We start from the raw sequence: 57,671 nt of genomic DNA on the forward strand, positions 1-57,671 counted from the left end.
ACCACCTGCGCGAGCCGGACGCCGCGGGCCAGGTCGGCCGGGCCGGGGGTGGCGCCGAAGCCGAGCAGCCCGCGGTCCTCGACCACGCCGCCGTAGCTGTTCCGGCCGCCCAGGGTGACGCCGAGCGCCCCGGCGAACGCGGCCTCCACCACCCCGCCGTTCGGGCTGGGGTGGGCCGGAGCCTGCTCGACGGCGGCCCGGACGGCGTCCGCCGATCGTCCGCCGACCACCGGCGCGGCCAGTGACGCGAGCGCCCCGGCCAGCCGGGCCGGCACCCAGTTCAGCAGGTCGTCGAGGCGGGCCGAGGCCCAGCCGAAGTTGCGGTAGCGGGGGTTGCGGTAGCCGACCATGGCGTCCAGGGTGTTGGCGGCGCGGTAGCCGAGCAGCCCCGGCACCCCCAGCACCGCGCCCCAGAGCAGCGGCGCGACCACGGCGTCCGAGGTGTTCTCGGCCACCGATTCCAGGGTGGCGCGGGCGATGCCGTCGGCGTCCAGGGTGGTCGGGTCGCGGCTGACCAGATGGGTGACCCGGTCGCGGGCGGCGTCCAGGTCGCCAGCGATCAGCGAGTCGGCGATCACCTCGGCCTCCCGGGTCAGCGAGCGGCCGCCGAGCACCGCCCAGGTGGCCGCCGCGGTCAGCAGCACCGTCGCCGCCGGGCTGTTCCGGCAGGTCCGCTGCAGCACCGCGCCGAGACCGACGGCACCGCCAACCAGCACCCCGGCGAACGCCGTCCCACGAGGCTTGTCGTCGCGATACAGCCGTTCTTCGAGGGCCTGCGCGGTCCGTCCGAAACCGGCCACCGGGTGGTAGCGGGCCGGGTCTCCGAACGCCTGGTCGGCCAGCCAGCCGAGCCCCAAACCGAGCGCCACAGCGCCTCTCATCGTCGATTTCACCCGATCTTTCACATCGCCCGCGCGGTGCCGAGGAGTCTGCCAGACTGACGGACGAACGCGGCAATGAGCGGAGGAACCCGGTGCGACTCCGGGACGGTCCCGCCACTGTGACCGGGCGATCCCGGGAGTCAGATACTCGCCATTGCCCGCCGAGCACACCCCATCGGGCGCGGAAACCTGAGGAGGCTCCCCTTGACCGACCCTGCCCCGGCCTGCCCGCCGACGCTGACCGGCGTCGGCGTCGGACCCGGCGACCCCGAACTCATCACCCTCAAGGCGCTGCGGGTGCTGCGGGACGCCGACGTGATCTTGGTGCCGGACACCGACACCGGCACCGACGAGGTGGGACGCGCCGAGCAGGTGGTGCTGACCGCCTGCCCCGAGGCCGCCGGACGTGTCCGCCGGGTGCCGTTCAGCATGGCCCAGCGGCACGGTGTGGGAACCAAGCGGCGGCGCGCCTGGGAGGCGTCCGCCAAGGCCGCCGAGGACGCCTTCGCGGCCGGTGCCGGCAGCGTCGCCTTCGCCACCGTCGGCGACCCCAGCGTGTATTCGACGTTCTCCTACCTGGCCGCCCACGTTCGCGCGGTCGTCCCGGGGCTCCAGGTGCGGGTGGTGCCGGGCATCACCGCGATGCAGGCGCTGGCCGCGGCGTCCGGCGTCCCGTTGGTGGAGGCGCAGGAGAGCCTCACCCTGGTGCCGGTGACCGCCGGGCTGGACAGCCTCGCCGCCGCCCTGGACAGCTCCGACACCGTCGTCGCCTACAAAGGCGGACGCCACCTGAGCGAGGTGCTCGAGCTCGTCCGGCGGCGGCGTCCGGACGACACTGCGGTGCTCGGGGTGAACGTCGGCCTGCCCGGCGAGGAGCTGATCGCCGTCAGCGACGTCACCGCCGACCGGGCGCCCTACTTCTCCACCCTGCTGGTCGCCCCGGCCCGCACCCGAACCGGAGGCCGGCTGTGAGCGCGGCGACCACCGGCGAGGTGGTGTTCGTCGGCGCCGGACCGGGCGCGGCCGACCTGATCACCGTGCGCGGCGCCCGGGTGATCGCCGAGGCCGACATCGTGATCTGGGCGTCCAGCCTGGTCGAGGCCGAGTTGATCGCCGGGGCCCGCCCGGACGCCGAGATCGTCGACTCGGCGTCGCTGCCCCTGGAGGGGGTGGAACCGCTCTACCGGCGGGCCCGCGACGAAGGGCTGCTGGTGGCCCGGGTGCACACCGGCGACCCGTCGATCTACGGCGCCACCGCCGAACAACGGAAGATCTGCGACCGGTTGGGCGTCCCGCACCGCACGATTCCCGGTGTGACGGCGTTCGCGGCCGCAGCTGCCGCGGCCGGCGCCGAGATCACCGTGCCGGAGGTGTCGCAGAGCCTGATCCTGACCCGACTGGAGGGCGGCCGCACCCCGATGCCGGCCCGGGAGACGGTCCGCGGGTTCGCCGCGCACGGCGCCACCATGGCGCTGTACCTGTCCGCGGCCCGGAACAAGGTGCTGCAGGCCGAGCTGTTGGCCGGCGGCTACCTTTCGGAGACGCCGTGCATCGTCGGCTACCGGGTGACCTGGCCGGACGAGTTGATGCTGCGCTGCCGGCTGGACGAGTTGTCCGCCACCATGGCCGAGCACAAGCTGTGGAAGCACACCGTGGTGCTGGTCGGTCCAGCGCTCGCCGCCCAGGGTGAAACCCGTAGCCATCTCTACCATCCGGGCTTCCGGCACGAGTTCCGCGGCGCCGAGGGCACCCCGCCGGTGCCCGCGCCGGACACCATCCACCGCAAGCCGCGCGGCTCCTCGGCCGCGCACCAGGAGCAGCGATGATCACCGTCCACGGATTGCTCGGCGCCCCGAGCCCGGGGCTTCGCACCGCCGCGGCGTCCGCGGATTGGGTGGTGGGCGGACGCCGCCACCTGGACGCCCTGGGCGTCGACGAACCGCGCCGGATCACCCTGGGCGCGCTGCGGCTGGCCGTCGAGAAGCTCAAGGAGCTGCCGGCGGACGCCGAGGTGGTGGTGATCGCCAGCGGCGACCCGCTCTACTTCGGCGTGGTCCGCTCGCTGCGCGCCGCCGGGCTGCGTCCGGCCGTGGTGCCGGCGGTGTCCTCGATCGCCGCCGCCTTCGCCGCGGTCGGTCTGCCCTGGGACGACGCCGCCGTGGTCAGCGTGCACGGACGTCCGCTGCAGCCGGCGATCGACACCGCCCGCCGCTACGGCAAGGTCGCCGTGTTCACCTCGGCCGACAACGGCGTCCGGGAGCTGGCAGCGGGGCTGGCCGACCTGGAACGTTGGTTCGTGCTGGCCGAGCGCCTCGGCGAATCCGACGAGCGGGTCCGGCTGCTCAGCACCGAGGAGGCGCTGACCACCGAACCGCTGGAGCCGAACGTGGTGCTGATCCTGGACCGGCACCCCCACGAACCGGACGCCCCCTGGCCCGGCACCGCCGCCACCCCGGTCACCATCCAGTCCGGTTCCGGGGACGGTTCCGATTCCGCACCCCGGGGACGGTTCTCCACGAACGATTCTCGCACCTCGGGGACGGTTCTCGATGGTCGATTTTCGCCACCTGGGGACGGTTCTCCCGGTCCACTGACAACCGCCGAGAACCGTCCCCATGGACCGGTGACCGGGCAGGTGACGTCCGGGGCGGCCAGCCGGGCCCGGGCCGAGCAGATCGATGCCATCCTGGGCACCCGGACCCGGCGCTACGACCAGGGCGCGGTGGCCGGGCTGCCGCAGGCCTGGGCGGAGTGCGACCTGATCGTCAGCCACCTCGCGCTGGGCGCGACCACCCGGATCGTCGCGCCGCTGCTCAGCTCCAAGCACACCGACCCGGGGCTGGTGGTGGTCGACGAGGCCGGACGCTTCGCCGTCCCGCTGGTCGGCGGTCACGGCGGCGGCGCCAACGCGCTGGCCACCCGGATCGCGGACGGGCTGGGCGGCACCGCGGTGGTCACCACCGCCACCGACTCGCTCGGGCTGCCCGCCCTGGACGCCCTCGGCTGGCCCTGGTCCGGCGACGTCGCCGCGGTCACCCGGGCCATCCTGGACGGCGCCCCGGTCCGGTTGCTGCGGACCCGACCCTGGCCGCTGCCACCGCTCCCGGCGAACGTCGCCGAGGACTCTCCGGAACCGGCCGGACGGATCGTGGTCACCGACGAGCTGGAGCCGGCACCCGAGAGGGGTCTCGACAAGCTCGACCAACCGAACCTGCCGACCGTGGTGTTGCGGCCCCCGTCCCTGGTGGCCGGGATGGGTTGCAACCGGGGGACGTCCGCGGAGCATCTGGAGCAGCTGCTCCGGGTCACCCTCGCCACCGCCGGGCTGGCCGTCGAGTCGCTGACCGCGATCACCAGCGTGGACGCCAAGGCCGACGAGACCGGCCTGATCGAGCTGGCGGCCCGGCTGACGATCCCCTTCGTCACCTTCCCGGCCGATCAACTGGCCGAGCACCCGGTCCCGAATCCCAGCGAGCATGCGCTCACCGCGGTCGGGACGCCGAGCGTCGCCGAGGCGTCCGTGCTGGCCCGAGGTGCCGACCTCGTGGTGCCGAAGCAGCGCACCAGGGAAGCCACCTGCGCCATCGGACGGCTGCCCGCGACCGGGCACCTCGCCGTGGTCGGTCTGGGCCCGGGTGCCCGCGACCTCACCACACCGCGGGCACAGGAGGCGATCCGCAACGCGTCCGTGATCGTCGGCTACAAGCCGTACGTCGACCAGGTCACCGACCTGATCCGGCCGGGCACCGAGGTGCACTCCTCCGGGATGGGCACCGAGGAGGCCCGCACCGCGCTGGCCATCGCCAAGGCCCGCGAGGGACGCAACGTCGCCCTGGTCTGCTCCGGCGATCCGGCGATCTACGCGATGGCGTCCCCCACCCTGGAGCAGGGCACCGAGGGCATCGACGTCGAGATCGTCCCCGGGGTGACCGCCAGCCTGGCGGTGTCGGCGATCCTGGGCGCGCCGCTGGGGCACGACCACGCCACCATCTCGCTGTCCGACCTGCACACCAGCTGGGAGAACATCGAGAAGCGGCTGCGGGCCGCCGCCGAGGCCGATCTGGTCACCGTGCTGTACAACCCACGCAGCCGGACCCGGCTGATGCACCTGCCCCGGGCCCTGGAGATCTTCGCCGAGCACCGTCCACCAACCACCCCGGTGGCGGTCGTCGAAGAGGCCTGCCGGCCCGGGCAGAAGATCAGTTGCGCCACCCTGGCCGATTTCGATCCGGCCTGGGTCAACATGAATTCCCTGGTGGTGATCGGTTCCTCGACCACCCGCTACCTGCCGACCGGACGCGGTGAGACAGTCATGGTGACGCCGCGCGACTACCGATGGATGGACCGATGACCCAATCGCACGTTCCTGCTCCCGCCGATCCCGCCGCCGTCCCGGCCAGCCCGCCGCCGCTGGTGATCGCCGGACACGGCACCCGAGTGAACGCCGGCGCCGAGGCCGCCTTCGCCCTGGTCGAGAAGGTCCGCGGCCTGCTGCCCGGCGTCCGGGTTGAGGCCGGTTTCGTGGAACTCACCCCGCCCACCATCGACCGGGCCCTGGACGCCGTGCTGGAGTCGGCGCCCGCCGCGGTGGTGGTGCCACTGATGATCGGCACCGGCGGGCACGTCCGCGACGACATCCCGGAGGCGATCGAGAGCTCGAAGTCCCGCTACACCGACGCCACCGTTGTCTACACCCGGCACCTGGGCTCGCCGGCGCCGATGATCGCCGCCGTGCACGCCCGGATCGCGGCCGCCCGCGACGAGTGGGCCGCCGACGACACCGACGTGCTGATGGTGGGGCGCGGCTGCAGCGTCACCGAGGCCAACGCCGACCACGTCCGGCTCTCCCGGGTGATCTTCGAGACCGGCGGCTACCACCAGGTGTTGTCGGCGTTCATCCAGGTCGCCCGGCCGTCGGTGCCCGAGATCCTGCACCAGTACTACGCCTCCGGCAGCCGCCGGATCGTGGTGATGCCGCACTTCCTGTTCACCGGACGCCTGGACGAATGGGTGCACGGCCACGTCGAGGCGTTCCGTGCCGCGCATCCGGACGCCGACGTCCGGATCGCCGAGGTGATCGGCCCCTGTGACGAGCTCGCCCAGGTGGTCGCCCAACGGTACAAGGAGGGTGCGCTGCGGGCCCGGACCAGCGCCGGCTCGCCCGCCTACCTGACCGGGCTGCTGCTGCAGGGCCGGAAGGTGGTCGTGGTCGGCGGCGGCTGCGTCGCGCGCCGCCGGGTGCCGAAACTGCTGGACGCCGGCGCCCGCGTCGAGGTGATCGCGCCCGAGCTGCACCGCTCACTGCAGACCCTGGCCGATTCCGGCGCCCTTACCTGGCACGCCCGGGAGTTCACCCCGTCCGACCTGGACGGCGCCTGGTACGCGATGGCGGTCACCGACTCGGCCGAGACCAACGCGGCGGTCGCCCAGGCGGCCGAGCAGCGGCACACCTTCTGCGTCCGCGCCGACAAGGCCGGCGAGGGTTCGGCCTGGACGCCGGCGACCGGTGAGACGTCCGGGGTGACGGTGGCGGCGATCACCAGCCACGACCCGCTGCGGGCCCGCCGGATCAGGAACCGGTTCCTCGAGGTGGTCAACGAGGAGGAGCTGTGACCGACCCGAAGCCTCGATCCACCGATGGGCGTCGTAGCGAGCGGCACCAGATGGGTGCAATGGCAAGCCGGGAACGCGAAGGCGTACCGGGTCGTACGTCGAGCGGTGCCGGCGACGCCAGTGCGCCCAGCTGGGGTCGCGCAGTAGGCGCAGATCGGTGGATCGAGGCTAAGGCGGTGACCTACGAGTACATCACCGACGGCGCGGAGATCTACCGGCGCTCGTTCGGCACCATCCGGGCCGAGGCGAACCTGTCCATCCTGCCGCCGGACGTGGCGCACGTGGCGACCCGGATGATCCACGCCGCGGCACAGACCGACCTGCCCGAGCAGCTGGGGTACAGCCCCGGCGTGGTGACCGCCTGCCGGACGGCGTTGCAGGCCGGGGCGCCGATCCTGTGCGACTCGCAGATGGTGGCCAGCGGGGTGATCCGCTCCCGGCTGCCTGCCCAGAACGAGGTGATCTGTCACCTCGGCGAACCGCGGCTGGCCGAGCTGGCCAAGGAGCTGGGCACCACCAAGACCGCTGCCGCGATCGAGTTGTGGAAGCCGCGGCTGGCCGGTGCCGTGGTGGCGATCGGCAACGCGCCGACCGCACTGTTCCACCTGCTCGAGGTGGTGCGCGACACCGGACTGATGCCGGCCGGCGTGATCGGCATTCCGGTCGGCTTCGTCGGCGCGGCCGAGTCGAAACGGGCGCTGGCCGACAATCCGTTCGGGCTGGAGTACCTGGTGCTGCACGGACGCCGCGGCGGTTCGGCGATCACCTCCGCCGCCCTGAACGCCATCTCCAGCGAGACCGAATGAGCCGGACGCCGCAATGTCCGAGGCCGGCCGCGCCGCGTCCTCTGAGCCCGGCGGCGGGCGGCGTCCGATGAGCCGCGAACTGGTGCTGATCGGCATCGGTGCCGGCGACCCGGACTGGGTGACGCTGGAGGCGGTGCGGGCGATCGACGCCCTCGACGTGCTGTTCGTGGTGCTCAAGGAGGGCGAATACGACGAACTGGTGGACGCCCGCCGCGCCGTCGTCGAACGACACCGGAACCGGCCGCTGCACACCGTCGAACTACGCGACCCGCCCCGGCCCTGGCGCACCGCCCCGGACTACCCGGCCGCGGTGGCCCGCTGGCGGCGGCAACGCCTGGAGCAGTGGAGCGCCGCCGTCGCGTCCGAGCTGGCCGACGGCCGGACCGGCGGCTTCCTGGTCTGGGGCGACCCCAGCCTGTTCGAGAGCACCCTGGCCATCGTCCAGGAACTCCGCCGCGCCGCCGCCGAACCGATCGACCTGCGGGTGATCCCGGGGATCAGCTGCGTCCATGCGTTGACCGCCCGGTTCCAGATCCCGCTCAACCGGCAGGGACGCGCGGTGCAGATCGCCCCGGCCCGGCTGTTCCGCGACGGGCTGCCGGCTGACGTCGACGACGTGGTGGTGATGCTGGACGGCCGGCAGACCTTCGCCTCGATCGACCCCGACGGCATCGACATCTACTGGGCGGCCTATCTGGGCACCCCGGACGAGATCCTGATCTCCGGCCCGCTGGACGAGGTCCGGGAGCAGATTCTGACCGTCCGCGCCGAGGCCGCCGCCCGCAAGGGCTGGATGTTCGACACCTATCTGTTGCGCCGCCGGCGTCCGAACTGACCTATGTCGAGATCGCTCGCCGATGGAGGGAAGTGGCACCTGATGTCGGGTCACGACTCGAAATCCGCGAGCCTTCCCCCCATCGGACGGTGATGTCGAGATCACCCCAACCAGTGATGTCGAGATCGCCCCAACCTCGGGCCGCATGCTGGACGAAGCCGCCTCACGCTTGTGCCCCCGGCGCCGCCGTGGTTCGATCGGGCTGCCGCAGTGATCGGGAACCCGGTGCGAATCCGGGGCTGTCCTCGCAACTGTGAGTGGAGAGCCGACCTCCCATCCATGCCACTGGAGCGATCCGGGAAGGCGGGAGATCGGTGTTCGATCCACGAGCCAGGAGACCGGCTGCGGCGTGTTGATCAGGAACGCTCCACGATGGATGGGGCCGGAAAGGAACGGCAAACATGCCCGCAATCGATTCGTCGACCCCTCCTGCCCTCGGGAGGGCTGACACATGACCACAACCGCGAACCTCGGGTTCCCTCGCATCGGACGCGACCGCGAACTCAAATGGGCCCAGGAGTTGCACTGGCGGGGCGACCTGGACGCCTCCGGCCTCGCCGACGTCGCCGCCGGACTGCGCGCCACCCACTGGCGGCTGCAGCAGGACAAAGGCATCCAGCACATCCCCAGCGGCGACTTCTCCTACTACGACCAGGTGCTGGACACCGCGGTCACCCTGGGCGCCGTCCCGGAGCGCTTCGGCGCCCCGTTCGACATCGCCGCCTCGGACGCCGACGCGCTCGGCAGCTACTTCACCATGGCCCGCGGCGGCAACGGCATCCCGGCCCTGGAACTGACCAAGTGGTTCGACACCAACTACCACTACCTGGTCCCGGAACTGGCCGCTGACCAGGAGTTCCGCTACTCGTCGAAGGCCACTGCCGCGCAGCTGCAGGAGGCGTCCGCGCTCGGCATCGCCACCCGTCCGGTGGTGATCGGACCGCTCACCTTCCTGCGGCTGGCCAAGCGCACCGACGGCGGCGACACCATCGAGCTGCTGGACGCGATCCTGCCCGCCTACGTCGACTGGCTGACCGATCTGGTGGCGTCCGGCGCGACCGAGATCCAGCTGGACGAGCCGGCGCTGGTGCTCGACCTGTCGCCTGCCGAGATCGACGGCTACGGCCGCGCCTATGCCCGGCTGCGGGACGCCGTCCCGACCGCGAAGCTGACCCTGGCCACCTATTTCGGCGGCCTGGGCGACAATCTGGAGCTGGCCGTCGGGCTGCCGGTGGACGTGCTGCACGTCGACCTGGTCCGCGACCCGGGCCAGCTGGACGCCGTGGTGGCCGCGGCGCCGGCGTCCCTGGGCCTGTCGCTGGGCGTGGTGGACGGCCGCAACGTGTGGCGCACCGACCTGACCGCGCTCTACCAGCGGCTGCTGCCGGTGGTAGAGCAGGCCGGGTCGGACCGTATCCAGCTGGCGCCGTCCTGCTCGCTGCTGCACCTGCCGGTCGATCTGGCCTCCGAGACCGGCGGCGACGCCGAGCTGGAGTCCTGGCTGGCCTTCGCCACCCAGCGGCTGGACGAGGTGGCGCTGCTCGCCGGCGCGCTGAACGGGGACGCCGACGCGCTGGCCGGGCTGGCCGAGAGCACCGCGGTGCTGGCCGCCCGGCGCACCTCGCCGCGCGTGCTGCAGCCCGCCGTCCAGGAACGCCTCGCCGCTGTCACCCCGGACTGGTCGCGTCGTCGCGCCGCCTACCCGAAGCGGGCCGCCGCACAGCATGCCCGGCTGGGCCTGCCGCTGCTGCCGACCACCACCATCGGTTCCTTCCCGCAGACCGCGGAGGTGCGCCGGCTGCGGGCCGCGCACCGTCGCGGCGAGCTGGACGCCGAGGCCTATCGGGCCGGGCTGGAGGAGTTCACCGTGGCCTGCATCCGCAAGCAGGAGGAGCTCGGCGTCGACGTGCTGGTGCACGGCGAGTTCGAGCGCACCGACATGGTGGAGCACTTCGGGTTGAAGCTGGACGGCTTCACCACCACCTCGCACGGCTGGGTGCAGAGCTACGGTTCGCGCTGTGTGAAGCCCCCGGTGCTGTTCGGCGACGTGGCCCGTCCCGAGCCGATGACGGTGGACTGGTCCGCGTTCGCCGCGGCACAGACCGACCGTCCGATGAAGGGCATGCTGACCGGACCGATCACGATTCTGCAGTGGTCATTCGTCCGCGACGACCAGCCGGAGTCGGTGACCGCCCGGCAGGTGGCGCTGGCGCTGCGCGACGAGGTGGTCGATCTGGAGGCGGCCGGGTTGCCGATCGTCCAGGTCGACGAGCCGGCGCTGCGCGAGGGCCTGCCGCTGCGCCGCCGGGACTGGGCGGCGTACCTGGACTGGGCGACCGAGGCGTTCCGGCTGTCGGTCAGCGGCGTCCGCAACGACACCCAGATCCACACCCACATGTGCTACGCCGAGTTCGGTGACGTGATGGACGCGATCATCGCCCTGGACGCCGACGTGATCTCGATGGAGGCGTCCCGGTCGGGTGGCGAGGTGGTCGCCGAGCTGGCCGAGGCCGGCTACCCCAACGAGGTCGGCCCGGGCGTGTGGGACATCCACTCACCGCGGGTGCCGAGCGCCGACGAGGTGGACGCCCTATTCGAGACGGCGCTGGCCGTGCTGCCCGCCGAGCGGCTCTGGGTGAACCCGGACTGCGGACTGAAGACCCGCGGCTGGCCCGAGGTCGAGGCGTCCCTGGCCGAACTGGTCGCCGCGGCGGCCCGGGCCCGCGGCCGCCTGGTCGCCCAGGTCCAGCCGTAGCCGGACGCCAGAAGGCCCTCCCTAACTATCTACAGCCTCCCGTATGCGGGAGGGCCCAGGTAGTTAGGGAGGGCCCTGTCGGCTCCCCCCGGTGCCTGGTCAGCGGAAGCGCGTCAGACGGTGACGGACTCCGGCTTGCGGGTGATCCGCAGCTGCCACTCGCCGGGCTCCTCGACCAGGTACTGGACGGTGATCGGCGCCCGCTCGGCGAGCTGGCCGAGCAGCGGCAGCGGGTTGTGCGGCGCGACCAGCACCAGCGCCTGCCCGGGCGCGATGGCGTCGAAGGCGCCGAACACGGCGGCGTGCCGGATGGCGTGCGGCACCGGACGGACGTCGAACACCGGCGCCTCCGCGTCGTGTCCGCCGCATCCGCAGCCGCCGGCGGTCTTGATCTCGATATCGGTCATGGGATTCCTCCTTGTGGTGGTGGTTCTGGGTTTCGACAAGCTGAGTTTCGACAAGCTCAACCAGCGATGGGGTTTCGACGAGCTCAACCGCCGGTGACGTGCACGAAGCCGTGGGCGCCGCGTTCGGCGTCCGACATGATGTGGCTGACCAGCGCATAGTTGCCGGCCTCGGGGAAGACGGTTTCGACGAAGCCGCCCTGTGCCGGCTGTAGTCCGAGCGCCTGGGCACCCCCGGAACGCCCGCCGAAGGCGTCCCGGCCGCGTTTCAGCAGGTAGCTCCCCTCGCTGAACACCGTGTCGAACTGGGTGCCGACGATGTGGAAGCTGCTGGCCCGGTTGGGTCCGACGTCCAGCACCCAGAACCGGACCCGCTCCCCCACTCGCGCCGCCAGCCGGTGTTGGTCGTAGCCGTTGGCGACGCCGTTGAACATCACGTAGTCGGGGTTGCGCGAACCGACCGCGTCGGCGTCCACCTCGGTAGCGGTCTCGGCCATCAACGCCCGGTCGGCCAGGTACGCCTCGGACTGCACCAGCACGTACGAGCGGTCGACCCGCGGCAGCCCGTCCGGTTCGATCACCACCGCGCCCGCCATTCCGGCGGCGATGTGCGCGCTCATCGGGTGCGTCGAGCAGTGGTACATCCACACCCCGGCCTTGGTCGCGGTGAACCGGTAAACCAGCCGTTCACCAGGCTCGATGGTGCGCATCGGACGGTCCGGCGCCAGCGCACCGGCGTGGAAGTCGATCGAATGCCCCATCGAGCCGTCGTTGACCAGGGTGATCTCGAACACGTCGCCGACCCGGCCGTGCAGCGTCGGACCGATCGGACGTCCGTTGTAGGTCCAGCGCCGCTGCCACACGCCCGGCGCGACCTGCAACGGCACCTCCTGCACCGTGAGGGTGAGCTTGTGCACCCGCTCGGACGTCAGCGGCGGCAGCACCGGGTCGACGATCTGGTCGGACGCGAGGCTTGCGCTGGGCGCCGGGTTCGGGTGCCCCTCGTGCCCCGTCCCGGACGTCGTCGCCGACGGCTGCGCGGTCGCCTGCGGTGCGCCCTCGACGATGACGTCGAAGACCATGCCCATTTGCCGGTGTCCGGCCACCGTGCAGTAGCCCTGGATGCTGGCGCCGACCACGCCGACGTCCAGTTCGGCGCGCTTGCCCGGACCGATCCGGGCGCTGCGGGCGGCGCCGACGGTGACGTCGTGGGTGGTCGTGTCGGTGTTGACCAGGTCGAGCACCAGGGTGTCGCCGGCCCGCACGGTGACGCTGGACGGCGTGAACTTCATGTCGCCCATGGCGACCTCGACCCGCACCACCTTGCCGGTGGGCTGGACCGCGACGGCCGGGGACGGGGCGGCACCGACGGCTCCGGCGGCGGTCGGATCGACGCCGACACCCACCACGACCGCGGTGGCCAGGGCGGTCAGTCCGGCGATCAGCTGGCCCGCGGTGAAGATGCTGGGCCGCTCCGGCTCCGGACGTCCCCGCTCCGGATGTCCCGGGCCGGCCGCACCGACGGGCGGCCGGCCCGGGCGGGCCTGTGGGGTGGGCACGTTGGTGGCGCCGGGGCCTTCGGGCTCACCGGCGAGGGTTGCCGTGGGAGCGGCGAGGGGTGCGGACGGCGTCCGTTCGGCTCCGGACGCGGCAGCCGCGGCCAGTTCGCGACGGGCGGCGATGCTGGCCTTCAGCCCGAGGATCATCAGCGGCAGGAAGGCGGTGGCGGCGCCGAGCGCGAGCAGCGAGCCGGTCACCTTCACCCAGCTCGGGGTGGGCAGCAGCCACAACGCCACCCCGCCGTTGATCGCGATCAGCCGGAACGCCCCGGCCCGGTTGAACCAGCGCTGCCCGGCCCTCACGACGCTGGGTCCGCCACCCAGCACGGACGGCAGCAGGTAGGACAGCGCGCCCGACAGCACCTGGACGGCGAACCCGGCACCCAGCACCGCGGCCGGCCAGATGAAGCCTTCGCGGACCGCTGTCCAGTCCGGCGCGGTGGCCAGCAGAGCGCCGGCCCAGCCCAGCCCGATCACCAGCCAGACCAGGGCGGCGCCGACCGAGGCGGACGCGAACTCGCGCGGCGGACGGGTCCGGGCCGGACGCCACAAGCCGCGTCCCCACAGTCCGAGCGCGACAAGGTACAGACCCACCCCAGCCGCAGCCAGCCAGCCCAGACCGGCCAGCGCTCCCCCAACGGACACCGCGATGGCGGCGCCGAACACCGGCAGGGCCTGCTGCGTCCAGCGCTCGGCGACGTCGTCCATCCGGGTGCGCAGCATGGTCGGCCACAGGGTGAGCAGCGTGCCGGTCAAGGTCAGGCCGACCCAGCCCAGCACGTTCGCCAGGGCATGCGCGACCAGCAGCCGGCCGTGCCAGGGATCCTCCCAGCCCAGCGCCAGCAGCACCCCGAACACGATGCCGACAAGCAGCGATGCGGCAGCTCCCAGGTAGTAGCGGACGGTCACCCGGAACCGGGCCGGCAAGGCTCGGCGCAGCATGCCCCAGAGCACCAGTCCGTGCCAGCCGACCGCGACGGCGACCAGAGTGCCGCCACCGAGAGTCAGCGGCCACCAGGTGGTCGGGACGCCGATCAGCACCGCGGCCGCACCGGCGGTGAGCAGTCCGAGGCGCCGGTTGTGCCGGACGGCTTCGGCCTCGGACGCCGGTGAGCGCAGCAGGGTCTGGGCGAAGTGGAAGCTCCACACCACGATGGCGTGGGTGAGGGCGCCGAGCAGCACCAGGTGCAGCATCAGCCAGTTGGCGTCCGGCAGCCAGCGGTGCGCGACGGCGATCACCACGGCCGCGGCCAGCCAGCCGATCAGCGGCAGGTCGCGCAGTCGTGAGCGCCGGCGTCCGACCGGGCGTCCGGTGGCACCGCTCATCGCCGCACCACCAGGGTGATCGCGGTGACCAGGAAGACCAGCAGGGCCAGCACGGTGACCACCCCACCGGCCTGCCAGCCGGCGTCCCAGCCGCCCAGGGCACCGGAGAAGCGCAGCGCCAGGCCGGCGTGCAGCAGCCCGAGCGGCAGCCACAGCACCGGACGGTAGGGCAGGTCGCACCCCAGCACCGCGGGCAGGATGACCGGGGCGTGCGCCATCACCATCGACAGCGCGAAGCCGAGGAACACCCCGTGCACCACCACGTCGTAGCTGCCCCGGTCGGTGGTCAGGCCCGACCAGGCCAGCACCGCCCCGGCGAGGGCCAGGTTCAGGTAGCCGGCCAGCAGCGCCGCGGCCAGGTAGCGGCGCTGCCCGATCAACCGCAGTTGGCGCCGGACCACGTCGTGCACCAGCAGCCAGCCGGCCACCGCCAGCAGCGCGACGCCGACGAGGCGTCCGCCGACCGCGGGCATGGTCAGCGCGGCCAGGGTCGCCACGGTGAGGGCGGCGGCCAGGCCGAGCAGTTCGACGTCCGCGCGGGGACCCATGGTCAGCTGCGCCAGTTCGGCACGCTCGGCGGCGATGGTGAGCACCACGAAACCGGCCAACCAGGGCAGCGCGACGGTGACGTCGACGAGGGTGGCGACCACGGCACCGCCCAGCGCCAGCACCGCCGACAGCACCTGCACCGCGACCAGCGCCCGTGGCGCGCGGCGCCACAAGGCCAGATAGACGGCGACGAAGAGCACGCCGGCCTCGATCAGCAGTAGTTGTCCGAGCAGCATCGGCGCCGGTGTGAGGAGCGCGAGTCCGCCGGCACCGTAGAGGGCGGGGGCCAGATAGGCCCAGGATCGCCCGAGCGACTGCGCCCGTTCCAGCGAGATCAGCGTGCCGAGGAAGCCGAGCACCATGACCAGCCCGTGCACGTCGCCGGCCCGGTCGGACGCCACCGGCGCCCACACCTCGAGCCGGATCAGTCCGGCGTTCAGGCCGCTGATCAGGCAGGCGCCGCCCAGCGCGATCAGCAACAGTCGTCCGCGGGTGGCGCGCCGGCGTCCGGACGCGGTGTCGGCGGCGGACGGGCGGGGCAGGACGGTCGGGGACACGGCTCCTCGTCTTTTCTCCATGTTTATATGTAAAAACTATCACTAGGATGCGGGGCATGAGCACATCGGCGCCGACGGCGGCCGGCGGAGGCCTCGCCGAGCCTGGCGAGGGTGGATCCGCGGCCGTCCGCGCCGAGCCTCGACGCGGCACGCCGGGGTCGGGGACGCCTGCGTCCGTCCCGCTGGGTCCGCAGCCGGCCCGCACCGACCGTCCGACGGACGCGGCGTTACGGGTGCTGCGCAGCCTGGCGGCGACCGAGGAGCCGCGCACCATCGCCGACCTGACCGGCCAGCTGGGCGGCCACCCCAATAGCCTCCGGATGCACCTGGAACACCTGGTCAGCGACGGTTTCGCGATCGAGGAACCGGGTCCGGCGAGCGGCCGTGGACGTCCACCCCGGGCCTATCGGGCCACCGTCGCCGGACGCCAGGTGGCCGGCCAGGACGACGGCTGGGACGGCGGGCCGGCCCTGGTCGCCGCGGTGGCGGAACAGCTGGCCGGCGGCCACGAACCTGCCTCGGCGGCTCGGGAGTTGGGCCGGCGCTGGGGACGCCGGCTCAAGCACGCCGACGCCGACCTGGTCACCACCCTGGCCGCCCAAGGATTCGCCCCCCGAGTCACCGAGGACGGCATCGAACTGCTCACCTGCCCCCTGCTGGACACCGCCCGGCAACTCCCCGACGTGGTCTGCAGCATTCACCAGGGCCTGATCGACGAGCTATCGGACCAGCCACTGCAGCTCGCCCCGTTCGCCCGTCCCGGTGCTTGCGTGGTGCGCCCCGCTGACTGACCGCAGCCCTTCCAACGCCCGATAGCTCGACCGCCGCCGCGGTTCCCGAAAATCCCCAAGTCGATTCCGAATTGGCGGGCGACACGCCGGTGTCGAGCAATCGACTCGGGAGTTTTCGGGTTCGGGGCCGTGTGCGACGACGATGGGCCGATCCCGATGGTGAACATGTCCAGGACGCTGAGAACAATCAGACCCGACCGCGCGAGAGCATCCGTCCGGTCGGACATCGGATGGCGGCGTCTTCGGGTTCAGTCGACCTCCCGGACGCCTCGTCCGGCCTGCCACGCGGCCCACAGCCCGGCGTACCCTCCCCCGGCCGCAATCAGTTCGCTGTGCGTTCCCGTCTCGGTGATCCGGCCGTGCTCCATCACCACGATCCGGTCGCAGGCGGCGGCCTGGGAGAGTCGGTGGGCGATCACCAGCCCGGTCCGTCCACGTAGCGCCGCCTCGGCTGCCCGATCCAGCAGGCTGGACTGCGTCGAACCCGCCTCGGCGGTGGCTTCGTCGAAGATCGCCAGCTCGGGATCGAACAGCAGCAGCCGGGCCAGGGCGATCTGCTGGGCCTGGGCGTCGGTGAGCTGGTGCCCGCCGGAGCCGACCCGGGTGTCCAGCCCGTCGGGCACCAGGTCGAGGATCGCGGCGGCCCCCGTCGCTTCGAGTGCCTGACGGATCTCTTGGTCGCTCGCCGCGGGCGCGGACAGCGTGAGGTTCTCCCGCAGGGTTCCGGCGAAGACGTGCACCTCCTGGGTGATCACCGCGGTCCGGTCGGGACGGCTGACGGTGCCGGTCTCGGGTGGGTGGATGCCGGCGATCACGGCCGCCAGGGTGGTCTTGCCCGCGCCGGACGCACCGACCACGGCCAGCTGCCGGCCGGCCGGGATGTCGAGGTCGATGTCGTCCAGCACCCGTGGTCCCCCGTCGTAACGGAACGACACCTCGCGCAGCCGGACGGACCCGTCCCCGGTCGTCCGGGGTTCGGGGGCCCCCGGCTCGGACGTCCTCGGCTCGGACGTCCCCGGTTCTGACGACTCGGCGTCCGGGATCGCGGTCACACCGACGATCCGGTTGAGGGACGCGGCCGCCGACTGCACCACGTCGATGACCAACAGCAGCTGGTTGATCGGCTCGAGCAGCCGCAGCACCAGCAGCATCGCCGCGGTCGCCGCGCCGATCGTCGAGGAGCCGGCCCGGATCAGCAGGAAGCCGGTGACCAGCACGGTCGCCAGCGACAGACATTCGGCGCAGTTGAGCCGCGCGTTGAACATGCTCTGCACGGTCCGAGCCCGAGCCGCCTGGATCGCCACCCCCCAGGACGCCCGCAGCACGCTGTGGTGGCGTTGTTCGGCGAGCCCGAAGCCGATCACGGTGGCGTAGCCGCGCTGAGATTCGACGATCTGCTGGGCGCGGGCGCTCATCGCCGCCCGTTCCGCTCGATACACCTGGGGTCCGGTCCGCAGATACCAGCGCATCCCGACGACATAGATGGGCAGGGTCACCACGAAGGCCGCCGCATAGGGCCAGTCCAGCGCCACCAGGCCGGCCAGCGAGACGATGATGGTGAAGACCGTGGTGGTGACCGCGCCGATCACCGCGGGGGCGGCGTCGGCCACGGTGGTCACGTCATCGCTGCTCCGCGAGATCAGGTCCCCGGTCCCCGAACGCTCCACCCGATGCTGCGGGAGCGTCATGGCCCGACCCACCAGCCGTTCCCGCAGCGCGGCGAGGATGGTGTGGTAGGTCCGGGTGGCCAGCACGATGGTGACCGCGCTGCCGACCGCCCCGACGACGGCCGCAGCCACCATCACCGCCGTGACGGTCAGCACGACGCCGAGGTCGGCGGTGCCCGCCTGCACCCGGTCGACGAGGTGCCCGGTGACCAACGGAAAGGTCAGGCCGAAGCCGGCGCCGCCGACCCCCAGCACCCCGATCGCGGCGAGCCTGGCCCGGTGACCGCGACTGATTCGCCACAGTTCGCGCCCCGTCTCCCGTCCGGACGCGATCGGCAGCCCGGGTTCGGCCGCCGTGTTCGTGCCTGCCGCCGCGCTCATCACGCCACCGTCCGCTCGGACGCGTCGCCAGCGGCCTCAGAGGTCGCGGAGTTCAGGTCGATCACCCGGTCGCAGCAGCTGAGCAGGGCCGGCGACGACCCGATCAGCAGGACCGACCGGCCCGAGCGGACCTCGCGCAACCGTTCGGCGATGACCTGTTCGGTGACCGAGTCCACCGCCGTGGTGGGGTCGTGCAGCACCAGGATCGGGGTGTCGGTGGCGAGCGCCCGGGCCAGCGCGACGCGCTGCCGCTGGCCGCCGGAGAGCCGGTTGCCGTCCTCGCCGACCAGGGCGTCCAGGTCGGTGACGAAGTCGTCACAGGCCGCCGCCCACACCGCCGCGTCCAGCCGGTCGGCCACATCGGACGGGCTGGACGGGCTGGTCAGGTTCGAGCGGATGGTGCCGCTGAACAACGTCATCCGGTGCGGCGAGACGGTCACCCGGGCGTGGTACTCGGCCGGCGCCAGCCGCTCGACGGGATGCCCGTCGAGCCGGATCTCGACCCCGGGGGGTCGCTGGGCGTGCGGGTCCAGCAGCGCTGCGGCGACCAGTGCCGCGGTGCGGTCGTCGGCCCGCAGCCCGACCAGTTCGCCGGGCGCCACCCGATGCGGCACTCCGGACACACCGACGTCCAGCACGCCGGCGTCCGGTGACCGCTCGGACCCGTCCGCCCCCGTACCGCCCGACCAGGCCGGCGCGTCGGCTCCGGAGCCCACCGGGCAGGCGTTGCCGAGGGCCTCGAGGATGCGCGCCGCCGAGGCCTGGGAAGTGGCGATGTTGGGGATCGAGGCGCCGACGATGCCCTGGATCTGCGGCAGCAGCGCCTGGGTCAGCCCGACGGTGGCGATCAGCCCGCCGATGCTCAGCTGTCCGTCGACCGCGAACCAGCCCGCCAGCCCGGTCACGGCGGCGACGAAGACACCGTTGACCACCCCCGAGGCGACCAGGAAACGGCCCAGCACGGCGGCGTTCCGTTTCGCGCCGACCAGGGTCTGCTGACTCGCCTGCCGGTACCGGCGGGTGGCTTCGGCTTCGGCGCGGATGCCCTTGATCACCCGATAGCCGGCGACCAGGTCGCTGGCTCGGCCCACCGTCGCGGCGAGCAGATCCTGGTATTCGCGGGTGCTGCGGGACAGCCGCCGGGAGAGCATCCCCATCAACCACACCACCAGCGGCGCGCCGACCAGCACCAGCACGCCGAGCAGCCAGTGCACGACCAGCAGCGAGACCGCGATGAACACGATCGACACGATCCGCGAGATCGACATGGTCAGCAGCAGGACGGCGTTGCTCACCCGAGCCACGTCGTTGGTCATCATCGACACCACCCCGCCGTCCGGGGGCCGGACCGTCGTGTGCCGGGGGTGCAGCACCCGGCTGGACAGGGTGGCCCGGAGCCGGTGCTGCAACAACTGCAGCGCGGTCACGTTGAGCCGGCCGGTGAACCTGGCCGCCATCGTCAAGGCGATGTACACCACCACCAGGACGCCGATCCAGAGCAGCAGCTGGCTCGCGTCGCCGGCGGCCAGGGCACGGTCGATCGCCAGCCCCATCACGACCGGGACCGCAGACTCGCCGACCTGCCAGGTGATCGCCAGCAGCATGGCCGGGACGGTGATCCGCGGGATCGAGAAGATCACCCGGACGACGAACCGGCCGGGGGTGTCGGACGCCCGGCTTTCGAAAGGACGGACGTTGGGCGGTTCCGGTGCGGCCTGGCCCAGCACCGGCAGCCACCGGGTCAGTGGGCCTCGGTTGAAGCCGGTCGGGTCGACCCGGCTCACGATCGTTCTCGGCTTCGTTCCCGGCCCAGCGGCACCACCGACGGCGTTCCCGCCACCGGATCGGGCACCACCAGGCAGCGCAACCCGAAGACCTCTTCGACCAGTTCCGCGGTGACGATCTGAGACGGGCTGCCCTCGGCGACGATGTCGCCGTCCTTCATGGCGACCAGGTGAGTGCCGTAGCGCGCCGCGTGGTTCAGGTCGTGCAGCACCGCGACCAGGGTGTGGCCGACGTGATTGAGATCGGTGAACAGCTCCAGCAGTTCGATCTGGTGGGTGATGTCGAGGAAGGTGGTCGGCTCGTCCAGCAGCAGGATGTCGGTGTGCTGGGCCAGGGCCATCGCGACCCAGACCCGCTGCCGCTGCCCGCCGGACAGCTCGTCCACCAGGCGTCCGGACAGGCTGGTGGTGTTGGTGGCCTCCATCGCCTGGACCACGGCCTGCTCGTCGTCCGTCGTCCACTGCCGGACCAACCCCTGGTAGGGGTAGCGGCCCCGGGCTACCAGGTCGGCCACCGTGATGCCGTCCGGGGCGATCGCCGTCTGCGGCAGCAGCCCGACCCGCCGGGCCACCTCTTTGGTCCGGTACGACGCGATGTCGTTGCCGTCCAGGATCACCCGTCCGGCCGACGGCTTGAGCAGCCGCGACAGCCCGCGCAGCAGCGTCGACTTGCCGCACGCGTTCGGGCCGACGATCACCGTGAAGGACTCGTCCGGGATGGTCACCGACAGGTTGTCGGAGACGATCCGCTTGTCGTAGCCGATGCTGGCGGACTCCACCCGGAGTCGCGCGGTGAGGGTGGTCATAGCCGTCTCCTGGCTTCGAGGAACAACAGGTAGCCCAGGTAGCAGCCGCCGATGATCAGGGTGATGATCCCGACCGGGAGCGGGGTCGATACCAGGTGCTGGGCGAAGTAGTCCGCCGCCGCGCACAGCACCGCGCCCACGCACGCGGAGGGGACCAGGGTGATCCCGGCGGTGCGGGTGAGGCGGCGCGCGATCTGCGGCGCGACCAGCGAGACGAACGCGATCGGCCCGGACGCCGCGGTCACGGTGGCGGTCAACGCGACGCCGACGATGATCAGGACGAACCGGGCTGGCCCGACCCGGACGCCCTGCGATGCCGCCGCGTCGTCGCCCAGCTCGAGTTGGCGCATCGGCCGGCTGAACCCGGCCGCCACCGTCGCCAGCACGGCGATGCACACACCGCCGACGACGACCTGCACCCAGGACGTCCCGTTCAGCGAGCCGGCGCCCCAGGCGGCCGCGGCCAGCGCGTCCTCCCGGTTGGCCTTCAGCATCAGCCAGGTGTTCACCGAGGCCAGCATCGCCGACAGCCCGATGCCGACGATGATCAGGCGGAAGCCCTGGACGCCCTGCCGATAGGCGAGCAGATAGACGATCACGGCCGTGCCCATCCCGCCCAGCAGCGCCCCGCCGACCAGCTGCGGGTAGTTGCCGTCGATGACCAGGATCACGATCAGGGCACCGGTGTGGGAGCCCTGCGAGAACCCGATGATTCCCGGGTCGGCGAGCGGGTTGCGCATCAGCGACTGGAAGATCGCACCACTCAGCCCGAGCGCGGCACCGAACAGCAGCGCCGCGGTCACCCGAGGCAGCCGCCACTCGACCACGATCTGGCGCACCAGCTTGGACTCGCCGCCGGTCAGCGCGGCAGCGACCTGGTCGAAACCGAGCTGGTAGGAACCGGTGGCCAACGCCGCCAGCACCAGGGCGATCATCAGGACGGCGAGCACACCGCAGACCAGCACGCTGCGCAGATCCACCCGGAGCCCGAACCGGTGCCGGCGCATCACCAGCACGCGACGTCCGAAGTCGATCGGCTGCCCGTGCCGCGCGGTGCGTTCCGGCGTCGCTGTCTCCAGGGTCATAGTCCGCTCGCCTTCTTGCGCCGCACCAGGCCGATCAGCACCGGGGCACCGACGAAGGCGGTGACGATGCCGACGGGGATCTCGCCGGGCGCTATCACGACTCGGCCGAGGATGTCGGAGGCCAGCAGCAGGCTGGGTGCCAGCACGATGCTGTAGGCGAAGATCCAGCCCTGATGCGGGCCGACGAACCAGCGGGCGACGTGAGGGACCATCAGGCCGACGAAGCCGATCGGACCGGCGATGGCGGTGGCGCCTCCGGCCAGCAAGGTGATGGCGGCGACGGTCAGCACCCGGGACAGCCCCAGGCGGACGCCCTGCGCGGCCGCGACGTCGTCGCCGAGCGCCATCGCGTTGAGGGACGCGGTCACGCTCAACGCCAGCAGCAGGGCCACCACCAGCAGCGGAAGCACCGGCCAGATCAGCTCCAGCGGGCGCCCCATGATGCTGCCGGCACTCCAGCCGCGCATCTGATCGAAGGCCTCCGGATTGGTCAGGGTCAGCGCCGAGCTCGCGCCGGTCAGCACGGCGCTGACGCAGACCCCGGCCAGCACCATCAGCACCGGCGACTGTCCGCGGCGGGTCGATCCGAGCGCGAGCACCATGACCGTCACGACCAGCGCCCCGGCGTAGGCGAACCACATGTAGCCGCTGATGTCGCGGACTCCGAGCACGCCCACCGCGACCGTGACCGCGAACGAGGAACCGGCACCGACGCCGAGGATTCCGGTGTCGGCCAGCGGATTGCGGGTCAGCGCCTGGATCAACGCACCCGACACACCCAGTGCGGCGCCGACGACCAGGCCGACGATCGTGCGGGGCAGCCGGAAGTCGCGGATGGCGAACTGGTCGAAGCCGTCCGAGGCGTTGACCAGGGCGTCCCACACCGCCGCCGGGGACATGGTCGTCCCGCCGACGGTGACGCTCAGCACCAGCAGGACGAGCAGCGCCGCCACCGCCGCCAACAGGCCGAGCATTCTCCGGCTGGGTTCGGGCGCGGTGGCCGCGCCCGAACCTGGGGTGCCGGTGATCGTGGTGGTGGTCACTACTTCTTCGGCAGTGTCGCCAGTGCCTGGTCGAGCCCCTCCAGGTACTTCGCCATGAAGCCGTAGGAGCGACCCCACGGGCAGTACACCGGCTTCGCGTGGCCCGCCTTCACCGCCGGAAGCAGCTTCCAGGCGTTGGTGTCGAGCAGCGGCTGGATGCCGGCGGTCGGCTGGCCGTCGCTGCGGGCGTTGTACAGGATCAGGTCGTACTTGGCGAGCTTGCCGATCTGCTCGAAAGACATCGGGGCGCTGGCCTCGAAGTTGACGATGCCCTCCTCCTTGACCGCCTCGGCACACAGCGACTGGTTGATCGCGAACTGCCCCGCTTCCGCCCCGGCGAACCGGTAGGTCTCGACGATCTTCGCGGTCTTGAGGACGTCGGCGTAGTTCTGCTTGATGCTGGTGGTGAGCTGCTGGTACTTCACCTTCTGCTGGTTCAGCGTGTCGAGCAGGTTGCCGGCACCGGCGAAGGCTTCGACGCGGAACTTCCAGTCGCTCTCCTGATTCAGGAACACCACCGGCGCGATCGCTTTCAACTCGTCGCCGATCTTGCCGTACTGGGAGTCGCCGGTCTGAATGACGATGACGTCCGGCTTGAGCGACGCGACCTTCTCCAGATCGATCTCGCCGCTGCTGGTGGCGACGTTCGTGGCCGCCTTGTAGGCGGCCTGCTGCTCGGCGGGGAGGTCGGCGAGGGTTCCTTCGTCGACCTCGGTGATGCCGACCGGCTTGCCGCCCATGTCCAGGTAGGCCAGGGCGGCGTTCACCAGCGCGACGACCCGTTGCGGGTTGGCGGGGACGGTCACGGTGCCGTCGTTGGTCTCGACCTGGCGGGTCTGGCTCGCCGGTGCGCTGGCGCTGGGGCTGGCCGAAGGCGCCGCCGCGGGAGCACTGCACGCGGCGAGGCCGAAGGCGGTGACGAGCAGACCGGTGGCCACGGCTGTGGCGCGTCGCTTGACGGTGGGGAGGGGCATGACGGGGTCTTCTTTCTCTCGGTTCGGGAAGGGAGGGACGAGTGGGGACGGGCAGTAGCCGGGCAGGGCCAGCCCGACGGGGCTAGCTGGGCAGCGGGCGCACCAGCTCGTGGACTTCGGTGCCCCAGCCGACGGTGTGCGTCGTGCTGCGGTCCAGGCCGGCGTTGCCGAACACGGCGACGAGTTCGTCCGGCGTCCGGAGCCCGGAGCCGTGCACCGCGAGGCCGAGCAGGTCCGCCTCACCGTGGTGTTCGTCCAGGTCGTCGAGGTCGAAGGTCTCCTCCACGTAGAGCACCCGTCCACCGGGAAGCAGGTTCTCCGCCGCCCGGCGCAGGGCATGGGCGGCGTCGGCGTCCGGCAGGCTCTTGAACGACCGGACGATCAGGACGGCGTCTGCCGCCGGGCTCGGTTCGAAGACGGACTGTTCGGCCACCGTGACCCGAGCGCGCTGCTGCTCGTCGGGGATGGTGTCGGGCAGGTCGCGACGCAGCCAGTCGGCTTGGGCGGGCAGCGCGCAGATGGTGATGGTCAGGTCGGGGTGGTCGGCGAGGAAGTCCCGGGCCTGCGCACCCGCTCCGGCGGAGTGGATAACCAGGTGCTTGACGCCGGCCAGCAGCTCGGATTGGGCGATCGGCACCGCCAGCGCGGACTGGAATCCCGCTACCCGCTCGAGGTAGCGGTCCTCGTAGTCCTGCTCGGCACGGACGTCGGCGAAGGTCCGTCCGGTCACCGAGGCGTAGGCGGCTCTGCCGGTGCGGATCGACTCGGTGAGCCCGAAGATGCCGAGCATCTCGCGGCCGGACACCCCGTCGGGGTGCAGGTAGTCCACCGTCGGCTCGTTGGTCAGCACCTCGCCGATCGCTGCCAGTCGGTAGTGGCCGGGCTCGGGTTGGGTCAGCAGGTCGAGGGCCTGCAGGTAGCGCAGCAGCTTGCCCAACGCTCGTTCGTCGGTCTTGGTCCTGGCGGCGAGCTCGGCGACGCTGGTCACTCCGCGGGAGATCAGCTCCGCCACGTCCAGTTCGACGGCGGTGCGGATCGCGATCGGCGCGATCAACTCGGTCAGATCGTGCAGCTTCTCGAAGGGCGTCTTTGACTTGGCGGGATCGGGCATCGCGGCGTCCTCTTCCGAGGCCACCACCTCACCGCGGCGCCAGTACCCGGTGAAGTCGATGTCTTCCTTGGGGATCTGGCGTTCCTCGACCAGGTACCGTCGCAGGTCGCGCACCGTGCTGCGCTCGCCGGCGACCCAGGCGAAGACCTGCCCCGGCAGTGATCCCGCTTCCCGCATCGCGTCGCACAGCAGGCTGGTGGTGCCGGCCTCGGCCCCGTGCCGGACCAGCCAGGTGACCTGAACACCCGGCAGCTGGCGCAGCTCCATCCGGTGCTCCATCTCGGCGACTTCGATGAACACCAGAGCGCGCGCATCTTCGGCAAGCTCGTCGAGCAGCCGGGCGATCGCGGGCAGCGCGGTGTCGTCCCCGGCGACCAGCAGCCAGTCCGCGGCCGACGGGAAGCTCTTGGACGTGCTCGGGCCGATGAAGTGGATCCGGTCCCCCGGCTGGGCGCGGTAGGCCCAGGTGGTGCCCACGCCGACGCCGTGTTTGACGAAGTCGACGTCCAGTTCGCCGGTGGCGGCGTCCCAGCGCCGCACCGTGTACACCCGGGACAGTGGGCCCGGGTCGCGCGGGATGTCGAGGCCCTTCTCCTTCTGCACCGGCAACACCGGGGCCGTCTGACCCGGGTAGCAGAACACCAACCGGATGTCGTCGTCGAAACCGGGCGAGTCGAAGGCGGGCTGCGGGAACCCGTTGTCGGAGGTGAAGGCGCCCAACTGGTCGCCGACCAGGGTCACTCGCCGCATCCCGGACGTCAGATCGACGACCCTGGACACCTGCACCTCCCGCAGGGTCAGTGGGTGCACCGTGAGCCGGCGTGAGGTTTTCGGCATGCTGAAGCTCAGCCCTTCCGATCGCATGGTGGATAAGCAGGCCGCACGCCACCTCGGCGAGAGGGCCGCTGCTAAGGTTAGGCAAACCTAACTCGATATGGCGTGCGTAGATCGCCATATAGTTAGGATCAACGCCCCTACCGAGACTCTTGCCATGAACGCTCCTCCCGCGATCCCGGCGGCGCATGCCCGGTCAGCGGGAGCCCCAGCCTCTCCGTTGCTGCTCTGGGTGCGCACCGGCACCGCGCAGGTGTGCGTCGACGAAGCGGCAACGCTCGCCGTCCGTGCCGGCGAGGGCGTCTGGATGCCCGCGGGCATTCGACGCGAGATCGTCACCGAGCCGGGCACCGTCGCCTTCCCGCTGTGGCCCGAGGTCGGTGGGGGTCCGTCCGAGACGACCCGGTTCGAGGTTCCCGAGGACTGGCAGGACTGGCTGATCCAGCAGTTCAACCTGCAGGTCACGCCGTTCAGCGGTCTCGGCTACTCCTGGGACGCGATCGCCGACCTGCTGCGGCGTCCCGGATCGCCCCCGACCGCGGTCGCGGGCGGACATGACGCGGCACCTGCGCACCACGACCCACCCGCGACACCGAAGGCGGAGGTGGCCCGGGCCGTGGCCGAGGAACTGCTTCGCGACCCCGCCCTCGACCTCACCATCCAGCAGTGGGCGGTGCGGGTGCTGTCCAGCCCCCGCACGCTGCTGCGCCACTTCGTCGCCGACACCGGGCTCACCTTCGAGCAGTGGCGGCTGCGCTGCCGACTGTGCGCGGCGGTCGAGTTGCTGGCGACCGGCTACGGCGTGGACGCCGTCGCGGCCCGGGTGGGTTTCGCCAGCCGCAACGGCTTCACTCGCGCCTTCCGGCAGCAGTACGAGATGACGCCGCACGAGTTCACCAGTGCGCTCGCCGTCCGTCCTGGCGGCGACCGGGCGGTCGGCGATGGCGTGGTGCGCCGCGGCACCGATCTGGTGCGGATGATGCGAGGGGACGGCACCTCGCTGGCACCCGATCTGCTGCCGCAGGTCCGGACGCCGCCGCACACCAATGACAGCCATGTGCTGAGCTGGGTCTACCGGGGCAGCGGCTACCTCGACACCGGCGATCAGCGCTACGAACGGCAGCGCGGAGATGCGACCTGGATACCGGCCGAGATCGAGCACGTGACGGTGCTGCGGCAGGACTCGGTCTCGTTGCCGCTCGGCAACGCCAGCCCCCGTGACCTGCAGCTGACCGCGCCGCTGCAGGTGCAGTTCTCCCCCGCCTGGGACGACTACCTGATGTTCTGCTCGGTCAGCGCCCGGTCGATCCTGCAATCCCACGACTACGACCCCCGCCAGATCCTGGACCTGTTCACCGAGCAGGTCGCCGCACAGCGGGCGCTCGAGGTGCCGATGCCGTCCGAGCCCCACGCGCGGAAAGCGGCCCTGCACTACCTGCGCCACATCGGCGAACCCGACGCGGTAGCGGCACATGACCTGCCGACCGACCTCCACCGGGCCTTCCGCACCGAGACCGGCATGACCTTCTCCCGCTGGCGCTACGCCGCCCGCATGCGCATCGCCCGGGACCTGCTCGCCGCCGGCGCCAAGCCCAGCGCGATCGCCCGCCGCGTCGGCTACGCCCACCTGCCGACGTTCACCGCAGCCTTCCTCCGTTTCCACGGACTCTCACCGCGGGAGTACCAGGAACGCGAGACCGCACAGGTCTGATCCTGCTCCTCGCGCCCCTCCTCCCCGCGCTCTCCTAAAGCGAGCGGTTGGTGGGAATGGGCACGGTCGACAAGAATGACCGCATGGCCGACCGGATCATGTTCGTGCAGTTGAAGACGGGATACGACACCGACAAGGGTCCGGCCTGGATCAGCGTGGTTTCCTTCAATCGCACCTGGAACACGGCCCGATGGCACGGCAAGACCCTGCGCCGGATTCCCGCCCGCTTCGACGCGAACTTCGCCGATACCGAGACCGGCGAGGAGTATTGGCTCTCGGGGCCGCATCGCGACCGCCGCGATACCCGGTACAGCTCGATCATCCCCACCGTCGACCCGGACGCCAAGGCCGACTACGAAGCCTTTCTAGGCGGCGCATCACTGCCCGGTCGGGAACACGGCTGAGTCGGACGTCCACCCTGAGGGAAAGCGCCGACTTTCGTTGGTCGAGCCTGTCGAGACCCCGTTGGCAACGGGTTTCGTCAAACTCGATCAGCGAGATGGCGCGGCCAGCAACACTCGGACGGGAGGCTCACCTCGCGGAGAGAACTGAAGCACCTCGTCACCCACGCGAATCCGCGAGTCCTGCTCGTACAACTCCTGCAATGCGCGTTCAGCGTCCCCGTCACCGCGATCGGCCCGCTGCACGAGATCGGCGAGGACGTCGCCCAACTCGAGGTCGACCTGTCCGCCGGGAAAAGGCATGGCGCCCCAGCTGTCCCACAGCAGCAGTTCATCGCCGAAGCGGTGGGCGACGTCCCGGATCAGGTACGACAGCACGAACAGCGGACCAGTGAAGTCCACCGGTCCGATGCGAACACCGAGGTCATCGACGGATCGCCCACGCTGCCGATAATCGGACCACGCAGCGGCGGCCGTCAGGAATGGAGATTCTTCGCCGATGACGATGTCGCAGGGATTCGCCACTCGTCCGCGAGGCTCCTCAAGACCAGGGTCGAAACGGATCCACCGGCCGTCCATCCAGGCTTCGGCCACGACGTGATCGATCCGCAAGCCCGGGCGCAGATAGTCGGCGAACCCGACCCGGCCTCGCGCCGGGATGCCGTGCTGGCGCAGGACGCCGACCGCGAGCAGGGTCTGGTCTCGGCAACACCCTTGGACCCGCTCCGCTTCGGGCCGTGGCGCCAGCAGCGAAGAAGCGTGCCGCCCCTGGTCGATCTCCACGATCGCGCTGAGCCAGCGGGCGTTGATGTCGTCGTTGCTGGATTCCGGCAAAGGCACCTTCGAGAACCGGTAGTGAGCGATCAGATTCTGCGCCACCGCGGACGCACCGGCGATGCTCGGCTCGATCTCCTCGAGCAACGCGGCATGGCGACCGGGATCCGAGTAGGACGAGTGCGCTGCGTACCTCTGCGCTGGACGCACGCGACTTGTCGGCACGGTGTCGCCGGACGGTGCATGCATGGCTTGCACGCTAGCAACCCACCGAACTGTGTCCGTTCAAGTGGCTGGGACGCAGCCGCTCCGGTGGCCCGCAGTCGATGCCTGATCCTTCGAGCGAACGCTCTCCTTCGCTATCGTGCGTCGGTGAGCGGCACCCACCCAACGACCCGGATCATTCTGGCCCGCCATGGCGAGGCTGCCTACCCAGGTAGGCCAGAGGGACGACACAGGCGGCGGCATCCTGACTGAACTCGGTCAGGTCTGCTCCTGACGTTGATCGGCCGTCCGGGCAGGTACCCGCCGACTGGGTGTGTTGGTGAGGATGACGCCGGCGATGACGATGCCGCCGCCGACGATCTGCGCGGGCGTGTAGGGGTGGCCGGCGAGGATGGTGAAGGTGGCGGTGTAGACGGTGATGAGGTTGAGGAAGACCCCGGCTCCGGCGGCGGGTAGGACGGTGAGCGCCCGGTTCCACAGCAGGTAGGACAGGACCGAGGGGAAGATGCCGATGAACACCAGAGCCCACACCGCATCGCCGGTGGCGGGAAGGGTGGGTCCGTCGGTGGCGAGACTGATTGGGGTAAGGACGAGGACGGCGATGGCGGCTTGAATCGCGGTCGAGGTGACCGGAGGCAGTCGCGGGCCGCGGCGGCCGGTGATGGTGTAGGCGGTCCAGGCGATGATCGCGCCGATCATGAGCAGCTGTCCGGTCCCGAACCCCGAGCCGCTAAGGAGCGTGGCCAGGTTGCCTCCGGAGAGGACCACAAGCACGCCGGCCAGCGCGATGAGCACGCCGGCGGCGGCACGGGGGTTGAGACGTTCGCGCAGGAATACCGCAGCGGCGAGGGTGATCAGGGCGGGATTGAACGCGTTGATCAGAGACGCGTCGAACGCGTCGGTGTGCTGCAGCGCTGCGTACAGGAGCAGGTTGTAACCCAGTAGCCCGAACAGGCTGCCCGCGATCAGCCACGGCCACGCTGCGAACACCTGCCGCCAGGAGGGGCGTTCAGTGAGCTGGGCGATCACCAGCAGCGGGATCACCGCGATGCTCCATCGCAGCAGCACCAGGCTGAGCGGGTCGATGGTCGTGACCGCGGCGGCCCCGATGACGTAGTTCCCGGCCCAGAACAGGGTCGCCAGCAGCAGCGAGATCACCGCGACCGGCAGCGACCCGCGCTCGCTCGCCGTCCCGGCGCTGTGAGCCGTCACGGGGCTGCGCCTGGGGGTTCTGGGGTGCCGGTCGGGTGGAACAGCCGGAACGGTTGCACGGCGTTCAGGGAAGTCCATGACGGGTGGTGTGCGTTTCGGTTCAGAGGGTGATGGTGCCGTGGATAAGGGTGGTGGTCGCGCCGCCGACCCACACGTTCCCGGCCTCGTCGGGGGTAATCGTGATGTCCCCAGCCCGGCTCAGGCGACCGCCTTGGGAGACCCGGTACATGCCGGTGGCCTGCCCGGTGCGGGCCAACCACTGGCCGACCGAGGCATTCATCGACCCGCACACCGGGTCCTCGGCGACGCCGACGCCGGGAGCAAAGGTGCGCATCTCGTAGGCGTGCTCGGACCCCTCCGGGTAGTCGCCGATCGCGCCGACCATCGCGTCGGGGATCAGCGACAGGTCGGGTTCCAGATCGAGCACGTCCTGCGCCGTCGGCAACCGCAACACCGCCCAGCCGGGGCCGTTGTCCACCCACTGATGTGCCAGCACCGCGCCCGGGTCGATGCCGAACGCGGCGACCACTCGGGCCAGGAACTCAGCTTCCAGCGCGCCCGTGCGGCGGGTCTCCGGCGCCGCGAAGGAGAGGATGCCGTCGCCCCGGCGGACCTGCACCAGGCCGGCCGCGCACTCCTGCACCACCGTCCCGGAACCCTGGGGAACGCCGCCGGCTTCCAGCCACGCGTGCGCAGAGCCCAGCGTCGGGTGCCCGGCGAACGGCAACTCCCCTCCGGGGGTGAAAATCCGCAGCCGGTAATCCGCTACATCCGTGGTCGGCGGGAGCACGAAGGTGGTCTCGGACAGGTTCGTCCACCGTGCCACCCGCTGCATCGCCTCCTCGTCCAGCCCCTCGGCATCCAGCACCACCGCAACCGGGTTCCCCAGGAACGCCCGGTGGGAGAACACATCGACTTGCGCGAACGGACGCACCCGAGCCATCAGACCAACCCCTTTAGTAAGCAAGATTCTCCAAGCCATTTTATCGCGCCTTCTACGCAACAGGATTGCTCGTCATGGCTGTAGAATCGGTACATGAGCAATAGTCAACGCCTAGATCGAACGGATAGCGCAATCTTGGCCGAACTGACCCGAGACGGCCGACTGAGCAACGTCGACCTGGCCGCCCGGGTAGGGCTCACCCCCGCCCCCTGCCTGCGCCGCGTCAAGCGGCTGGAGGCGGACGGTGTGATCGCCGGATACCAGGCACGCCTGGATCCCGAGGCTGCCGGACGAGGGTTCTGCGTCTACATGGAAGTCGAGATCACCATGACCAGCCAAGACGTAGTCGAGGAGTTCGAGACCGCCCTGACCACCTACGACGAGGTCACCGAAGTGCGCCGCGTCTACGGCGCCATCGACTACCTCATCCGCGTCGAGGTCGCAGACAGCAACGCCTACGAACGATTCCAAACCGAGAAGATGTACCCCCTCCCCGCGGTACGCCGCATCGTCTCCCACACCACCATGAAACTCATCAAGAGCCTCCTCTGATCCGGCTGCTACAAGGACTTCGCGCACTGAGTGGGAGTGAGTCCGGTGTGTTGATGTCCACGTGCCTGCCTTCAGCCCCTGGAGGGCACGGGCCGAAATTGCCTCGATTGTCTTTTGGGAGATTTCGAACGAGAACCCGCATTGACTAGGGCGTTCGTGGAGCGGGCGACGGGAATCGAACCCGCATTCTCAGCTTGGGAAGTGGGCCGGGGCCGCCTTTCCGGGGCTCAGAACTCGTCTGTAACTAGGCAAGAGACTACACGGAGTTGTGCGCAGTTGCGCCCCGTGGACTCCCATGAAGTCCACGGGAGTCCACGCCGACCGGCATTTCCCGACGTTGTTCGATTAACACGCCGGACGCTGGCCAGCCGAGCACACCCGGACACCCGGCCAGCCGAGCACCGAGCAGCCAGCCGGACACCGAGCAGGCACGCTCCACGCCCAGCGGCCGAGAGCGTCCAACGGCACCCATGCGTCAGCGCCGGCGCCGCGCATCAGGCCGGCACGCTCAAGCACGCGGTAAAGGGCTCGGACTGGCGTGGGCGCTGTCAGCCCGAGCCGCCCGGACAAGTCGGCCAGGGTCAGCGACGCAACGGCCGGCGCGCCAGGCACGCCAGGGACCAACTGACCGACACGCCAGTCCCGACAGGGCCGGACCGCGCACGAACCGGGCCGACCCCAGCCCGGCAGCGCCGCCGACCCGGACACTTCACAGACGTGATGCCCAGCCGGGCAGGCGAGCGTAAGGCGGGTATAGCTGCGGCTCATCGCGCGGCCCCCATCGGTTGCGGTTGGGTCGGGACGCTCGAATCGGCGTCCGGTGCTGCTCGCTCGGCGTCGGGGCCGGTGGCCGGGGCCGGTTCGCAGCCGAGGCACCAGGTGCGGTCCTGCTCGTCTTCCCACCACTCTTCCATCGCGATGAGCGCCTGATCGTCGGGTGCGGCGATGAGCGGCCGGCCGCAGCCGCCACAGTCGCGACCATCGAGCCGGCTCATGATGCGGTCCTGTCGGTGGCGACCAGCGTCAACCGTGGCCCGCCAGGGCTGCCATGCCGGGCAGCCGTGGCCGGCGCACTGTCGGGGCTGGTCGGTTCGGGCCGGTCGGGGTCGGGCCAGAACATGGCGCCGAGCCGGTCGGCGAGCAGCTTGCCGGACTGGTCGGAAGTGTGGGCGTAGATCATCGCGGCCCGTTCGGTGGCGTGGCCGAGCCGGTGTTGAACGTCGCGGACACTGCCGCCTGCCTGATAGGCCAGGGTGGCGCCGGTGTGCCGTAGGTCGTGCCAGGTGAGCGACGGCCGGCCGATGGCCTGGCGTGCTCGGTGGAACGCGGTGAGCAGATTGGACGCCGCGACAGGTCGGCCGGTGGCGCTGGTGAACAGCAGCGCGTCCGGGCCGGCATCGACATGCCGGGCCAGGTGCTCGGCGAGCAGCTGCACGACCGGGGCCGGCAGCCACACGGTCCGCACCGACTGCCGGGTCTTCGTCCGGTGCAGCTGCCGGTCAAGGCCGAGGGAGCGTTCCACTCGGACCGTGCCGGCGCTCAGGTCAACGTGGCGGCGGGCCAGGCCGAGCAGTTCACCGCGCCGCAGCCCGGACCAGGCAGCCAACCAGACCGCTGCCGACAGGTGCGCCGGCATCAGGTCGGCCAGCTGAGCAACCTCGGCCGGGGTCGCGGTCTCCCGTTCCGGGTGATGCACTGTGCCGGCACCCTTCACCATGGCCGGGTTGGTGACGATCAGCCCGTCGGTGACGGCCGTGGCGAGGATGGCGTGCAGCAGCCGATAGGCCTGGGCGGCCGTCGTGCGGCCCGTGCGGCCCTTACGCGGCCCTGTGCCAGGTTCTGGCTGGCCCGCAGTCTCCCAGGCCCGCAGAACGGCGTCAGGGAGCCGGCCTTGAGCTTTCACCGGGTAGCCGTGGGCGATGGCCCAGGCACGGGCCGAGTTGGGTCCGTGGGTCGAGTTGGCCGGCCGGCGCCGGGTCGGGCGTGCGGCGTCGCGGGCACAGTCGGCCGACATGCGGGCGAACCAGGTCCGGATGAGGGCCGGGGTGAGCGCGACCAGCGGGAGCCGGCCCAGCGCCAGCCGGCCGGACGCCGGATCGCCCACGGCCGGCAGCACGCGGGCGTCGAGCAGCCGGCCGTACAGGTCACGGGTGCGCGGCGCGAGGTCGGTCCGTGCCGCCAGCCAGCCGCGGGCGTAGTCGTCAAGGCTCACCTGACCGAGCCGGGGATCGCGCCAGCTGCCGAGTGCCCGATCGGCCCGCTCAGCGGCGAGCCAGCCGTTCGCTGCCTCGCGGGTGTCGAACGTGTACGGCGCGGTGAACCGTTCGCCGTCGTGCCGGTAGGACGCTTGGAACCGGCCGGACGGCAGCCGGCGCACGGCGCCCAGGACGCCGCGGGATCGTCGTTTCGTGGTGGCGCTCGGCATGGCGCTGACCCTCTCCGTGAGCCGTGCTGACGCACGATGATGCACGGAAGGGGTCTTATCGCTCTTCCAACTGTCTGTCTGCGGGACGTCTACCCGGCTCCGACTAGGTGTTTCGTCTCGGAGCGGGCGACGGGAATCGAACCCGCATTCTCAGCTTGGGAAGCTGATGTTCTGCCATTGAACTACGCCCGCACGGCCTGGTGACCGGGCCGGGCCAGTCTAGCCCGAACCGCTCGCCGAGCGCACAATCGGCGCGGGGCGTCCGGTCAGGGAGACCCCTCCACCTACCCTGGCCGGCCTCCGAGCGGCTGCCCCCGGGACGCCGGACGCGACTAGCGTCGGACTATGAGCAATCCCGAGTCGAGTTTTCCCAGGTACCCCGAGCCGAGCGACGTCGGTCCGGCGGTAGGCGGGCATCTGCCGGTGTCGGAGGGTGACCGCAACAAGGTGGTCACGTTGCTCGAGTCCGCCTACGCGGAGGGCCGGATCACCGCCGAGGAGCATGCCGAGCGAATGCAGGCCGCCACGATCGCCGAGACGTTCGACGACCTCGTCCCGCTGACCCGTGACCTGGTGGCGCTGGACGACACCGCCGCCCCCAGCCAGGCATGGTCGCAGGCACCGGGTCAGGCCGGCGCCGAGCCCGAGTTGATCGTCACGCTGTTCGGCGGCACCGAGCGGCGGGGACGTTGGCAGCCGCGCCGCAACCTCAGCGTGCTGAACCTGTTCGGCGGCACCGTGCTCGATCTCCGTGAGGCGACCTTCACCGACAACACCTGCGAGATCAACGTGTTCTGCCTGTTCGGCGGCATCGACGTGCTGGTGCCGGAGGGAACCGACCTGGAGAACCGGGCGCTGGCGATCTTCGGCGGCGCCACCGCCAAGGTCACCAGCCCGCCCGCGCCGGGTGCTCCGAAGGTCGTGGTCCGTGGTTTCGTCGGATTCGGCGGCGTCGAGGCGCGCGTCAAGCGCCCCAAGGACAAGAGGAACTGAACCCGCCACGGGTCGGCGGCACGGCCGCCCTGCCGACTGTGCCCACCCCACCGGGCAGCCTCTTCCCCTGCAGCCTCTAGGGTGATGGTCATGGACGACGCGCTGTTCGCCCCGCCCGATCACGAGTGGCTGCGCATCTCGCCCGACTTCGCGACGGTGCTGCGCGTCCGGATGCTGGTGACCACGGTGATCGTCTTCGGCGCCGCCGCGACCGCGTTGTGGATCTTCACCGACTGGCGGTGGGCGTCCGCGGCGATCGCGCTCGGCCTGGTCTGGGCGGCCTGGCGGTGGTTCCGGCTCGCCCGCTGGGTGCGCGCCTGGGGCTACGCCGAACGCGACGACGACCTCTATCTCGTCCACGGGCTGTGGTTCCGGGAGCTCACCGTGATCCCCTACGGCCGGATGCAGGCGGTCAAGGTCGAAAGCGGTCCGCTGACCCGCGCCCTCGGCCTGGCCAGCGTCGAACTGGTGACCGCCAGCCTGCAGTCGGGCGCGAAGATCCCCGGCCTGCCGAAGACGGACGCCGAACAGCTCCGCGACCGCCTTACCGCGATCGGCATCGGCGACGAGGACGGCCTGTGACCGTGCCGCCGGGCCGGTTCGGCGGGTGGCCCGACCCGAGTCGGCTGCGCTGGCCGACGACCCCTGGATACCGGGCGGGTTCAGGCACAGCAGTCGGTGCCGAGATCCGCCCGCTCACGACGACCCCGGACGCCCCCACCGCCAAACTGGTCGAGAAGCCGCATCCGCTCACCCCGCTGGTGCGCGCCTGGGTGCTGGTGCTGGCGGTGGCGTGGAGCCTCGGACGCGAGCTGCTCAACGGCGGCGAGGGCTTCCGCCCGCCGCCGCTGACCTGGGTCACGGCCGGCGGCGCGGCCCTGGTGCTGGTGCTGATCGCGTTCGCCTACCTGGACTGGCGGGCCACCTCGTTCATCGTCGACCACGACGAGCTGCGGATCGAGACCGGGGTGCTGACCAAGACCTCGCAGCGCATCCGCTTCGACCGCATCCAGTCCGTCGACATCACCGAGCCGTTCGCGGCACGACTCCTCGGATTGGCCGAGATCTCCATCGACGTCGGCGCCGAGGGCGGCCACAAGCTGCGCTACCTGTCCCGCACCCGGGCGGCCGCCGTCCGCGACTACCTGCTGGCCCGCGCCCACGGCGTCCGGTCGGCGGAACTCACCGAACACGTCCGCACGGGCGTCCTGAACGATCTGGGGGCCGCCGACGAGGTGCTGGTCCGGGTGCCGCCGCAGCGGCTGGTGCTGGGGGCGGTGCTGTCCCACGAGTTCCTGCTGCTGACCGTGCCGATCCTGATCGTGGCCTCCGGGCTGCTGGCGCTCGACCCCGGCGGACGGGGCGCCGTTCTCGACAGCCCATGGCTGCTGCTCGGGGCCGCGCTGCCCGGCGTCGGCGCGCTGTGGAGCTTCGTGGTGCGGCGCGTCATCGGACAGTGGAACTACGCGTTCCTGCGCAGCGGACCGGGTCTCAAGGTAACCCGGGGTCTGACCAGTCTGACCAGCCAGTCGGTGCCGCGGCACCGCATCCAGTCGCTGCGGATCGCCCAGCCGCTGTGGTGGCGCCGGCTCGGCCTGTACCGGGTCGACATGGCGGTGCTGGGCAATCACGGCCTGGCCCATGACGAGGATCAGTCCGGCACCACCAGCATCCTGCTGCCGATCGGCACCCGCGCCGAACTCGAACTGGTGCTGGCGACGATCTGGCCGGGGCTGCGGCTGGACGCCATCGACGTCCGACCCTCCCCGGACCGGGCCCGCTGGCTGCAGCCGATCAGCCATTCCTGGGTGGGTTGGGGATACGACGACTCGGTGCTGCTCACCCGGGCCGGCTGGCTGACCCGGGTGCAGATGGTGGTGCCGCATGCCCGCGTCCAGTCGCTGGCCGTCGATCAGGGGCCGCTGCGCCGCCGGCTCGGGCTGGCCACCGTCAACGTGCACACCACCCAGCTGCTGGCCACCACCGCCGCCCGGAACATCGACGCCGGCATCGCCCGGACGCTGCTGCTCGACGAGGCCTCCCGAGCCCGGACGGCACGGCTGGCCGCCCTGCTGGCGGCCCACCGTCCGGGCTAGGGACGACGCACGACGAGTTCGGCCGGTCGCGGACAGGCCCGGCCAACGGCGAACGAACGGTGAGACGGGCGAACGGCGAGCGGGCCGGCCGGTCAGTGGGCGCGTCGGGCGTCCCAGGCGCTGCGCACCATGTCGTCGACGGTGTGCCGCATCTGCCAGTCCAGATCGGCTGCGGCGGCCCGGCCCTCGGCGACGATCCGGGCCGGGTCACCCGGACGCCGCGCGCCCACCTCGGGGCTGAAGTCGATGCCGGTGACGCGACGCATGGCGTCCATGATCTGCAGCACGCTGAGCCCGTCGCCGCTGCCCAGGTTGTATGCCGGACGCAGTTGCCGTCCGGCCTCCAGCGCCTGCGCGGCGGCCACGTGGGAGACCGCCAGGTCGCCGACATGCACGTAGTCGCGGACGCAGCTGCCGTCCGGGGTCGGGTAGTCGGTGCCGTTCACCCGCGGCGTCCGGCCCTCCAGCAGCGCCTCGATGACGATCGGGAACAGGTTGTGCGGGCTGGCGTCGTACACCTCGTCGGTGGCCGAGCCGACCACGTTGAAGTAGCGCAGGCTGACCCCGGCGAACTCCGGCCAGGCCCGGGCCAGGTCCGCGATCAGCCACTCCCCGATCAGCTTCGACTCCCCGTACGGCGACTCCGGATGCGTGGGTGAGTCCTCGGTGACCAATTCGGTGTCGGGCGTCCCGTACACCGCGGCGCTGGAGGAGAACACCACCTTGTTCACGCCGGCCCGGTGCATGGCGTCCAGCACCTTGGCGGTGCCGGTGACGTTCTGGTTGTAGGTGTGCAGCGGACGGTTCACCGACACCCCCGCGTACTTGAACCCGGCGACGTGCACGACACCCGTGCAGCCGTGCGCCGACAGGGTCTCGGTGAGCGTCTCGACGTCCAGGATGTCGCCCTGCACGAACGGCACCCCCTCGGGCACGAAGCCGGCGAAGCCCGACGACAGGTCGTCGTAAACCACCGGATCGATGCCGACCGAAGCGAAAGCGCGCACCACGTGCGCACCGATGTACCCGGCACCGCCGGTGACCAACCATGAACTCATACCCTCAGTCTGGCAACCCCGATGCCTCGCGACCACCTTCCCTCGCGGTGGAGCGCTCACTAAGGTGCGGCTCATGACTTCGAACTTCGCACTCGGCATCGACATCGGCGGATCGGGCATCAAAGGAGCTGTGGTCGATCTCGCCGCCGGAGACTTCGCAACGGAGCGGTTACGGATCGAGACCCCGCAGGAATCCACCCCCGCCAACGTCGCCTTCGTGGTCGGCGAGATCGTGGCCAACTTCTCCGACCAGCTCGGCGACGGCCCGATCGGCATCACCATCCCGGCCATCGTGCAGCACGGCGTGACCCTGTCGGCGGCCAACATCCACCCGTCCTGGGTGAACTGCCCGGCGGAGAAGATCTTCGAGGACGCCCTGGGCCGCGACGTGGTGCTGGTCAACGACGCCGACGCCGCCGGTGTGGCCGAGGTGCAGTTCGGCGCCGCCAAGGGCAACCCGGGCCTGGTCATCATCACCACCCTGGGCACCGGCATCGGCTCGGCGATCGTCTACCGCGGCATGCTGATCCCGAACTCCGAGCTCGGCCACCTCGAGATCGACGGCTACGACGCCGAGAAGCGCGCCGCCGCCAGCGCCCGGACCCGCGAGGAGCTGAGCTGGGACGAGTACGTGCCGCGGCTGCAGCGCTACTACGAGACGGTCGAGTTCCTGTTCTCGCCCGATCTGCTCGTAGTCGGCGGCGGGGTGAGCAAGAAGGCCCACAAATTCCTGCCGCGGCTGAACCTGCGGACGCCGATCGTGCCGGCCGAGCTGCAGAACCGGGCCGGCATCATCGGCGCGGCCTGGCTGGCGGTGGACAAGTCGGCGCACCCGGACCTGCTGCGCTGATCCGTCGGCCGGACTCCTATGCTGTCCGGGTGAGTACGACACTGCAGTCGAGCCTGGCTGACGTCACCGCTTCGGACGCCGCCCTGCGCCGCTTCCTGCACGGCCTGCCCGGCGTCGACCAGGTCGGCGCCGACCAGCGTGCGGCGTCCCTGGGCACCCGGTCGATCAAGACCACCGCGAAGCAGTGGGCGCTCGACCTGGCCATCGGCATGGTCGACCTGACCACCCTGGAGGGCATGGACACCCCCGGCAAGGTGCGGGCGCTGTGCAGCAAGGCGATGCGTCCCGACCCGGCCGATCCGTCCTGCCCGCGCACCGCCGCGGTGTGCGTCTACGGCGACATGGTCGGCATCGCCAAGGACGCGCTGCAGGGCTCTGAGGTCAAGGTGGCCGCGGTAGCGACGGCGTTCCCGTCCGGACGCGCCTCCCGCCAGGTCCGGCTGGCCGACGTCGCCGAGGCGGCGTCCGCGGGTGCCGACGAGATCGACATGGTGATCGATCGGGGTGCGTTCCTGTCCGGCCGTTACCTGGAGGTGTTCGAGGACATCGCCGCCGTCCGTGAGGCCTGCGGCACGGCGCACCTGAAGGTGATCTTCGAGACCGGCGAGTTGCAGACCTACGACAACGTGCGCCGGGCGTCCTGGCTGGCGATGCTGGCCGGCGCGCACTTCATCAAGACGTCCACCGGCAAGATCCAGCCGGCCGCCACCCTGCCGGTGACGCTGGTGATGGTGGAGGCCGTCCGCGACTTCCGGCTGGCCACCGGACGCCAGGTCGGGGTGAAACCGGCCGGCGGCATCCGCAGCTCCAAGGACGCGATCAAGTACCTGGTGATGGTGAACGAGATCGCCGGCCCCGACTGGCTGAGCCCGGACTGGTTCCGGTTCGGGGCGTCCACGCTGCTCAACGACCTGCTGATGCAGCGCACCAAGATGGCCACCGGACGCTACTCCGGCCCCGACTACTTCACTCTCGACTGACCCAGGGACACCCATGAGCATCAGCTTCGACTACGCCCCGGCGCCGGAATCGCGCTCGATCGTCGACATCCGATCGTCCTACGGGCTGTTCATCGGCGGCGACTTCGTCGACGGCCGCGGCGAGGGCTTCACGACCGTCAATCCGGCCACCGAGGAGGTGCTGGCGCAGGTCAGCGAGGCGTCCGAGGCCGACGTGGACGCCGCGGTCGCGGCCGCCCGGAAGGCGTTCGGCCCCTGGTCGCGGATGTCCGGCGCCGAACGCGGCAAGTACCTGTTCCGGATCGCCCGGATCATCGCCGAACGGTCCCGGGAGTTCGCGGTGCTGGAGTCGATCGACAACGGCAAGCCGATCAAGGAGTCCCGGGACGTCGACGTGCCCACCGCGGCCGCCCACTTCTTCTACTACGCGGGTTGGGCCGACAAGCTGGAATACGCCGGCTTCGGACCGAACCCGCAGCCGCTCGGGGTGGCCGGGCAGGTCATTCCGTGGAACTTCCCGCTGCTGATGCTGGCCTGGAAGATCGCCCCCGCGCTGGCCTGCGGCAACACCGTGGTGCTGAAGCCGGCCGAGACCACCCCGCTGACCGCGCTGCTGTTCGCCGAGATCTGCCAGCAGGCCGACCTGCCGCCCGGGGTGGTCAACATCATCACCGGGGCCGGCGACACCGGACGCGCCCTGGTCGCCCACCCGGGCATCGACAAGGTGGCATTCACCGGCTCCACCGAGGTCGGCAAGGCGATCGCCCGCACCGTGGCCGGCACCGACAAGCGGGTCACCCTGGAGCTGGGCGGCAAGGCGGCCAACATCGTCTTCGACGACGCCCCGATCGACCAGGCCGTCGAGGGCATCGTCAACGGCATCTTCTTCAACCAGGGCCACGTCTGCTGCGCCGGCTCGCGGCTGCTGGTGCAGGAGTCGGTGGCCGAGGAGGTGCTGGCCAAGCTGAAGGCGCGGATGGCCACCCTGCGGGTCGGCGACCCGCTGGACAAGAACACCGACATCGGGGCGATCAACTCCGCCGAGCAGCTGGCCAAGATCCGGGCCCTGTCCGACATCGGCGAGGCGGAGGGGGCAGACCGCTGGTCGCCCGCGTGTGTGCTGCCCGACAAGGGGTTCTGGTTCGCGCCGACGATCTTCACCGGGGTCTCCCAGGCGCATCGGATCGCCCGCGAGGAGATCTTCGGGCCGGTGCTGTCGGTGATCACCTTCCGGACGCCGTCCGAGGCGGTGGAGAAGGCCAACAACACCCCGTTCGGGCTGTCCGCGGGGATCTGGACGGAGAAGGGCTCCCGGATCCTGTGGATGGCCTCGGCGCTGCGCGCGGGCGTGGTGTGGAGCAACACGTTCAACCGCTTCGATCCGGCCAGCCCGTTCGGCGGCTACAAGGAGTCGGGGTATGGCCGCGAGGGCGGCCGGCACGGGCTGGAAGGGTACCTGCAGTGAGCCGCACCGACGTCCGCAAGACCTACAAGCTGTACATCGGCGGCGCCTTCCCGCGCTCGGAATCGGGCCGCACCTACCTGGTCAACGACGCCTCCGGGGCCTTGTTGGCGAACGCCTCGCAGGCGTCCCGCAAGGACGCCCGGGACGCGGTGAAAGCGGCCCGGTCCGCGTTCGGCGGCTGGTCGTCGCGGACGGCGTACAACCGCGGCCAGGTGGTGTACCGGATCGCCGAGGTGCTGGAGGCGCGGCGGGCGCAGTTCGAGGCCGATATCGTCGCGGCTCTCGGTGTCGGGGCGTCCGAAGCCGGGGCCGAGGTGGACGCCGCGATCGACCGGCTGGTCTGGTACGCCGGCTGGACGGACAAGATCGCCCAGGTGGACGGCGCCGCGAACCCCGTTGCCGGACCGTACTTCAACCTGTCCTCGCCGGAACCGACCGGGGTGGTCGCGGTGATCGCCCCGGAGTCCCCGCTGCTCGGGCTGGTGTCGGTGGTGGCGCCGCTGATCGCGGTCGGCAACACCTGCGTCGTGATCCCCTCGCAGCCGGCGCCGCTGCTGGCGATCACCTTCGCCGAGGTGCTGGCGACGTCCGATGTGCCGGGCGGAGTGGTGAACATCCTGACCGGGGACGCCGCCGAGATCGGGCCCTGGCTGGCGTCCCACATGGACGTCAACGGCCTCGACCTGACCGGGGTGACCGACGCCGACCTGGCCCGTGACCTGGAGGTCGCCGCCGCCGACAACCTGAAGCGGGTACGCCGTCCCGGTGTCGAAGAGTTGACCGCCACACCGGAGTTGGACCGGATGACCCGGTTCCTGGAGATCAAGACGGTCTGGCATCCGATGGGGATCTGAGCCGGTCTGCGTCGCGAGTTCGCGCGCCCGATCGGAACCTCTTAGTCCGGCATGACCAGGACGGCCTTCACGGCCTTGCCGGAGGCGGTATCGGCGATCGCCTGTTCGATGTCCTCGAACGAATAGCTGGTGATCAACTCGTCGAAAGGGAATTGACCTGCTCGATGTAGCGCGAGCAGCTGCGGGATGAAGGTCTGCGGGACGCAATCGCCCTCCATCGCACCGACGATGGTCTTGCCCGACGCGCTGATCAGCCCGAGGTTCACTGTCTGTCCGGGCCGAGGGACGCCGACCAGTGCGATTCTCGAGCCCAACGCCGTCGCCTGCAGCAGCGATTCGATCACCGTTGCCACACCGGTCGTGTCCACGCCGTAGTCGGCGCCCCCGGGGATGATCTCCATGATTCGCGCGATGGCGTCCACCTCGCGGGAGTTGATGGTGTGCGTGGCTCCGAGGCTCCGAGCGATCGCCAACCGCTCATCGAGGATGTCGACGGCGACGATCGTGGTCGCGGCGGCGATCTTCGCGGCCATGATCGCCGAGAGTCCCACAGCGCCCGCGCCGGTGACCACGACGGTGCTGCCTGGCTGCACCTTGAGTGTGTTGAGGATGGTGCCGGCGCCGGTCTGGAAACCGCAGCCGAGCGGCCCGACCAGTTCCACGGGCGCACCGTCGGGCAGTTTGACCACGTTCGTCGCCGACGTGATGGCGTACGTTGCGAATGAGGATTGCCCGAAGAAGCTCCCGTGCACGGCGCCGCCGTCGGGGCGGCTGAAGGTGGTCGACCCGTCCCCCCGGACGCCGAAGAAGTTCAGCGGGTAAAGGTTCAGGCAGTTGGTCGGGTGCCCGGCCAGGCAATTGCGGCAGTCACGGCACGAGGCGAAGGAGAGCGTGACGGCGTCCCCGACCGCCAGACCGGTGACATGGTCGCCGACCTGTTCGACGACACCCGAACCCTCATGACCGAGAACGAACGGAAAGGGGCCCGGTATATCCCCGTGCTGTACTGCGAGGTCGGTGTGGCACAGACCGGTCGCCGCGATCTTGATCAGCACTTCGTCGGGACGGATGTCATCGAGAATCAGATCTTCGAACCGGAATTTTTCCTCGACGCCGGTCAGGACGGCGGCGCGCACGGGAGTGGCCACGATATTTCTCCTTCGAAAGTGGGCTGCACTCACGGTACGTGGCCATGCGGGTCGTGTCACGGCCTGATCGGCGCCACCGAGAACCGAAGCGGGTGCGGCGCACCGGGTCGAGAACCTCACCGCGTCCCCCAGCGTTGACCCACAAGCTGCACCGACTCGAAACACGGGCGATACATCCGGTCGATTCACTGTGCCGATGGACCTCAATACGATCACGCGGTTCCGGCGTCCGCGGTCGCGCAGTGAATTGGTCCTGGCGCCCGGTGAGGTGCTGCTCGCCGGCGGAACCTGGCTGTTCTCCGAGCCGCAGCCTCAGGCGTCCGGGCTGGTCGATCTGACCGCGCTGGAGTGGCCGGCGCTGGAGGTCACCGACCGCGGCCTGCGGGTCGCCGCCACCTGCACCATCGCCGAGCTGGTCGGGCTGCCGCCGCAGCCGGGGTGGACCGCTCAGCCGTTCTTCCGGGCCTGCGCCGACGCGCTGCTGATGTCGTTCAAGATCTGGGGCTTGGCGACGGTCGGCGGCAACATCTGCCGCTCGTTCGCTGCCGGCGCGATGGTCACGCTGGCCGCCACCTTGGACGCCGAGGCCGAGATCTGGCGCCCGGACGGCACCGACCGGCGGGCGCCGGTGGCCGGGCTGATCACCGGCAACGGCACCAACTCACTCGCCCCGGGCGAGGTGCTGCGGGCGATCGAGATTCCACATCGCGCCCTGTCCGGCACGACGGCGCTGCGGAAGATCGCGCTGGCCCGGCTGGGCCGCTCCGGCGCGGTGCTGACCGGACGCCTCGACGCCGACGGCTCGGCGCTGTTCGTGATCACCGCCGCCACGCTGCGTCCGGTGCTGCTGCGCTATCCCGAACTCCCGGACGCCGACACGCTGCGCGCCGGGGTCGCCGCCGCGTCCGGCTACTACACCGATCCGCTCGGTGCCGCCGACTGGCGTCGGCAGGTCAGCCAGGTGCTGATGGAAGAGGTCCGCGCCGAACTGGGCCAGGCCGGATCCGTGCCGGCCGCGTCGGGGCCGGTGGGCCGATGACCGACACCCACACCACACCGCCGCTCGAGCCTGCCGTGGACGCCGACGCGATCCACTGTACCGTGGACGGCGCCGCCCTGGACGCCGCCCCCGCGCCCGGGCAGTGCCTACGCACGTTCCTGCGCGAGCACGGCCACCTGGGCGTCAAGAAGGGCTGCGACGCCGGGGACTGCGGCGCCTGCACGGTGCTGCTGGACGGACGTCCGGTGCACTCCTGCCTGGTGCCCGCGGTCCGGGTCGACGGCGCCGAGGTGACCACCGTCTCCGGCCTGGGCAGCCCCGACGACCTGCACCCGATGCAGCGCGCGTTCTGCGACAACTTCGGCTTCCAGTGCGGGTTCTGCACCGCCGGGATGATCGTCACCGCGTCCCCCTTGACCGTCGACGACCTCGACGACCTGCCGCGGCTGATGAAGGGCAACCTGTGCCGCTGCACCGGCTACCGGTCGATCCGGCAGTCCATCCGGGCCGGCCTGACCGGAGCGCCGACCCTGACCGACCGGCCGGGTCCGGACGAGGCGGCGGTGGGCCGCTCCGTGCCGCCGCCGGCCGGACGCCGGGTGGTGACCGGCACCGAGCCGTACACCTTCGACGTGGCGATGCCCGGCGCGCTGCACCTGCGGCTGCTCAACGCGCCGCATCCGCACGCCCGGATCGTCGCCATCGACACCAGCGCGGCCGAGGCGCTGCCCGGGGTCGAGCTCGTGCTCACTCACCGCAACGTGCCCGGCGTCCGGTATTCGACGGCCCGGCACGAGCATCGCGTCGACGACCCGGACGATACCCGGATGCTCGACGACGTGGTCCGGTTCCGCGGCCAGCGGGTCGCCGCGGTGGTGGCGACGACGGCCGCGATCGCCGAGCAGGCCTGCCGGCTGATCGAAGTCGACTACCAGGTGCTGCCCGCCGTCTTCGACCCGGAGCAGGCGCGCACCCCGGGCGCCCCGCTGATCCATCCGGACCGGACCCCGGCCGATCGCGTGGACGAGGCGCACCGCAACGTCATCGTCGGCCTGCACGAAGGCCACGGCGGCGACGTGGACGCGGCGCTGGCGGCGTCCGCGGTGACGGTGAGCGGGGTCTGGCAGACCCAGCGGGTCAGCCACGCCCAGTTGGAGACCCACGGCACCATCGGCTGGCTGGACGACGACGGCCGGCTCACCCTGCGCACCTCCAGCCAGGTGCCGTTCCTGGTCCGCGACGAGCTCAGCCTGCTGCTGGAGTTGCCGCCGGAACGGATCCGGGTGTTCACCGGACGGGTTGGCGGCGGCTTCGGCGGCAAGCAGGAGATCTTCACCGAAGACCTGGTCGGGCTGGCCGTGCTGCGCACCGGACGTCCGGTGCAGTTCGAGTTGAGCCGGGCGGACGAGTTCCAGCGCACGTCGGTGCGGCATCCGATGCGGGTCGGGGTGAGCCTCGGGGCGTCCGCGGACGGCCGGCTGACCGCGCTCAAGCTCGACCTGCTCTCCGACACCGGCGCCTACGGCAACCACTCTCGGGGCGTCATGTTCCACGCCTGCGCCGAGTCGATCTCGCTGTACAACGTGCCGGTGAAGCGGGTGGACGCCGAGGTCGTCTACACCAACAACGTGCCCTCGGGCGCCTTCCGCGGCTATGGCCTGGGGCAGGTGATCTTCGGCGTCGAGTCGGCGCTGGACGAACTCGCCATCGCTCTGGACATGGACCCGTTCGAGCTGCGCCGGATCAACATGGTGCGCCCGGGCGATCCGCTGCTGACCGCGCACGCCGAGCCGGAGGCCGATCTGGTCTACGGCAGCTACGGGCTCGACCAGTGCCTGGATCTGGCCGAAGCCGCGCTGGCCAGGGGCAACGGGGTGGCGGCGCCGTCCGGCCCCAGCTGGCGCACCGGTGAGGGCATGGCGGTGGCGATGATCGCCACCATGGCCCCGTTCGGGCACATCGCCCGGACCACGGTCACCCTGCACCCCGACGGCCGCTATCACCTGGGGGTGGGCACCGCCGAGTTCGGCAACGGCACCACCACGGTGCACACCCAGATCGTGGCGACCGCGCTGCACACCGGCGTGGACCGGATCGTGGTGCACCAGTCGGACACCGACGCCGCCCCCCACGACACCGGCGCGTTCGCCTCGGCCGGCACCACCGTTGCCGGCAAGGCCTTGTATGCGGCGGCGCTCGACCTGCGGGCGACTTTGCTGACCGCTGCCGAGCGGCTCACCGGCGCGTCGGCGTCCGAACTCACGCTCGATGCGGACGGCGTGGTCGCCGGCGGTCGGCGGCTGGGTTTCGCCGACTTGATCGCGGCCGTCGACGACCACCATCGGGTCGGTGGGGTTCTGGTGGCGGACGGCGCCGAGCTCGGTGAGCAGCGCTCGCTGGCCTGGAACGTGCAGGCCTTCCGGGTCGCGGTGGACGTCGACACCGGCGAGGTGCGCATTCTGCAGTCGATCCAGTCGGCGGACGCCGGCACCGTGATGAACCCGGAGCAGTGCCGCGGCCAGGTCGAGGGCGGCGTCGCCCAGGCGATCGGCTCGGCGCTGCTGGAGGAGGTGCTGGTTCGTGACGGAGCGGTGCTCAATCCGGTGTTCCGCACCTACCGGGTGCCGCAGCTGGCCGACATCGGCGACACCGAGGTGTACTTCGCCGACACCAGCGACGACCTCGGCCCGTTCGGCGCCAAGTCGATGAGCGAATCCCCGTACAACCCGGTCGCGGCCGCCCTGGGCAACGCGATCCGCCGCGCGGTCGGCGTCCGACCCTATGAGACCCCGTTCAGCAAGGACCGGGTCTGGCGCCTGGCGTCCGGCTAGGTGGGACGATGGGGACGGTTCCTTTCGTCCCACTGACACTACGAATGGAACGGTGGAATGGAACGGTGGGGACGGTTCTTTTCGTGCCACAGGTACTACCAGTGGGACGAAAGGAACCGTCCCCAGCGTCCCACCGGACGGCACCCCACAAGTCAGGCGGGCACCACCACGGCGTGGATCGGGCCCGAACCCTGCGCCAGGGGACGCGCCGCAGCACCGGTGCGGGACGCGATCACCTCGGCCATGATCGAGACCGCGGTCTCCATCGGGGTGACCGCGCCCAGGTCGAGACCGATCGGCGAATGCAACCGCTCCAGCGCCTGCGCCGAGACCCCGGCCTCGCGGAGCAGGCCCAACCGCCGCTGGTGGGTGCGGCGCGAACCCATCGCACCGATGTAGCCGGCGGGACCGTCCAGGGCGGCGGTGAGCAGCGGCACATCGAAGCGCTCCTCGTGGGTCAGCACCGCGATCACCGTGCGGGCGTCCACCTCGATCGACGCCAGGTAGCGGGCCGGCCAGTCCACCACCACCTGGTCGGCGTCCGGGAACCGCTCGGCGGTGGCGAACAGCGCCCGGGCGTCGCAGACGGTGACCCGGTAGCCGAGTTGGCGTCCGAGCCGGCTCAACGCACCGGCCACGTCGACGGCGCCGAAGATCAACAGCCGCGGACGGGCGCGACTGACCAGCACCGCCAACTCCACCTCGTCGGAGGGCTCCAGCACACCGCAGACGCCGTCGACCAGCCGGTCGGCGAGCTCCCGCCGCACCACCCCGAGCACCCCGGCCGGCAGTCCGGCGTCCCCGCCGGTCAGCGTCACGACCCGGCCCAGCAACTCGTCGGGCCCGCGCGAGACGATCGCCAGCGCGGCGTCCGATCCGTCGGCGGCGGCCCGCAATTCGGCGATCAGCTCGGGACGGGAGGCGTCCAGCCGGTAGCCCAGCACCCGCAGCTGGCCGCCGCAGGACAGTCCGGTGGAGAACGCCCACTCGTCGAATCCGAGATGCTCGGTGACCGGCGCACCGGAGGCCAGCACCTGCTGCGCCAGCGCATGCGCGGCCGACTCGGCACAGCCGCCGGAGATCGCCCCCAGCACCCGCTCCCCGGACGCCGTCGCGGCCACCGCCATCGAGCAACCCACCGGACGCGGTGCCGAGCCCAGCACCCGGGTCACCGTCACCACCGCCACCGGCTCCCCCGCGTCCAGCCGCCGCAACAGCTCCTCGGCAAGCTCGAACATGGCGTCCGCTCCTCACTCCGGCATCGACCCCGGACCCCTCAGGAATATCCGCGCCCTGTTCCAGTGCGATGAAAGCGGCGTTACTTTCCGGCGACGTGAGGCGTCCGGCCCGAAAACCGGGCTGAAGATAGCTCCGCCGCCCGTTCCGGGGCGACCCACGCCCATCCAGGAGGTCCGCGATGGCGACAACCACCACGGCACAGAGCAGCATCGGGAAGACCGGCGTCCACCCGGTCGACGAGGTGCTGCCGGCGCCCCAGTTGGCCGCCTACGGCTTTCAGCACGTGCTGGCCTTCTACGCCGGCGCCGTCCTGGTCCCGATCCTGGTCGCCAACGCGCTGGGGCTGAGCAGCGAGCAGCTGATCCACCTGATCAACGCCGACCTGTTCACCTGCGGCATCGCCTCGATCCTGCAGGCGGTCGGCTTCGGACGCGGGGCCTGGCGGATCGGCATCCGGCTGCCGCTGCTGCAGGGCGTCACCTTCACCGCGGTGTCGCCGATGATCGCGATCGGCCTTTCCGTCACCGCTACCGGCGGGACGCCGGTCGACGGCCTGCTGACCATCTACGGCGCGGTCATCGTGGCCGGTCTGTTCACCTTCTTCGTGGCGCCGTTCTTCGCTCGGCTGCTCAAATACTTTCCCCCGGTGGTCACCGGGTCGATCATCCTGATCATCGGCGTCGCCCTGGTTCCGGTGGCGGCCGGCGACATCGCCTACGGCGCGATCGGCGGGGTCAACGGTTTCGTGTTCGACGCGGCCGGCACCTTCACCCCGGTGGAGATGTACGACTACGCGCTGCGCAACCCCGGCCTGCTGTTGAAGAACCTCGGCTACGCGGGCGGGACGCTGGCGCTGATCCTGATCGTGCAGCGGTTCACCCGGGGCTTCCTGCAGACCGTGGCGGTGCTGATCGGCCTGGTCGCCGGCACCCTGATCGCCTTCCTGCTCGGCGACGCGCATTTCGACGACGTGGCCGGTTCGCCGGTCTTCGGGATCACCACGCCGTTCTACTTCGGCGTCCCGCAGTTCTCGGTGACCGCGATCCTGTCGATGGTCATCGTGATGCTGATCACCATGGTGGAGACCACCGGGGACGCCTACGCGACCGGCGAGATCGTCGGCAAGCGGGTCCGGCCCGGCGACATCGCCGCGGCGATCCGCGCCGACGGGCTGGCGACCACCCTGGGCGGGGTGCTCAACTCGTTCCCCTACACCGCGTTCGCCGAGAACGTCGGCCTGGTCCGGCTCACCCAGGTGAAGTCGCGCTGGGTGGTGGCGGCGGCCGGCGTGATCATGATCGTGCTCGGCCTGCTGCCCAAAGCGGCGGCGATCGTCGCCGGCATTCCGCACCCGGTGCTCGGCGGCGCGGCGCTGGCGCTGTTCGCGGCGGTCGCGGTCGCCGGCATCCAGACCCTGCAGAAGGTCGACTTCACCGACCATCGCAACAGCATCGTGGTGGGCACCACGGTCGGTGCCGCCGGCCTGATCACCGGGTACGGCGCGATCGCCGGCGCCTTCCCCGGCTGGGCACAGATCTTCTTCGGCTCGGGCATCACGCTGGGCGCGATCATGGCGATCGGGCTGAACCTGCTGTTCTTCCACACCGGCGGCCACGGGCAGGCGGTGGCCGGACGCCCGGGCGACGGCCTGGTAACCATCGACCAGGTCAACACGATGAACCGGGAGCAGTTCGGCACCACCTTCGGCGACCTGGTCCAGGGTGCGCCGTGGGTGGTCGAGCTGGCCTTCCAGGCCCGTCCGTTCCCGGACGCTTACGCGTTGCGCGCCGCCTTCCAGGACGCCCTGCTCGGGGCGTCCGGCGAGGAGCAGTTGGAGTTGCTGCGGTCCTTCCCCGACCTGGGTTCGTCGGCGGACACCGCGCACATCCGCTACGCCGCCGATCACGACACCAAGGGCCTGCCCGCGCTGGTCGGCGAAGATCTGGACGACCTGACCGAGCTGACCACCGCCTACAAGGAGAAATTCGGCTTTCCGCTGGTGGTCAGCGCCGCCGACGTGGACCGCTACGAGAAGGTGATCGCGCACGGCTGGACCCGGCTGGCGAACTCGGTGGCGGCCGAGAAGGCGGCGGGGCTGATCGAGGTGGCCAAGATCGTCAACCACCGCTTCGACGAAAAGGTCGCCGACGCCAACCCGATCGCCGCGGCCAAGGTGCGGATCGCGGCCGAGTACGGGCACTGATGACCGCTCCCGCCGAGCCACCGGAGCCGGACCCACCGGCGCCTGACCCACCGGCCGCGGTGCATCGCGGGCACGTCCTGCACATCGCCGGGGACGCCGACCTGGCCGCCGCCGACCGGCAGCTGGTGTCGGTGCCGGACGGCGCCCTGGTGGTGGATTCGGCGGGCACCGTGGCCTGGCTGGGACGGTACGACGAACTGCCGGTCGACTACCTGTTCTGGCCGGTGGTCGGGGACGGCTCGGCGCTGCTGCTGCCCGGGTTCGTGGACACCCACCTGCACTATCCGCAGACCTTCACCACCGACGCCTACGGCGGCGGGCAGCTGCTGGAGTGGCTGGAGCACTGCGTCTTCCCGGCCGAGGCCCGGCTGGCCGACGACGCCCACGCCGTCCGGGTGGCCCGCAGCTTCACCCGGCGCCGGATCCAGGTCGGCACCACGGCGGCGATGGTCTTCGGCTCGGCCTTCCCGGGCGCCCAGGACGCGCTGTTCGAGGCGACCCGGGACGCCGGGCTGCGGCTGGTCGCCGGACGCGGCATCCAGACCGTGGGGCCGGCCAGCGCAGCGCCGTTGCTGACCGGCGAGGCCGAGGCGATCGCCCTGGTCGCCCGCGAGATCGACCGCTGGCACTGCGCCGACACTGGGGATCCGGCGACCGCGCTGCTGCAGGTCGCCGTGGTGCCCCGGTTCTCGCTGTCGGTGACCCCGCGGACGCTGGCCGCGCTCGGTGAGCTGTACGCCGGCGTCCGCGACCGTGGGGTGTACCTGCACACCCACCTGAACGAGAACAACAGGCCCGGGGACGGCGAGATCGCCACCGTCCGCGCCCAGTACCAGGTGGACAGCTACCTGGACACCTACGACGGCCTGTTCCTGCCCGGCTCGAAGCGTGGCGGGGAGTCGCTGCTCGGGCGGCGCACCGTCATGGCCCACGCGGTGCACTGCACGGACGCCGAACTGGCCCGGCTGGCGGCGTCCGGGAGCTCGATCGCGCACTGCCCCACCTCGCAGCAATTCCTCGGCTCCGGCACCATGCCGTGGCGGCGGACGGTGGCGCACGACGTCACCGTCGCGCTCGGTTCGGACGTCGGTGCCGGCGACGAGTGGCTGATCCCGCGGGTCGCGAACGACGCCTACAAGGTGCATCTGTCCGAGCCGGGCGACGCCTCGGTGGCGCTCAGTCCGCCGCAACTGCTCTACCTGTGCACGCTGGCCGGAGCCCAGGCCCTCGACCAGCAGGACCGGTTCGGCAATTTCGACCTCGGCAAGGAGGCCGACTTCGTCACCGTCGAACCCGACCGGGACGAGCATCTCGCGCCGGCGCTGGCCGGGGCCGGCAACGACCCGGACCCGCGGCGGGCGCTCTACCAGGTGTTGTTCACCGTGCTGATGGGACTGCGCGAGGCGGCGATCACCGCGGTGCACGTGCGGGGCCGGCGGGTGCTGGCACCGGAGCGTGACGAGCACCCGGTGCCGGCGTTGGGTTCGACCTGGCTGGGTCGCGGGTCCCGGTGATCGGCCCGGGTGCGAACTCCGCCGGCTCGGGTGTGGGTTCCGCCCACTCGGGTGTGGGTTCCGCCCACTCGAGCGCAGTTTCCGCTGGCTGGGGCGATGGGTCTCGGGCGTCGGGTGACGGCGCGGTGGTCGGCATCGTGCTGGCGGCCGGTGCCGGGGTTCGGGCCGGGGGTCCGAAGGCGCTGCGCCGCACGGCGTCCGGGACTCCCTGGGTCGAGGCCGTGGTCCGGCGGCTGTTCGACGGCGGCTGCACCGACGTGGTCGTGGTGCTCGGCGCCGCAGCGACCGCGGCTCGGGCGCTGCTGCCGGCGTCCGCGTCCGCGGTGATCTGCGAACGCTGGGCGGACGGGCTGTCGGAGTCGCTGCGCACCGGCATCGCCACGGCCGGCCGGCTGCAGCCGACGCCGGTGGCGGCGGCGATCACCCCGGTCGACATCCCCGACGGCGATCCGGCGACACTGCGCCGGCTGCTGACCCTGGTGAGCCTGGACTGCCTGGTCAGGGCGTCCTTCGCGGGGCGTCCGGGACACCCGGTGCTGATCGGACGCCACCATTGGCGCCGATTCGCCGACTCGCTCAGCGGCGACTCCGGCGGTGCCGGCTATCTGCAGGCCCACGGCGTGACCACGATCGACTGTGGCGATCTGGAGTCGGGCCAGGACGTCGACCGCTGACCCGGTGACCCGGTCGCCGGCCATGCCGACCCTCCTGGCGGCGGTGTACATGGCGTCCACAACGCGTAACCATGGGGACGTGAAGATGATCGGTGTGCTCGGCGGCATGAGTTGGGAGTCCTCGCTGGACTGGTACCGGATGGCGAACGAGCAGGTTCGCGACCGGCTCGGCGGCTACCACTCGGCACCGATCCTGCTGGACTCGCTCGACTTCGCCGAGATCGAGGCGCTGCAAGCCGCCGGGGACTGGGACGCCGCCGGCCGCATCCTCGCCACGCATGCGCAGGGCTTGGAGGCCGCCGGGGCCGGCCTCGTGGTGCTGTGCACGAACACGATGCACCTGGTCGCGGACCAGATCACCGCCGCCATCGGCGTCCCGTTCATCCATATCGGCGACACCACCGCCGCGGCGATCACGGCGGCGGGCATCGGCACGGTGGGGCTGCTGGGCACCGCGTTCACGATGGAGCAGGCGTTCTACCGCGACCGGCTGAGCGGGCACGGCATCGCGTCGTTGATCCCGAACGATGCGGACCGGGCGACGGTGCACCGGATCATCTACGAGGAACTGGTGCAGGGCATCGTCACCGAGGAGTCTCGGCAGGTGTACCGGGACGTCATCGGCCGGCTGGTCGACGCCGGAGCCGAGGGCATCGTGCTGGGCTGCACCGAGATCGAACTCCTCATCGGCCAGCCCGACTCACCGGTGCCGGTGTTCCCCACCACCGCGCTGCACGTCACCGCGGCGCTGGTCGCGGCCGAGGAATGAGCATGCGGCTGCTGTTCGTCACCGACCTGAACTACCAGGCGGCCGGCCGTCGCTACTGCGATGAGGACATCGCCCTGTCCGGCGAGCTTGGCGAGCACTTCCACGTCGCGTTGTGCCACCCCCAGGACGCCGCCACATTCATGGACGGCGCCGACGTCGTGCTGGTGCGCAACACCGGGCCGGTGGCCGAACACCTCGACGCCTACCACGCCTACCGTGCGCGCGCCGTCGAGCTGGGCGTGCCCCTGTACACCGAGCCGATCGGGAAGGGGGACCAGGCGGGCAAGCAGTACCTCGTCGACCTCACCGCGGCCGGCTACCCCGTCATCCCGACCGTCGACGACGCCGCGTCCATCGATCGGCTGCCCGCCGCCGAGCAGTACGTGGTGAAGCCGAAGCAGGGTGCCGATTCCGTCGGGCTGCGATTCGTCCGCCGCGCCGAGGCCGAGACGGTCGACGAGCCGGACGTGCTGATTCAACCGCGGATCGACTTCGGCTACGAGGTGTCGTTCTACTACGTCGATCACGCGTTCCAGTACGCGCTCTACGCCCCCGACCCGAGCCGACGGTGGCGGCTGGAACTGTACGACCCGACGCCGGCCGATCTGGACTTCGCGCAGCGCTTCATCGACTGGAACGCCATCGAGCACGGCATCCAACGCGTCGACGCCTGCCGCACCCGCGACGGTCACCTGCTCCTGGTCGAGTTGGAGGACCTCAACCCCTATCTCTCCCTCGACCGCACCGCCCCCGACACCCGGACGGCGTTCGTGGCGGCGCTGGTCCGCTCACTCCACGACTACGCCACCGGTGAGAGCCTGAGATACACCTGACCACGCCCTGGCCCGATAACGATCGTTTCTGGAGCTGAGCCGCCGCACGGCGGGCAGCCCCCTGATCCTTCAAAGCGTCCTGTGAGACGCTACGGAAGTGCGGAAGCGGGAGAACTAGTTGAACCGATCTGTTCGCGCCGGCGTCGTGGCGGCGATCGTGACCGAGCTGCTCTACGGATGCTCGTTCGTTTTCACCAAGGACATCACCTCCACGATCAGTCCCGTCACGTTGCTGGCATGGCGGTTCGGCGTTGCCCTCCTCGTCCTGCTGGCGCTTTGGGCCTGCCGGATTGTGCGGTTGACCCTGACCAGATCGACGATGAAGCCCCTCCTGCTGCTGGCTGCGTTCCAACCGGTTGCCTACTACCTCGGAGAGACCTTCGGAGTCGCGCAAACCAGTGCCTCCGAAAGCGGACTGATCTTGTCCGCGATTCCGGTCGTGAACCTCCTTGCTGCCGCGATCGTGCTGAAAGCTCGACCATCGAGATGGCAGGTCGTGGGGATCTCGGTCACCCTTGCCGGCGTCATCGCCACGGTCGCGGCAGGAGGGGTGACGCTCGGCGCTCAAACCTTGGGCTACCTGCTGCTCGCCGGGTCCGTGGTTGCGTTCGCCCTCTACACGGTCTTTGCCGAGCGCTATGCCCACGCAAGCGACCTGGACAAGACGTTCGTCATGATCGCTGCCGGTGCCGTGACGTTCTGCACGATGGCCGTCATCGGCCACGCCAGCGCCGGATCCATGGACTATTTCCTCTCGCTTCCGCTGGCCCGGCCCGACTTCGTCATCGCGGTCGCCTATCTCGCGATCGGCTGCACCATCGGCGCCTTCTTCCTGCAGAACTACGCGATCAGCTCGATCGGCTCAAACCGCTACTCGACCTTCATCGGAGTATCGACAGTCGCCGCACTCGTGTCCGGCGCTGCACTCCTGGACGAACGACTGTCGGTCGTCCAGTGGCTCGGCGGCGCAGCCATCCTGGTGGGCGTCTATCTAGCGAATAAACCGGGTGCGGACAAACCTGCGGCTCTCTCGAACCAGCCAGCTCCCTAGGGCGTGTTACGGAAGTCGGGTTCGATCAGTTGAGCGGGGTATCCGCGCCCGGTCCGGCAAGGCCGAGGAGGGCGTCATACCGGGTCGTATGGCAACTGACGAGAACGCAGCCGGTCGGGATGCGGGACCCCGCGAGCCGGACCGGACTTCCGTAACAGGCCCTAGCCCGCCGGCACCAAGCCACGATCGCTGAGATCGTTACGGCCGGTTGCCCGGCTCAGCACCTCCAGGCGAACCTTGAGGTCGTCGGGGAGCCGGATACTCACCACGCTTGTGGACATGTCAACACCATGTCCCCACCGTGGCCGGACGGACAAGCCTTCACTCCTGCGTCGGTCGCCGACGTCACCCGAGCGGCCCGAAAGGAATCGTTTTCTCCCCGGCCGCCGTGAGCGCGGCAGCCGCCGACACCGTGGAGCCTCGCCGCTGCTACGAATTTTCAGCAGTTTCTCCCGCCGCGCAACCATTCGGGTCTCTGCTGCGTAGAGAGGGGTAGTCGATGGAGGAGAACGCATGGTCGGGTTCGGCGCCACGTCGCGTCGGGAAGCGGAGTTCACCGCCTTCGTGGCGTCCGCGTCCCGCTATCTGGCGCGGACGGCGTACCTGCTGACCGGCAGCCAGGATCTCGCCGACGAGCTCGTCCAGGAGGCGTTGACCAGGACCTATGCCGCCTGGGACCGGGTGCGGCTGGACGATGCGACCAGCTACGCCCGCCGGGTGCTGGTCAACGTCAGCATCGACCATCGGCGGCGCCGGCGTCCGATCCCGGTCGAGTGGGCGGCCGAGCGTCCGTCCGGCGAGTGGCCGCAGAGTCGGGTCGACGATCGCGACGAGGTGGCCCGGATGCTCGCCACGCTCACCCCCAAGCAGCGCCGGATCGTGGTGCTGCGCTACTTCGACGACTACACCGAGGCACAGACCGCCGAGTGCCTCGGCATCACCGTGGGCGCGGTCAAATCGGCCTGCTCCCGGGCACTTGCCGGCCTGCGCGACGCCGTCGCCTCGACGACCGAAGGAGCCGAATCATGACCATGCTCGAGGAACGCCTTCGCGCCGGACTCCGCGACCTGGCCGACGACAGCACGTCGACCGTCGAACTGGACCGGGTCATCGCCGCCGGCAACGGCCGTCGGAGCGGACGCCGCAACCGGCAGATCGTCGCCGGCGCAGCCGCCACCGCGGTAGCGCTGCTCGGCTGGTACGCCGTCGCGCCGCATCCGGTCACCGGCGTCCCTCCGGTGCCCTACGCGAGTCCCTTGACCGCCGAGCCGGACGAGGTGGCGAGCTTCGGCGTCCCCACCGACTCCGCGGGCGAGTTCCACCCGCTGCGGGTCGCGGTCAGGCGCTCCGGTGACCAGTTGGTGCTGAAGGTGAGGGGGCTGTCTGACGGACGGTGGGACGGCGGCCGTGAATACACGGTCCCGGCCGGCAAGTACGCCACCGTCACGATCAGCAAGCTGCTGGTGCTGGCGGTGATTCCGGAGACCACCCGCAGCGTCGTCCGGCCGGACTACCCGCAGGCGGTCGCGATCGCGCTGCCGCAGCAGGGGCTCACCCTGGTCGCCACCTGGACGCCGCGCCCGACCGAGAAGTCGCTCCCGCTGGTGTGGCGCGGCCTCGACGGCACGGTTCGCAACAGCCTGAGCACGGTCGTCCCGAGTGCTCGGCTGTCGACTTCGACAAGCACCATCACCGTCTTCGACGACCCCGATCTGCACGGCTGGGGGATCTTCCCCGATCAATCGCAGGGCTTCTCCGGCGCGTCCGCCGATCCGCTGCGCGCCGAGGTTCGGCTGACGATTCCGACCCTGGGCCGGGCCGCCGTCGGACTGCTGCCCGACGGAGCGACAGAACCGGCGCTGACTCCGCTCGCCACGAACGACCGCTATGCCTTCGGGACGATGCCGGACGGCCGCATCTGGTACCTGATCCAGCACGGCGAGACGGCGGCGGCGTTCGATGCCGGACCGCGGCGGCTGGTGAAGACGATCAGCTACCTGGACGCCTCCGGCGCGCGGGTCGACTATCGACCCCGGCTGGTGGGCTGACGGCCTCCTAAGCTCCTGTCATGACGGCGTCGGAGAGGCTTTGCGTCCGGAACCGGGTACGGGATGAACCGCAGCCCGATTG

The 57,671-nt window shown here is 70.9% G+C and carries 48 protein-coding genes, 1 tRNA gene and 2 riboswitches; of the genes, 28 read left to right on the forward strand and 21 right to left on the reverse strand.

The genetic code is table 11. The features are described 5' to 3' along the window. On the reverse strand, positions 1 to 881 hold an 881-nt coding region (locus tag QM582_RS16180), incomplete at its 3' end, for a cobalamin biosynthesis protein (protein ID WP_415086108.1). Positions 882 to 924: 43 nt separating this feature from the next. After that, a riboswitch (cobalamin riboswitch) is annotated at positions 925 to 1,052 on the forward strand. A 33-nt stretch (positions 1,053 to 1,085) separates the two neighbouring features. Here QM582_RS16180 and cobI point away from each other — a divergent pair. The 7 genes from cobI (at position 1,086) to metE (ending at position 10,890) form a co-directional block, all read left to right on the forward strand. Beyond that, positions 1,086 to 1,853, forward strand: a complete 768-nt coding sequence (gene cobI, locus QM582_RS16185) for a precorrin-2 C(20)-methyltransferase (protein ID WP_415086110.1) — start codon at positions 1,086 to 1,088, stop codon at positions 1,851 to 1,853. Then, positions 1,850 to 2,707: a precorrin-4 C(11)-methyltransferase gene (gene cobM / locus QM582_RS16190; protein ID WP_415086112.1), complete on the forward strand. Its 858-nt coding sequence runs from the start codon at positions 1,850 to 1,852 to the stop codon at positions 2,705 to 2,707. The genes cobI and cobM overlap by 4 nt, the downstream gene beginning before the upstream one ends. After that, positions 2,704 to 5,232 carry a precorrin-3B C(17)-methyltransferase gene (cobJ, locus tag QM582_RS16195; RefSeq protein WP_415086114.1) on the forward strand — a complete coding sequence of 843 codons (2,529 nt, stop codon included), beginning with the start codon at positions 2,704 to 2,706 and terminating at the stop codon, positions 5,230 to 5,232. Before cobM ends, cobJ begins: the two co-directional genes overlap by 4 nt. Then, on the forward strand, positions 5,229 to 6,494 hold the full coding sequence (locus tag QM582_RS16200; RefSeq protein WP_415086116.1) for a CbiX/SirB N-terminal domain-containing protein: 1,266 nt from the start codon (positions 5,229 to 5,231) through the stop codon (positions 6,492 to 6,494). Before cobJ ends, QM582_RS16200 begins: the two co-directional genes overlap by 4 nt. Positions 6,495 to 6,670: 176 nt before the next feature. Beyond that, positions 6,671 to 7,300 (forward strand): precorrin-8X methylmutase, encoded by a 630-nt coding sequence (locus QM582_RS16205; protein WP_415086118.1) that lies wholly within the window; start codon positions 6,671 to 6,673, stop codon positions 7,298 to 7,300. Between the two features lie 67 nt (positions 7,301 to 7,367). Then, a complete protein-coding gene (gene cobF, locus QM582_RS16210) occupies positions 7,368 to 8,135 on the forward strand; it encodes a precorrin-6A synthase (deacetylating) (RefSeq protein ID WP_415086120.1) in 768 nt (255 codons plus the stop codon). Between the two features lie 172 nt (positions 8,136 to 8,307). After that, positions 8,308 to 8,497, forward strand: a riboswitch (cobalamin riboswitch). Between the two features lie 89 nt (positions 8,498 to 8,586). Then, positions 8,587 to 10,890 carry a 5-methyltetrahydropteroyltriglutamate--homocysteine S-methyltransferase gene (gene metE, locus QM582_RS16215; RefSeq protein ID WP_415086122.1) on the forward strand — a complete coding sequence of 768 codons (2,304 nt, stop codon included), beginning with the start codon at positions 8,587 to 8,589 and terminating at the stop codon, positions 10,888 to 10,890. A gap of 113 nt (positions 10,891 to 11,003) precedes the next feature. Here metE and QM582_RS16220 read toward each other — a convergent pair whose 3' ends face one another. The 3 genes from QM582_RS16220 to QM582_RS16230 all read right to left on the reverse strand — a co-directional run bounded on the left by QM582_RS16220 (position 11,004) and on the right by QM582_RS16230 (position 15,285). After that, positions 11,004 to 11,297, reverse strand: coding sequence for a DUF2249 domain-containing protein (locus QM582_RS16220; RefSeq protein ID WP_415086124.1), 294 nt, complete (start codon positions 11,295 to 11,297; stop codon positions 11,004 to 11,006). A gap of 83 nt (positions 11,298 to 11,380) precedes the next feature. Then, the gene (locus tag QM582_RS16225; RefSeq protein WP_415086126.1) at positions 11,381 to 14,179 is read right to left on the reverse strand and encodes a multicopper oxidase domain-containing protein; all 2,799 of its coding nucleotides are present in this window, start codon (positions 14,177 to 14,179) and stop codon (positions 11,381 to 11,383) included. After that, positions 14,176 to 15,285, reverse strand: coding sequence for a hypothetical protein (locus QM582_RS16230; protein ID WP_415086128.1), 1,110 nt, complete (start codon positions 15,283 to 15,285; stop codon positions 14,176 to 14,178). The genes QM582_RS16225 and QM582_RS16230 overlap by 4 nt, the downstream gene beginning before the upstream one ends. Positions 15,286 to 15,341: 56 nt before the next feature. Here QM582_RS16230 and QM582_RS16235 point away from each other — a divergent pair, with 56 nt between their 5' ends. Further along, positions 15,342 to 16,076, forward strand: a complete 735-nt coding sequence (locus QM582_RS16235; protein ID WP_415086129.1) for a helix-turn-helix transcriptional regulator — start codon at positions 15,342 to 15,344, stop codon at positions 16,074 to 16,076. Here the strand turns inward: QM582_RS16235 and QM582_RS16240 are convergent. The 8 genes from QM582_RS16240 to QM582_RS16275 all read right to left on the reverse strand — a co-directional run bounded on the left by QM582_RS16240 (position 15,983) and on the right by QM582_RS16275 (position 25,764). Continuing rightward, on the reverse strand, positions 15,983 to 16,303 hold the full coding sequence (locus QM582_RS16240) for a serine dehydratase beta chain (RefSeq protein ID WP_415086131.1): 321 nt from the start codon (positions 16,301 to 16,303) through the stop codon (positions 15,983 to 15,985). The genes QM582_RS16235 and QM582_RS16240 overlap by 94 nt on opposite strands. 21 nt (positions 16,304 to 16,324) lie before the next feature. Further along, positions 16,325 to 18,124: an ABC transporter ATP-binding protein gene (locus QM582_RS16245; RefSeq protein WP_415086133.1), complete on the reverse strand. Its 1,800-nt coding sequence runs from the start codon at positions 18,122 to 18,124 to the stop codon at positions 16,325 to 16,327. Continuing rightward, positions 18,124 to 19,908, reverse strand: a complete 1,785-nt coding sequence (locus tag QM582_RS16250; protein ID WP_415086136.1) for an ABC transporter ATP-binding protein — start codon at positions 19,906 to 19,908, stop codon at positions 18,124 to 18,126. The genes QM582_RS16245 and QM582_RS16250 overlap by 1 nt, the downstream gene beginning before the upstream one ends. Then, positions 19,905 to 20,714, reverse strand: coding sequence for an ABC transporter ATP-binding protein (locus QM582_RS16255; protein WP_415086138.1), 810 nt, complete (start codon positions 20,712 to 20,714; stop codon positions 19,905 to 19,907). The genes QM582_RS16250 and QM582_RS16255 overlap by 4 nt, the downstream gene beginning before the upstream one ends. Then, complete coding sequence (locus QM582_RS16260; protein WP_415086139.1) at positions 20,711 to 21,799, reverse strand: FecCD family ABC transporter permease; 1,089 nt, start codon at positions 21,797 to 21,799, stop codon at positions 20,711 to 20,713. Before QM582_RS16260 ends, QM582_RS16255 begins: the two co-directional genes overlap by 4 nt. Then, positions 21,796 to 22,842 carry a FecCD family ABC transporter permease gene (locus QM582_RS16265; RefSeq protein WP_415086141.1) on the reverse strand — a complete coding sequence of 349 codons (1,047 nt, stop codon included), beginning with the start codon at positions 22,840 to 22,842 and terminating at the stop codon, positions 21,796 to 21,798. The genes QM582_RS16260 and QM582_RS16265 overlap by 4 nt, the downstream gene beginning before the upstream one ends. Further along, positions 22,842 to 23,816 (reverse strand): ABC transporter substrate-binding protein, encoded by a 975-nt coding sequence (locus QM582_RS16270; RefSeq protein ID WP_415086143.1) that lies wholly within the window; start codon positions 23,814 to 23,816, stop codon positions 22,842 to 22,844. Before QM582_RS16270 ends, QM582_RS16265 begins: the two co-directional genes overlap by 1 nt. Positions 23,817 to 23,898: 82 nt before the next feature. Beyond that, a complete protein-coding gene (locus QM582_RS16275) occupies positions 23,899 to 25,764 on the reverse strand; it encodes an SIP domain-containing protein (protein WP_415086144.1) in 1,866 nt (621 codons plus the stop codon). A 154-nt stretch (positions 25,765 to 25,918) separates the two neighbouring features. On the opposite strand from QM582_RS16275, the gene QM582_RS16280 reads away from it, so the two are divergent. Continuing rightward, entirely contained in the window at positions 25,919 to 27,472 is a 1,554-nt protein-coding gene (locus QM582_RS16280; protein ID WP_415086146.1) for a helix-turn-helix domain-containing protein, read from the forward strand. 83 nt (positions 27,473 to 27,555) lie between these two features. Then, the gene (locus QM582_RS16285) at positions 27,556 to 27,876 is read left to right on the forward strand and encodes a hypothetical protein (protein ID WP_415086148.1); all 321 of its coding nucleotides are present in this window, start codon (positions 27,556 to 27,558) and stop codon (positions 27,874 to 27,876) included. A gap of 87 nt (positions 27,877 to 27,963) precedes the next feature. Here the strand turns inward: QM582_RS16285 and QM582_RS16290 are convergent, their stop codons facing one another. From QM582_RS16290 to QM582_RS16300, 3 genes are all read right to left on the reverse strand, one after another. Further along, positions 27,964 to 28,896 (reverse strand): transglutaminase domain-containing protein, encoded by a 933-nt coding sequence (locus QM582_RS16290; protein WP_415086150.1) that lies wholly within the window; start codon positions 28,894 to 28,896, stop codon positions 27,964 to 27,966. Between the two features lie 234 nt (positions 28,897 to 29,130). Further along, positions 29,131 to 30,084 (reverse strand): DMT family transporter, encoded by a 954-nt coding sequence (locus tag QM582_RS16295; RefSeq protein WP_415086152.1) that lies wholly within the window; start codon positions 30,082 to 30,084, stop codon positions 29,131 to 29,133. A gap of 100 nt (positions 30,085 to 30,184) precedes the next feature. Continuing rightward, positions 30,185 to 31,027: a PhzF family phenazine biosynthesis protein gene (locus QM582_RS16300; RefSeq protein WP_415086154.1), complete on the reverse strand. Its 843-nt coding sequence runs from the start codon at positions 31,025 to 31,027 to the stop codon at positions 30,185 to 30,187. A 135-nt stretch (positions 31,028 to 31,162) separates the two neighbouring features. Between QM582_RS16300 and QM582_RS16305 the strand changes: the two genes are divergently transcribed. Next, positions 31,163 to 31,579 (forward strand): Lrp/AsnC family transcriptional regulator, encoded by a 417-nt coding sequence (locus QM582_RS16305; RefSeq protein WP_415086156.1) that lies wholly within the window; start codon positions 31,163 to 31,165, stop codon positions 31,577 to 31,579. A gap of 764 nt (positions 31,580 to 32,343) precedes the next feature. On the opposite strand, the gene QM582_RS16310 is transcribed toward QM582_RS16305, so the two are convergent. From QM582_RS16310 to QM582_RS16320, 3 genes are all read right to left on the reverse strand, one after another. Beyond that, entirely contained in the window at positions 32,344 to 32,574 is a 231-nt protein-coding gene (locus QM582_RS16310; RefSeq protein WP_415086158.1) for a hypothetical protein, read from the reverse strand. After that, positions 32,571 to 34,004 (reverse strand): tyrosine-type recombinase/integrase, encoded by a 1,434-nt coding sequence (locus QM582_RS16315; RefSeq protein ID WP_415086160.1) that lies wholly within the window; start codon positions 34,002 to 34,004, stop codon positions 32,571 to 32,573. Before QM582_RS16315 ends, QM582_RS16310 begins: the two co-directional genes overlap by 4 nt. 121 nt (positions 34,005 to 34,125) lie before the next feature. Then, positions 34,126 to 34,196 (reverse strand) — tRNA-Gly (locus QM582_RS16320). A 153-nt stretch (positions 34,197 to 34,349) separates the two neighbouring features. Here QM582_RS16320 and QM582_RS16325 point away from each other — a divergent pair. The 3 genes from QM582_RS16325 (at position 34,350) to QM582_RS16335 (ending at position 37,093) form a co-directional block, all read left to right on the forward strand. Then, positions 34,350 to 34,997, forward strand: a complete 648-nt coding sequence (locus QM582_RS16325) for a DUF1707 SHOCT-like domain-containing protein (RefSeq protein ID WP_415086162.1) — start codon at positions 34,350 to 34,352, stop codon at positions 34,995 to 34,997. Between the two features lie 90 nt (positions 34,998 to 35,087). Further along, on the forward strand, positions 35,088 to 35,579 hold the full coding sequence (locus tag QM582_RS16330) for a PH domain-containing protein (protein ID WP_415086164.1): 492 nt from the start codon (positions 35,088 to 35,090) through the stop codon (positions 35,577 to 35,579). Beyond that, positions 35,576 to 37,093: a PH domain-containing protein gene (locus QM582_RS16335; RefSeq protein ID WP_415086165.1), complete on the forward strand. Its 1,518-nt coding sequence runs from the start codon at positions 35,576 to 35,578 to the stop codon at positions 37,091 to 37,093. The genes QM582_RS16330 and QM582_RS16335 overlap by 4 nt, the downstream gene beginning before the upstream one ends. A gap of 92 nt (positions 37,094 to 37,185) precedes the next feature. Here QM582_RS16335 and galE read toward each other — a convergent pair whose 3' ends face one another. Next, a complete protein-coding gene (galE, locus tag QM582_RS16340) occupies positions 37,186 to 38,151 on the reverse strand; it encodes a UDP-glucose 4-epimerase GalE (RefSeq protein ID WP_415086167.1) in 966 nt (321 codons plus the stop codon). Between the two features lie 73 nt (positions 38,152 to 38,224). Here galE and ppgK point away from each other — a divergent pair, with 73 nt between their 5' ends. Genes ppgK through QM582_RS16360 form a run of 4 tightly spaced genes read left to right on the forward strand, consistent with a single transcriptional unit; the run spans position 38,225 to position 42,279 of the window. Beyond that, complete coding sequence (ppgK, locus tag QM582_RS16345) at positions 38,225 to 39,001, forward strand: polyphosphate--glucose phosphotransferase (RefSeq protein ID WP_415086169.1); 777 nt, start codon at positions 38,225 to 38,227, stop codon at positions 38,999 to 39,001. Between the two features lie 29 nt (positions 39,002 to 39,030). After that, positions 39,031 to 39,981 (forward strand): deoxyribose-phosphate aldolase, encoded by a 951-nt coding sequence (gene deoC, locus QM582_RS16350; RefSeq protein ID WP_415086170.1) that lies wholly within the window; start codon positions 39,031 to 39,033, stop codon positions 39,979 to 39,981. A gap of 13 nt (positions 39,982 to 39,994) precedes the next feature. Then, positions 39,995 to 41,425: an aldehyde dehydrogenase family protein gene (locus QM582_RS16355; RefSeq protein ID WP_415086172.1), complete on the forward strand. Its 1,431-nt coding sequence runs from the start codon at positions 39,995 to 39,997 to the stop codon at positions 41,423 to 41,425. Continuing rightward, positions 41,422 to 42,279, forward strand: coding sequence for an aldehyde dehydrogenase family protein (locus QM582_RS16360; protein WP_415086174.1), 858 nt, complete (start codon positions 41,422 to 41,424; stop codon positions 42,277 to 42,279). The genes QM582_RS16355 and QM582_RS16360 overlap by 4 nt, the downstream gene beginning before the upstream one ends. 41 nt (positions 42,280 to 42,320) lie before the next feature. Here QM582_RS16360 and QM582_RS16365 read toward each other — a convergent pair whose 3' ends face one another. Then, positions 42,321 to 43,427: an NAD(P)-dependent alcohol dehydrogenase gene (locus tag QM582_RS16365; RefSeq protein WP_415086176.1), complete on the reverse strand. Its 1,107-nt coding sequence runs from the start codon at positions 43,425 to 43,427 to the stop codon at positions 42,321 to 42,323. Positions 43,428 to 43,623: 196 nt separating this feature from the next. Between QM582_RS16365 and QM582_RS16370 the strand changes: the two genes are divergently transcribed. Both QM582_RS16370 and QM582_RS16375 read left to right on the forward strand, forming a co-directional pair. Then, complete coding sequence (locus QM582_RS16370) at positions 43,624 to 44,466, forward strand: FAD binding domain-containing protein (protein ID WP_415086178.1); 843 nt, start codon at positions 43,624 to 43,626, stop codon at positions 44,464 to 44,466. Then, on the forward strand, positions 44,463 to 47,258 hold the full coding sequence (locus tag QM582_RS16375) for a molybdopterin-dependent oxidoreductase (protein ID WP_415086179.1): 2,796 nt from the start codon (positions 44,463 to 44,465) through the stop codon (positions 47,256 to 47,258). The genes QM582_RS16370 and QM582_RS16375 overlap by 4 nt, the downstream gene beginning before the upstream one ends. A gap of 152 nt (positions 47,259 to 47,410) precedes the next feature. Here QM582_RS16375 and QM582_RS16380 read toward each other — a convergent pair whose 3' ends face one another. Further along, complete coding sequence (locus tag QM582_RS16380) at positions 47,411 to 48,496, reverse strand: XdhC family protein (RefSeq protein WP_415086181.1); 1,086 nt, start codon at positions 48,494 to 48,496, stop codon at positions 47,411 to 47,413. Positions 48,497 to 48,675: 179 nt separating this feature from the next. Between QM582_RS16380 and QM582_RS16385 the strand changes: the two genes are divergently transcribed. The 8 genes from QM582_RS16385 (at position 48,676) to QM582_RS16420 (ending at position 57,589) form a co-directional block, all read left to right on the forward strand. Then, a complete protein-coding gene (locus tag QM582_RS16385; RefSeq protein WP_415086182.1) occupies positions 48,676 to 50,700 on the forward strand; it encodes a solute carrier family 23 protein in 2,025 nt (674 codons plus the stop codon). Then, the gene (locus tag QM582_RS16390; protein ID WP_415086185.1) at positions 50,700 to 52,214 is read left to right on the forward strand and encodes an amidohydrolase family protein; all 1,515 of its coding nucleotides are present in this window, start codon (positions 50,700 to 50,702) and stop codon (positions 52,212 to 52,214) included. The genes QM582_RS16385 and QM582_RS16390 overlap by 1 nt, the downstream gene beginning before the upstream one ends. 125 nt (positions 52,215 to 52,339) lie before the next feature. Further along, positions 52,340 to 52,888, forward strand: a complete 549-nt coding sequence (locus QM582_RS16395; RefSeq protein ID WP_415086187.1) for a nucleotidyltransferase family protein — start codon at positions 52,340 to 52,342, stop codon at positions 52,886 to 52,888. Between the two features lie 85 nt (positions 52,889 to 52,973). Then, entirely contained in the window at positions 52,974 to 53,657 is a 684-nt protein-coding gene (locus QM582_RS16400) for an aspartate/glutamate racemase family protein (protein WP_415086201.1), read from the forward strand. 2 nt (positions 53,658 to 53,659) lie between these two features. Beyond that, positions 53,660 to 54,490, forward strand: coding sequence for a hypothetical protein (locus tag QM582_RS16405; protein ID WP_415086189.1), 831 nt, complete (start codon positions 53,660 to 53,662; stop codon positions 54,488 to 54,490). Positions 54,491 to 54,635: 145 nt separating this feature from the next. Further along, entirely contained in the window at positions 54,636 to 55,541 is a 906-nt protein-coding gene (locus tag QM582_RS16410; RefSeq protein WP_415086190.1) for a DMT family transporter, read from the forward strand. Positions 55,542 to 56,054: 513 nt separating this feature from the next. After that, positions 56,055 to 56,570, forward strand: a complete 516-nt coding sequence (locus tag QM582_RS16415) for a SigE family RNA polymerase sigma factor (protein WP_415086192.1) — start codon at positions 56,055 to 56,057, stop codon at positions 56,568 to 56,570. Then, positions 56,567 to 57,589 (forward strand): hypothetical protein, encoded by a 1,023-nt coding sequence (locus tag QM582_RS16420; RefSeq protein WP_415086194.1) that lies wholly within the window; start codon positions 56,567 to 56,569, stop codon positions 57,587 to 57,589. The genes QM582_RS16415 and QM582_RS16420 overlap by 4 nt, the downstream gene beginning before the upstream one ends. The last annotated feature ends 82 nt before the right edge of the window (positions 57,590 to 57,671 follow it).

The organism is Micropruina sp. (assembly GCF_047607385.1).
Taxonomy (GTDB): Bacteria; Actinomycetota; Actinomycetes; order Propionibacteriales; family Propionibacteriaceae; genus Micropruina.

What these genes read in the sequence shown, in the direction of transcription:
- QM582_RS16290 (WP_415086150.1), bottom strand. Translation starts at nt 28,896, where the DNA reads ATGCATGCACCGTCCGGCGACACCGTGCCGACAAGTCGCGTGCGTCCA.
- QM582_RS16200 (WP_415086116.1), top strand. Translation starts at nt 5,229, where the DNA reads ATGACCCAATCGCACGTTCCTGCTCCCGCCGATCCCGCCGCCGTCCCG.
- QM582_RS16380 (WP_415086181.1), bottom strand. Translation starts at nt 48,496, where the DNA reads ATGTTCGAGCTTGCCGAGGAGCTGTTGCGGCGGCTGGACGCGGGGGAG.
- cobF (WP_415086120.1), top strand. Translation starts at nt 7,368, where the DNA reads ATGAGCCGCGAACTGGTGCTGATCGGCATCGGTGCCGGCGACCCGGAC.
- ppgK (WP_415086169.1), top strand. Translation starts at nt 38,225, where the DNA reads ATGACTTCGAACTTCGCACTCGGCATCGACATCGGCGGATCGGGCATC.
- metE (WP_415086122.1), top strand. Translation starts at nt 8,587, where the DNA reads ATGACCACAACCGCGAACCTCGGGTTCCCTCGCATCGGACGCGACCGC.
- QM582_RS16405 (WP_415086189.1), top strand. Translation starts at nt 53,660, where the DNA reads ATGCGGCTGCTGTTCGTCACCGACCTGAACTACCAGGCGGCCGGCCGT.
- QM582_RS16415 (WP_415086192.1), top strand. Translation starts at nt 56,055, where the DNA reads ATGGTCGGGTTCGGCGCCACGTCGCGTCGGGAAGCGGAGTTCACCGCC.
- QM582_RS16420 (WP_415086194.1), top strand. Translation starts at nt 56,567, where the DNA reads ATGACCATGCTCGAGGAACGCCTTCGCGCCGGACTCCGCGACCTGGCC.
- QM582_RS16240 (WP_415086131.1), bottom strand. Translation starts at nt 16,303, where the DNA reads ATGTCCGACCGGACGGATGCTCTCGCGCGGTCGGGTCTGATTGTTCTC.
- QM582_RS16400 (WP_415086201.1), top strand. Translation starts at nt 52,974, where the DNA reads ATGATCGGTGTGCTCGGCGGCATGAGTTGGGAGTCCTCGCTGGACTGG.
- QM582_RS16220 (WP_415086124.1), bottom strand. Translation starts at nt 11,297, where the DNA reads ATGACCGATATCGAGATCAAGACCGCCGGCGGCTGCGGATGCGGCGGA.
- QM582_RS16390 (WP_415086185.1), top strand. Translation starts at nt 50,700, where the DNA reads ATGACCGCTCCCGCCGAGCCACCGGAGCCGGACCCACCGGCGCCTGAC.
- QM582_RS16255 (WP_415086138.1), bottom strand. Translation starts at nt 20,714, where the DNA reads ATGACCACCCTCACCGCGCGACTCCGGGTGGAGTCCGCCAGCATCGGC.
- QM582_RS16385 (WP_415086182.1), top strand. Translation starts at nt 48,676, where the DNA reads ATGGCGACAACCACCACGGCACAGAGCAGCATCGGGAAGACCGGCGTC.
- QM582_RS16285 (WP_415086148.1), top strand. Translation starts at nt 27,556, where the DNA reads ATGGCCGACCGGATCATGTTCGTGCAGTTGAAGACGGGATACGACACC.
- QM582_RS16300 (WP_415086154.1), bottom strand. Translation starts at nt 31,027, where the DNA reads ATGGCTCGGGTGCGTCCGTTCGCGCAAGTCGATGTGTTCTCCCACCGG.
- QM582_RS16315 (WP_415086160.1), bottom strand. Translation starts at nt 34,004, where the DNA reads ATGCCGAGCGCCACCACGAAACGACGATCCCGCGGCGTCCTGGGCGCC.
- QM582_RS16310 (WP_415086158.1), bottom strand. Translation starts at nt 32,574, where the DNA reads ATGAGCCGGCTCGATGGTCGCGACTGTGGCGGCTGCGGCCGGCCGCTC.
- QM582_RS16370 (WP_415086178.1), top strand. Translation starts at nt 43,624, where the DNA reads ATGGACCTCAATACGATCACGCGGTTCCGGCGTCCGCGGTCGCGCAGT.
- QM582_RS16260 (WP_415086139.1), bottom strand. Translation starts at nt 21,799, where the DNA reads ATGACCCTGGAGACAGCGACGCCGGAACGCACCGCGCGGCACGGGCAG.
- QM582_RS16330 (WP_415086164.1), top strand. Translation starts at nt 35,088, where the DNA reads ATGGACGACGCGCTGTTCGCCCCGCCCGATCACGAGTGGCTGCGCATC.
- QM582_RS16280 (WP_415086146.1), top strand. Translation starts at nt 25,919, where the DNA reads ATGAACGCTCCTCCCGCGATCCCGGCGGCGCATGCCCGGTCAGCGGGA.
- QM582_RS16275 (WP_415086144.1), bottom strand. Translation starts at nt 25,764, where the DNA reads ATGCCGAAAACCTCACGCCGGCTCACGGTGCACCCACTGACCCTGCGG.
- QM582_RS16355 (WP_415086172.1), top strand. Translation starts at nt 39,995, where the DNA reads ATGAGCATCAGCTTCGACTACGCCCCGGCGCCGGAATCGCGCTCGATC.
- QM582_RS16225 (WP_415086126.1), bottom strand. Translation starts at nt 14,179, where the DNA reads ATGAGCGGTGCCACCGGACGCCCGGTCGGACGCCGGCGCTCACGACTG.
- QM582_RS16375 (WP_415086179.1), top strand. Translation starts at nt 44,463, where the DNA reads ATGACCGACACCCACACCACACCGCCGCTCGAGCCTGCCGTGGACGCC.
- QM582_RS16325 (WP_415086162.1), top strand. Translation starts at nt 34,350, where the DNA reads ATGAGCAATCCCGAGTCGAGTTTTCCCAGGTACCCCGAGCCGAGCGAC.
- QM582_RS16270 (WP_415086143.1), bottom strand. Translation starts at nt 23,816, where the DNA reads ATGCCCCTCCCCACCGTCAAGCGACGCGCCACAGCCGTGGCCACCGGT.
- QM582_RS16235 (WP_415086129.1), top strand. Translation starts at nt 15,342, where the DNA reads ATGAGCACATCGGCGCCGACGGCGGCCGGCGGAGGCCTCGCCGAGCCT.
- galE (WP_415086167.1), bottom strand. Translation starts at nt 38,151, where the DNA reads ATGAGTTCATGGTTGGTCACCGGCGGTGCCGGGTACATCGGTGCGCAC.
- QM582_RS16245 (WP_415086133.1), bottom strand. Translation starts at nt 18,124, where the DNA reads ATGAGCGCGGCGGCAGGCACGAACACGGCGGCCGAACCCGGGCTGCCG.
- cobJ (WP_415086114.1), top strand. Translation starts at nt 2,704, where the DNA reads ATGATCACCGTCCACGGATTGCTCGGCGCCCCGAGCCCGGGGCTTCGC.